The organism is Nocardiopsis sp. EMB25 (assembly GCF_026797795.1).
In the GTDB taxonomy this organism is placed as follows: Bacteria; Actinomycetota; Actinomycetes; order Streptosporangiales; family Streptosporangiaceae; genus Nocardiopsis; species Nocardiopsis lucentensis.
On record NZ_JAMTDN010000001.1, the window covers coordinates 4,141,359 to 4,199,029 of the forward strand.

The window sequence follows — 57,671 nt, forward strand, 5'->3', positions numbered from 1 at the left end:
CGGCCACGGCGAGGCCGACCGCCTCACCCACGCCGAAGAGCTCGGGGGCGGTCATGGCGACGTCGGAGCCGAACTCGGTGTCAACGCCGGGGATCTCCTCGAAGGCCGCGATGACCTCGTCCTTGGTCTCCTGGGCGATCTCGTTCTGTTCCTCGGTGAAGGCCACCGTGACCAGGGCGGTGGCGCCGTCCTCGGACACCATGCGGATGCCGTCGGACAGTTCGAGGAGGCGGGCGCCCTCCTCCAGGTTCTGCTCGCCCTCCTCCAGTTCGGCGAGATTGCCTTCGAGTTCGGTGATCTGCGGGTCGAGCTGGGGGGCGACGGCGTCGAGTGTCCCCGCCGCCTCCGCCTGCTCGCGGGCGGTCTCCAGTTCGCCCAGCCCGGCTTCGATCTCCTCGCGGCCGCCCGTGATCTCGGCGCGGCCCTCGTCGATCTCCTCCCGTTGCGCCTCGCGCCGCGCCTCGATCGCGAACGGGTCGGCGGCGGACTCGACGCCGTCGACCCCCTCGGCCTCGTCGAGGCGGTCGAGGACGTCGGAGCGCTGCTCGTCGGTGAAGGGTTCTCCGTCCTGGGTGCGCAGGACGATGGTGCCGCTGCCGCCGCCCATACCGGAGAACTCGTCGGCGAGCCGGTCGCTGACCTCCGAGGTCGGGGTGCCGGGGAGGGAGAAGGTCTCCTCCAGTTCCCCGGCGAAGAGTGCGTAGGCTCCCGCGGCGGCCAGGAGGGCGGCCAGCCACAGGGCGATCACGGTCCACGCGCGTCTGGCGGCGGCGCGGCCGAGTCGGTAGAGCAGTTCTGCCATGGGTGGTCTTCCCGTGTCGTGGTGGGGTGGGGTGGGTGTCAGGCGGAGCCGTCGGAGCCGCGGCCGAACCCGTCGCGCAGGGTGGCGAACAGGCGTTCCTGGAAGCCGTTCCAGACCTGTCGGGACTCGGGGGTGTCGACCCCGCCCGTGGCCTGGTCCCAGTGGTGGAGTACGGCCATGAGGCCGGCGATGACCGAGGCGACCAGCACGTGCACGTCGAAGGGGTCGACGTCGGTGTGGTGGCTTTCCAGGGTTCGTGCCAGGGACGCGCTGAACTCGTTCATCACCCGGTCCACCAGAACCAGTTCCCTGCCGCAGAGGTCTCGACGGCGACCGCCGAGGATCCCGGTCATGTAGGTGATGGTGGAGAGCAGGTCGGTCTCGCGCAGGGCGTCGGCGAACTGGTCGGCCATCGACCCCCCGCCGCTCGCGGCCCGGGCCTCCAGACTGCGGCGGAAGGTCTCGGTCAGGTCGCTGACCGCCTCGCCGCACACCTCCATGACGACGTCGTCCAGGGACGCGAAGTGGTTGAACACGGTCCGCCTGGCCACGTCCGCCCGTGCCGCCAGTTCGTCGACGGTGAAGGTCGGCCCGCCCCGCTCGTCGATGAGTTCCGCGGCCGCGTTGATGATCGCCCGGCGGTGCCGGGCCTTGAGCGCTTCGCGGCGGTTCGTGGTGGACGGTGGATTGTCGGCCATGACGTCACACTAGGAGCTTATTGCACCGCAGTGCACCGATGCACTGAGTGCAATGAATCACATCGGTTTCCGCCGGGACGCACGGGTCGCGCGGTAGGAAGGCTCCGCCCCGGCCGGAGGGCATGCGGAAAACCCCGCACCGGGAGCGGTACGGGGTTCAGGGGAAAGGGATCAGAGGCGGGGTGCGGGGTCCGCGGTGTCGGGCCGGTGCCGCGCCACGGGTTGTCGCGGCCTCAGAAGCCCCGCTTCGCCCACTCGTCCAGGTGCTCGGCGGCCTCGGCGACGGTGGTCGACTCACCGTGTCCGGGGTGCACGACGGTCTCCGGCGGCAGGCCGACCAGGTGGTCGCGGATGGAGGCGATGATCGTCGGGAAGTCCGAGAACGGCTGCCCCGTGGCGCCCGGCCCGCCGGGGAACAGCGTGTCCCCGCTGAACAGCGTCCCGATCTCCGGTGCGTACAGGCAGACCCCGCCGGGCGTGTGCCCCGGGGTGTGCAGGACGCGCAGCTCCACTCCCCCGGCGACGAGGGTCTCCCCGTGCAGGAGCGGGGCGTCCGGCTCGCGGTTCGGGTACACCTGGTGCCACAGTTCGGCGTCGTCGGGGTGCAGCAGGATCGGGGTGTCGGTGAGGTCGGCCAGGGCGACCGCCGCGTTCACGTGGTCGCTGTGCCCGTGGGTGCACACGATCGCCATGAGCTCGCGGTCGCCCAGGCCCCGGGCGATGCGCTCGTGGTCGTGGGCTGCGTCGATCACGACGGCGGTGTCGGCGTCGCCGACGATCCACACGTTGTTCTCGACGTCGAAATCACTGCCCTCCAGGCTGAAGACGCCCGAGGTGCGCAGTCTCTCCACGGGAGGAGGGGCACTCGACAAGGCTCACATCCTGTCTGCGTCGCGGGCCGACTCTGTGTGGCAGCCTATCCCCCGGCCCGGTCGGGCACGCGGCGTTTTCCGGGGGGCCGCGCCGTCAGTGGCCGCCCGGCTCGAAGTCGCGGCGCAGGGTGTAGGGCTGGATGAGGCCGAGGCCGTGCGCGTGGCGGGCCCTCACCTTCACCACCTGGAGCCCCTCCTCCCCCGTGAGGCTCTCGGCGAGGTTGTCGTCGATGAGGACGGTGCCGGGGCGGGCGAAGGAGGTCAGGCGGCTGGACCGGTTGACCGTCGTGCCGAACACGTCCCCGTGCAGGGTGAGGACGGGGCCGTAGGCGACACCGACCCGGACGTCGGGGACCTCCACGTGCGTCTTGACGCCGGAGGCCAGGCGCAGGGCGATGTCCGCGGCCTCGCGCGGGGAGTCGGCGACGTAGAGCACCTCGTCACCGAGGGTCTTGACGACGCGCCCGCCCCCGGAGGCGACGATGTCGGCGGCGGTGGCCTCGAAGCCCTCGACCACCTCGGCCAGCTCGACCTCGTCCAGCTCGCGGCTGAGCGTGGTGAAGGAGACCAGGTCCGCGAAGCCGACGATGAGCGGGTAGTAGTTGGGGACGATGTCGTTGTTGCTGGACATCACCGCCAGGGTGCGCGCCGTGGAGGCGGCCAGCTGGCGCCGCCAGATGTGCAGCAGGAGCCGCTCCACGTCGGGCAGGAGCTCCTTGACCTGGTTCATCAGCGGGCTGGCGGCGGAGTCGTCGCCGTCCTTGAAGATGAGCGTGCTGAGGATGCTCGTCTGCCAGTCGGCGAGGCGGGCCATGGTCTGGCCCATCGCGCGGGCGAAGCGGACGACGCCCTCCTCGTCCAGGACGCCCTCCTCCAGGAGGGAGTTGGCGATGCGCAGGGCCTCGACGTCGCTCTCGGCGAAGACGACGGAGTCCTCGCCGTGGGTCGGGAAGCCGAGGGCGCGCCAGACGCGGCCCGCGAGTTCGGGGTCGGCTCCGGAGAGCTCGACCGCCTGCTCCCTGGTGTAGACCGGTTCACCGCCGAGCAGGGCGGACTCGATCGCTTTCGGGTCGGGACGCGACGGCATACGTTCTCTCTCAGACCATCCCCGCGTGTACGGGGAACCAGCAGTTCGCCACTGGGCCGACGGTGCGGCGCTCGGTTCGTTCCGGCGGTTCCTCTCCAGCTTACGCCCGGAGCCTCGGCCGACCAGGGCCGGATGAGGCCCCGTCCTCCGCTGGGACGCGGACTGAACCGACAACGTTCCACACCCCCGCCGCGTTCCCCAGGGGTGGGATCACCCGGTCAGGAACCGGGCCGGACGTGGACGACGTCGCCCGCGCTGAGCTCCCGCCCGCCCTTGGGCCCCTCCACCACGAGCCTGGCGTGGGCGTCGACACCGGTCGCCGTGCCCTCCAGCAGTTCCTCACCGGGAAGGTGGACGCGCACCCGGCGCCCCAGGGTGACGCACATGCCCCGGTAGGCGTCGGCCAGCCCACTGGCCTCGGCGTCACCGTCGGCGGCCGACCACACGGTGTACAGCTCCTCGAACCCGCCCAGGACGGCGCCGAGCAGCGCGGAGCGGTCCAGGTCCGCGGCGCCCTCGCCGCGCAGGGAGACGGCGGTGTCCACGGGGAGTTCGGCGCGGGTTTGTGAGACGTTCACGCCCATGCCGACGACGACGGCCGGGGCGTCGGGGTCGGAGAAGTCGGCCTCGGAGAGGATGCCCGCGAGCTTGCCGTCGGCGGTCGCGCCCTCGGCGCGGACCTCGGCGGGGACGATGACGTCGTTGGGCCACTTCAGCGCGGCGGGGACTCCGGTCACCCGGCGGACCGCGCCGACCGCGGCCACCCCCATGAGCATGGACAGCCAGCCGAGGGTGTCCGCGGGGACGGTGGTGCGCAGGAGGACGGAGAAGGTGAGCGCGGCGCGGTCGGGGGTGGTGAAGCCGCGCCCGAGGCGGCCGCGCCCGGCGGTCTGGTGCTCGGTGGCCAGCACGCTGCCGTGCGGCGCCCCGGCCCTGGCACAGGTGAGCAGTTCGGTGTTGGTGGAGCCCACGGCCGGGAGGACGTCGACGCCGTGCCACATCCCGCCGGGGCGTGCCAGGGCGGCGTTGAGCGCGGTCGGGTCGAGCGGCGGGCGCGGGAGGTCGTCGGTGTCGTGGGCCATGCGCCCATTACAGCAGCGCCGGAACCGCTGTGGAAAACTCCGCGCTGTGGAGGACCACCGGTTACCCTGAAACCAGCACATCGGTGATGACGCGTTGCTACGTTCAGCTACCGGAGGTGGCGCGACAGATGAGTATCGCGGAAGCGGAAGCGGAAACCGAGACAGTGACCGCCGTACCGTCCTACTGGGACGTCGTCTTGCGCGCTTGGGAAGAGCTGGACCTGCCCGAGGGGTGGCGGGCCGAGATCATCGAAGGCGACATCAGGATCATGACTCCCCCCAAGTACGATCACAACGTCATCGTCTCCAGGATCCAGAGGGAGATCTACCGCGAGATCCTGCGCCCGGGCAGCCAGCTTCCGGAGGCAGAGCTTCATCAGGCCCAGGACATTCGGGTCCCGCGCATTGGCAGTCTGTACATCCCGGATCTGATGGTTCTCCCTGAGACGGCCTCTGATCCCAACGCTGAGAATCCGGCTGCTGAAGCGATTCTCGTGGTCGAGGTGACGTCCAAGAGCACCGCGGAAAAGGACCGCAAGGCCAAGCTGTGGGGATACGCGCACGCCGGGATCCCCCTCTACCTGCTGGTCGACCGCTGGGATCCGCAGACGGGCAAGGGCGAGGTCACCCTCTTCTCCGAGCCCGAGAACGGCCGGTACACCTCGGCGACGAAGGTCCCCTTCGGCAAGGAGATCCACCTTCCCGAACCGTTCGGCGTCACGCTGGACACCGCGGAGTTCCCGGCCTGACCCCGAGCACGAACGACCGCGCCCCCGCACCCTGGCCTCGGGTGCGGGGGCGCGTCGTATCCGTCCGGGGTCAGCCGGTGTTCTGGAGCCCGGCGGCCACACCGTTGACCGAGAGCAGCAGCAAGCGCTCCAGGTGCTGCTGGTCCTGCTCGGACAGGGAGCCCGACTCCTCACCCCGCAGCGCCTCCAGCGCGCGCAACTGGAGGTGGGACAGCGCGTCCACGTACGGGTTGCGCAGGTCCACCGCCCGCGAGAGCACCGCGCGGTTCTCCAGCAGGCGGCTGTGCCCGGTCACCTTCAGCACCAGCTCACGCGTGCGGTCGTACTCGGCCAGCACCCGCTCGCTCAGCTCCGGCCGACCGCCCAGGGCCAGGTAGCGCTCGGCGATGGTGCGGTCGGTCTTGGCCAGGCTCATCTCCGCGTTGTCCAGCAGCGACGCGAACATCGGCCACTCGCGGTAGGCCTCCTGGAGCACCGAGACGTCCTCGACCGCCGCCAGACCGGTGCCGAGCCCGTACCAGCCGGGCAGGTTGACGCGGGTCTGGGTCCAGGCGAACACCCACGGGATCGCGCGCAGGTCCCCCAGGCCCTTGGCCTTGCCGCGACGCGCGGGCCGCGATCCCAGGCGCAGCTCGCCCAGCTCCTCCAGGGGGCTGACCCGGGAGAACCACAGCGCGAAGTCCTCGGTGTTGATCAGGTCCAGGTAGGTCTCCTGGGCGGCCGCCGCGATGGTGTCCGCGAACGGGCGGAACCGCTCGGCGGCGGAGCGCTCGCGCTCCTGGACGGCGTCGGTGGAGGCCATGAGGACGGCGTGGCCGACCTGCTCGATGTGGCGGCGGGCGATGGCGTGCTGCCCGTAGCGGGCGAAGATGACCTCACCCTGCTCGGTCACCTTGAACCGCCCGCCGACCGAACCCGGCGCCTGCGCGAGCAGCGCCCGGCTGGCCGGGCCGCCGCCGCGGCCCAGGGAACCGCCCCGGCCGTGGAAGAGCGTCAGCCGCACGTCGTGGTCGCGCGCCCACGCCGCGAGTCGGGCCTGGGCGTCGTACAGCCGCAGCGTGGCGCTGACCGGGCCGACGTCCTTGGCCGAGTCGCTGTAGCCGAGCATGACCTCGATCCGCCGGCCGGTCTCGTCGAGTCGGCGCCGGACCTGCGGCAGCTCCAGCATGCCGTCGAGGACGCCGGGCGAGGCGTCCAGGTCGGCGCCGGTCTCGAACAGCGGGATGACGTCCAGGACCGGTACCCGGTCGGCTGGCAGCGCGTGGGCGGCCAGCTCGTACACGGCCGCGATGTCCTCGGCCGAGCGCGTGAAGCTGACGATGTAGCGGCGGCAGGCCTCCACGCCGAAGCGCTCCTGGATCCAGGAGATCACCCGCAGGGTCGCCAGGACCTCCTCCGTGCGCTCGGAGGGGCGCTTCCCGGCCCGCAGCTCGGCCAGGGCCGCGGCGTGCACCTCGCTGTGCTGGCGCACCTCCAGCTCCGCCAGGTGGAAACCGAAGGTCTCGGCCTGCCAGATGAGGTGCTGGAGCTCACCGTAGGCCTGGCGGACGGCACCGGCCTCGACCAGCGAGTCCTGAACGGTCCGCAGGTCGGCGAGGAAGTCGTCGGCGGTGGGGTAGGCCAGGTCGGCGTCGCGTTCGCGTGTGGCGCGCAGCCGTGCGGCTCCCAGCAGCAGCGCCTGGCGGTGCGGTTCGTTGGGCGAGCGCTTGACGACGTCCGACATCAGGTCGGGGTGCCCCGCCCTGGCGGCGGAGAGCGCGTCCAGCAGCGCGGGACTGGCCGGGGTGAGGTTGGAGTAGGCGGTCAGGGTGCGCGCCACGCGGTCGCAGGACCGCTCCAGGCCGCGCAGCACGTGCTCGGACTGGATGCGCACGGCCTCGCGCGTCACCTCGTGGGTGACGAACGGGTTGCCGTCGCGGTCGCCGCCGATCCAGCTGCCGTAGCGGACGAACGGTGTCGCGCGCGGGGGCCGCACACCGGTGCCCTCGGGGTCGATCGCGGCGTCCAGGGTCCGGTAGACCTGCGGGATGACGTCGAAGATCGTCTCGTCGAACGCCGCGAGCGCGGTGCGCACCTCGTCGAGCGGGTCGAGCTTGGTGTAGCGCAGCTGGGACGTGCGCCAGAGCAGGTCGATCTCCTCCAGCAGCCGCCGGTGGGCCTCGGCCGCGGCGCTACTGCCCTCGTGGGCGGCGTGCCAGGCGTCCAGCTGGGCGCTGATGCGCAGGATGGACGTGGACACCGCGCGCCTGCGGGCCTCGGTCGGGTGCGCCGTGAGCACGGGGTGGAACTCCATGCCCGCGACGAGTTCGCCCAGCCGCTCCTCGCCCCCGTCGGTGTCCCGGACCGCGCGCACGGCGGCGGCCAGGGACTCGTGGGGCGGGTTGGCGGCGTCGTCGCGCTCGCGCAGGGCGCGCATGCGCTGGTGCTCCTCGGCCAGGTTGGCGAGGTGGAAGTACACGGTGAAGGCGCGCGCCACCTGCTTGGCGCGCTCCAGGGGCCAGGCGGCGACGATCGCGGTGATCTCGTCGCTGGAGACCGAACCGTCGCGTGCGCCGATCACGGCGTGCCTGAGCTTCTCGACATCGGCGAGAAGGTCCTTGCCGCCGCTTTCGGCCAGGACCGTTCCGAGCATCTCGCCGAGCAGTTTGACGTCATTCCGAAGCTGCTCGGGAACTTCCTGCCGGGCACTGTCGCGTTCTGCGCTAACCGCTGTCATGGGGCCGAGACTACAGAGGGCGTGCCTGCACGGACGCGTTCGGGGGGCGGATTTCGTCGGTTTTGCCAGTGCGTTAACAATTGTGTGCGACGGCGATGAATTCACATTCGGTCACGCGCCAATTCCGCGATCCGCCCGGTTTTCGGCGCCCCTCCCGGGCGTGGCGCCCCTGTGACCTGGGCATGGGTTACTGGTGAGTAACCCAAACCCGGATAGGTTCCTTGGACGTCCACACGACTAACCTGGGGTGTCATGGCCACCGAAGCCCCAGAACCGCTGTCCGCGGCTGAGATCGACATCCACACGACCGCGGGCAAGCTCGCAGACCTGCAACGACGGCGCTACGAGGCCGTCCACGCGGGTTCGGAGCGAGCCGTTGAGAAACAGCACGCCAAGGGCAAGATGACCGCTCGCGAGCGGATCGACGCCCTCCTCGACCCGGGCTCGTTCGTGGAGTTCGACGCCCTGGCCCGACACCGCTCGACCAGCTTCGGGCTGGACCGCAACCGGCCCTACGGCGATGGCGTCGTCACCGGCCACGGGACGGTCGACGGCCGCCCCGTCGCCGTCTTCAGCCAGGACGTCACCGTCTTCGGCGGGTCCCTCGGCGAGGTCTACGGCGAGAAGATCACCAAGGTCCTCGACCACGCCCTCACCAACGGCTGCCCCGTCGTGGGCATCAACGAGGGCGGCGGCGCGCGCATCCAGGAGGGTGTCGTCTCGCTGGGCCTGTACGCGGAGATCTTCAAGCGCAACACCCACGCCTCCGGCGTCATCCCGCAGATCTCGCTCGTCATGGGCGCGGCGGCGGGCGGGCACGTCTACTCGCCCGCCCTCACCGACTTCGTCGTCATGGTCGACGAGACCTCCCAGATGTTCATCACCGGCCCCGACGTCATCAAGACCGTCACCGGTGAGGACGTGTCGATGGAGGAGCTGGGCGGCGCCCGCACCCACAACACCAAGTCGGGTGTGGCCCACTACATGGGCGCCGACGAGCGGGACGCCATCGAGTACGTTCGCACGCTCCTGTCCCACCTGCCCGACAACAACCTCGAAGAGGCACCGGTTCTGCCTCCCGAGGAGGAGCCGGGCGACGAGCCCACCGACACCGACCTGGCCCTGGACGCGTTCATCCCGGACTCGGCCAACCAGCCCTACGACATGAAGCGGGTCATCGAGGCGGTCCTCGACGACGGCGACTTCCTGGAGGTCCACGCCCAGTTCGCCACCAACATCGTGGTGGGCTTCGGCCGCGTCGACGGACGCTCCGTGGGCGTGGTCGCGAACCAGCCCATGAGCTTCGCGGGTTGCCTGGACATCGACGCCTCCGAGAAGGCCGCGAGGTTCGTCCGCACCTGCGACGCCTTCAACGTCCCGGTCCTGACCTTCGTGGACGTGCCCGGCTTCCTGCCCGGCACCGACCAGGAGTGGGACGGCATCATCCGGCGCGGCGCCAAGCTGCTCTACGCCTACGCCGAGGCCACCGTCCCGCTGATCACCGTGATCACGCGCAAGGCCTTCGGCGGCGCCTACGACGTCATGGGGTCCAAGCACCTGGGCGCCGACGTCAACCTGGCGTGGCCGACCGCGCAGATCGCCGTCATGGGCGCCCAGGGCGCCGTGAACATCCTGCACCGGCGCACGCTGGCCGAGGCCGACGACGTCGAGGCCGAGCGCGCACGGCTGGTCACGGAGTACGAGGACACGCTCCTCAACCCCTACTCGGCGGCCGAACGCGGCTACGTGGACGGGGTGATCATGCCCTCCGAGACCCGGGACCAAGTGTCCAAGGCCCTGAAGGCCCTGCGGAACAAGCGCAAGCAGCTTCCGCCCAAGAAGCACGGGAACATCCCGCTGTGAGTGAACCGAAACTCCCGCCACACGTGGTCGTGGTCCGCGGTGCCCCCTCCGACGAGGAGCTCGCGGCCCTCACCGCCGTGCTCAGCGCACGCGCGGCGGCCCGACGCGCCACCGACACCACCAGGGCGACGGAACCGGTCTCCGGTTGGAGAGACCGCGCTCGGAACCTGCGCACCCAGGTCCCGACGCGGCCCGGGCCCGGCGCCTGGCGGCTCAGCACCAGGTGACCACGTCACCCCGATCCATAGACTTTCCGTTGAGCGGACGGCGCGCTCCCGCTCCGTGCCACAGCAGGAGGATTTCCCACCGTGCGTAAAGTTCTGATCGCCAACCGCGGCGAGATCGCCGTGCGCATCGCCCGTGCCTGTCGGGACGCCGGTCTGGCCAGCGTCGCCGTCTACGCCGAACCCGACCTGGACGCCCTGCACGTCAAGATCGCCGACGAGGCCCACTCCCTGGGCGGGTCCACCCCCGCCGACTCCTACCTGGACATCGCCAAGCTCCTGGCCGTGGCCGCCGAGTCCGGGGCCGACGCGGTCCACCCCGGCTACGGGTTCCTGGCCGAGAACGCCGACTTCGCCCAGGCCGTCATCGACGCCGGCCTGACCTGGATCGGCCCGCCCCCCGCGGCGATCACCGCCCTGGGCGACAAGGTCCAGGCCCGCCACATCGCGCAGAAGGTCGGCGCCCCGCTGGTGGCCGGCACCCCCGACCCGGTCGACTCGGCCGCGGAGGTGGTGGCCTTCGCCGAGGAACACGGCGTGCCGGTCGCGATCAAGGCCGCGTTCGGCGGCGGCGGGCGCGGGTTGAAGGTCGCCTACACCCTGGAGGAGGTCGAGGGCGCCTACGAGTCGGCGGTGCGCGAGGCCGTCACCGCGTTCGGGCGCGGGGAGTGCTTCGTGGAGCGCTACCTGGACAAGCCCCGCCACGTGGAGACCCAGTGCCTGGCCGACACCCACGGCAACGTCGTGGTGGTCTCCACCCGCGACTGCTCGCTGCAGCGCCGCCACCAGAAGCTGGTGGAGGAGGCCCCGGCCCCGTTCCTGTCCGAGGCCCAGATGGAGCGGCTGTACGCCTCGTCCAAGGCCATCCTCAAAGAGGCCGGGTACGTGGGTGCGGGCACGTGCGAGTTCCTGGTCGGGGTGGACGGCACGATCTCGTTCCTGGAGGTCAACACCCGCCTTCAGGTGGAGCACCCGGTCACCGAGGAGGTCACCGGGATCGACCTGGTGCGGGAGATGTTCCGGGTGGCCGACGGCCAGGAGCTGGGTTATGGCGACCCCGAGGTGCGCGGACACTCCTTCGAGTTCCGGATCAACGCCGAGGACGCCGGGCGGGGCTTCATGCCCGCGCCGGGCACCATCACCGAGCTGAACCTGCCCGCGGGTCCGGGTGTGCGGGTGGACACCGGGTGCGAGGCCGGGTTCACCGTGCCGCAGGCCTTCGACTCGATGGTGGCCAAGCTCATCGTCACCGGCCGCACCAGGCAGGAGGCGCTCCAGCGGTCGCGGCGGGCGCTGGCGGAGTTCACGGTGGGCGGGATGCCCACGGTGATCCCGTTCCACCAGGCGGTCGTGACCGACCCGGCGTTCGCCCCGGCCGACCCGGACGAGGCGTTCGGGGTGTACACGCGGTGGATCGAGACCGAGTTCGACAACCGCGTCGAGCCGTGGGCCGGCGAGCCCGGCACGGCCGATCCCGTCGAGCGCGAGACGGTGACCGTGGAGGTGGGCGGTAAGCGGATCGACGTGGTGCTGCCCGCCGGTCTGGGGTCCGCGACGGCCGCGGCCCCGGGTGCGGGCGGGGCGAAGAGGAAGCGGTCCGCGCGCCGGGGCGGCTCCGGTTCGGCGGCGGCCAGCGGGGACTCGCTGGTGTCGCCGATGCAGGGCACGGTGGTCAAGCTGGTGGCCGAGGAGGGCCAGCAGGTCGCCGAGGGCGACCCGGTGGTGGTCATCGAGGCGATGAAGATGGAGCAGCCGCTGAACGCGCACAAGGCGGGTGTGATCACGGGGCTGGGTCTGGCCGCGGGTGAGACCGTCGCCAACGGCGCCGTGGTCTGCGACATCAAGGACGCCTAGGTGTACTGACCTGAGAGGTTAGGAACACGGGAGGCGGGAGGGCCGCCGAGTGCGGTGTGGAACCGGTGGTGATTGTAGTGATGCAACCACTGCCCGAACGCCTCCCGCCGCTCGGCCTCGCTGGTGTAGGGGCGGGCGTAGGCCCACTCCTCGACCAGGATGCGGTTGAACCGCTCGACCTTGCCGTTGGTCTGGGGCCGGTAGGGGCGGGTGCGCTTGTGCTTGATCTTCTGGTCGGCGAGCACATCGCGCCAGGCGTGGGACTTGTAGCAGGCCCCGTTGTCGGTCAGCACCCGCTCCACCGTGATGCCGACCGACGCGAAGTAGGCATGCGCGCGTTCCCAGAAGCCGGTCGCGGTCTCCTTCCTCTCGTCGGCCAGGATCTCGCTGTAGGCCAACCGGGAGTGGTCGTCCACGGCGTTGTGCACATAGGCGTACCCGGCCTTGGCACGGTGTTTGCGGCCCTGGGGGCGTCCCAGGACTTTGTGGCCGCCGCCGGTGGGGATGTTGCCGAGTTTCTTGATGTCCACGTGCACCAACTCGCCGGGCCGGGTCCGTTCGTAGCGGCGTACCGTCCGTCCGGTGGCCCGGTCCAGATGCGCCAGGCGGGACATGCGGTGCCGGGTCAGGATCCGGTGCACGGTCGAGGCGTGCATGCGCAGGTGGCCGCCGATACGGGCCGGACCCCACCGGTGGGTGACGCGGAGCTTGATGACGCGGCGTTCGCGTCGGGTGGGGGTGCGCCGGGGCGAGCGGGCCGGGCGGCTGGAGGCGTCGGTCATCCCGGCCGAGCCCAGGGCCCTGTAGCGGGTGGCCCACCGTTTGGCGGTGGTGGGACTGACCTGGAAGCGTTCGGCGGCCCGCCGCAGCGGCCAGCCGTCCTCGACGACGCACTGGGCCAGGAGCAGGCGTCCTGCGGGGGTCAGGCGGGCGTTGGCGTGGGTAGTGTGGGGCATCGAGGGCCTTCTGGTGAGCTGGTGTAGACGTCGCAATCCACACCGATACCGAAGGCCCTCTTGTCGTGTGTCAGCCGGGGTGGGTGTTACCAACCTCCGTGGTCAATACACCTGATATGTAGAGGTTGTTTGTCAAGAGCACAGCGCTGACCAGCGGCGATAGGTGGTGATCTGTCACCGCTGATACCCGCCGTGGCGCTTCCCGGCCTTGTTCGATAGCCGCCATCCCGTCACGCTGAGCTGGAAGTCAAGGTGGAGCGCCCCGAGCTTCAGCGAGGGACGAACGACCTTGACTACCAGCGGGGGGCGTGACGACCCTGGGCGTAGCGAGAAGGCCCCGCGGGCCCGGTATGGGGGTCGGCGGGAGAGCGCAACCCGGTTCGCGTGTCATGCACGACGCGTGGTCAGACTGATATGCGCGGGTTGGATACCGCAGGACGGACTGTTCGGCGGGAACGAAACCACGGTCTAGTAGACGAGCGTGGCCGGAACCGAACCGGCTGCTCATAGGTGTTTCGTGGATTGTTCCTCACGCGGTGTCCCCGGCTGAGCGCTCCCACCGACCGGCTTGGGCGGGGCTCACTCTCGTGCCGTGGCCAGGCTCCAGCACCACCCGGCCAGCTCCCGGGCGATCGCGACCGCCGCGACCACGGGTTTCTTACCGCGCTCGTCCAAACGCCGCCAGCGCTGGTGCAGGCGGTGGTTGCCCGCGTGGGCGCGTGCGCGCACCTGCACGGGTGCCTGCTCCCAGCGGGCGCGCATGTCCCGGGTGGGTCGGCGGTAGGGGCGGCGGTGGTGCCAGGCGGCCTCGACCAGCAACCGGCGCACGTGGGTGTTGCCGGTCTTGGTGATGGGCCCCAGCCTGCGGGAGGAGCCCGAGGAGTGCTCGCTGGGGACCAGACCCACGTAGGAGGCGATGGTGGCCCCGGTGAAGCGTTCCCAGTCGCCGATCTCCACCGCGAGGCCGAACGCGGTCAGTGTCGAGATTCCGCGCAGGCAGCGCAGCCGGGCCACCATCGCCGCCCACTCCGGTTCGGTGGCCGCGGTGATGATGGCCGTGTCCAGCCGGTCACGGCGGGCCTGGGTGAGCAGGACCTGCTCGTGGGCGGCTTCGAAGGCCGCCTGCAGGGCCGGTTCGGTGAAGCGCTGGCGGCTGATCCAGTCGTGGTGGGCCCAGGTCCAGGTGTTCTTGCCTTCCCAGAGCAGGCCCTGGCGCAGCAGGAGCTTGGACAGGCGGTGGCGGGCGCGCATCAGGTCGGCGCGGGCGTCCTCGCGGGCCCGGGACAGGTCCCGGGCCGCTTCACGGGTTGGGGTGGGCACCCGGACCGGGGTGATCTCGCCGAGGCGGAGCAGGCGGGCCAGGTGCAGTGCGTCGCGGGCGTCGGTCTTGATCCGGTCGCCGCTGGGTCGTTGGAGTTTGGACGGGGCGGCCACCACGCAGTCGATTCCGGCCCCGGTCAGGGTACGGGCCAGGGCGAAGCCGGTGGGGCCGGCCTCATAGGTGACACGGACCGGGGTCGTGAGGCCGGTGATCCAGCCGAGGATCTGGGTGTGGTCGCTGGTCAGGCGGGTGGTGATGATTTCGCCGGTGGGGCCGCAGATCGCGCACGCGGTGGTGGTGCGGGCGTGCACGTCCAGGCCGACGGTCGTAGGCTCGAAAGACACCGGGACCTCCCACACATGTAGGCACTACCGTCCAGGTTCTGCCTGGTCGGCAACCCACGGCAACGTGTGAGCGGGGTCCCGGCCCTTTTCGCGAACCCTCACTACATACCGTCTAGCGCCCGGACGCCTAGCGCCCGGACGTCTGAGTCACGGGGGGAGGCGCCGGGGCCGGGGCCTCCCCCCTCGTGTGTCCGGCACCGCTGCCCGCCTCTTCGCGCATCCCGAACAGACAGCTCCCCTTCGCGGTTCCCGGGCCGCTTCCTCCCCGGGTGTCCAGGTCCGTTCACTACCGTTCGGGGCGGGTCAGGTCGATGTCGAGCGGACAGGGGTCGTCGACCCGGAGACGACCCCGGGACACACCGGCGGACATGTAGCACCGGGTGACCGGATCCAGGGCGTACACGTGAACCGCGATCGTTCGGTTCTCCTCCCGCTCCACCCGCCACAGGTGCGGGACCCCGGCCTGAGCGTAGATCCGGGGCTTGCGCTCCCGATCCCTGATCTCGGACTCGGGTGTGACCACCTCGACGACGAGGAGCACCGGCTCCGGTCCGATCCATGTGGAGTCCGGCCCCGTCCGGCCGTCCCCCCGCACCAGCATGAGATCGGGCTCGGGCCGCTGCCTCTCGCCGAGCCTGACCGTGAACTCCCGGTAGACGTACAGGTCGCCCGGGATCTGGGCGTCCATCTGGCGGCTCAACAGTGTCTTGACGGCCGAGTGCCACCGCCCCTGGGGGCTTCTGAGGACCAGGCTGCCGTCGATGAGTTCGGTGTGACGCGGAAGACCGGGGAGGCGGTCGAGATCGTCAGCGGTGAAGCCGTCCGTCGGCGGCATGGGGAGCAGCAGCATGCCATCGAGTTCCGGATCCGGTTGCCCGGGTACTGGTGGAACGGACATGGCGCCCCTCGGTTCGACGGATCACCTTCCGTCACCCATCGTAGCGACCCGCGCCATCCTGTGACGAAGTTATCCACAGGGCCCTTGGGGCGGTCCCACACCCGGCGTGCGCCTCACCACACTCCCGCCCAGTCCTCTCCAGCGAAACCCCCTGGACACGGGCGCTCCGGATGAACCCACACAGGATTCATCCCATGACGCGTATGGAATAAGTAAGGGTTTGACGTTATTGTCCTTGATCGTGACGAACATCTGGGGACTGACGCGACGGTGGCACATCGACCTGTGCCGCCGCGGCTGTCACGCGTGTAGCTAGGTTCACGCGCGCCCGTCGAGGCGCGCGCCGCGCACCCGTCCCGTGTGTCACCCCTTCCCGGTGATACCCCCATCCCTGCCCCGAAGCCGACCCGGCGGTTCCGACCGTGCCGTCGGACCCTCGGCTGTCATCGCCACCCTTCTGGAGTCACCTCCGTGTCCTCGCAGAGTGCCACCGCACGTTCGCGAAATCCGTTCGCACGCATCCCCTTCTCCGTCCAGGTCCTGGGCGGTCTGATCCTGGGCCTCGCCCTCGGTGTCGTCGCCCTCCAACTGGGCACCACCGGCGACGGTGAGCCGAACTGGCTCGCCACGGCCCTCCAGACCGTCGGCTCGATCTTCGTGACGCTGCTGCGCACGATCGTCCCGCCGCTGATCGTCCTCGCGGTCATCTCCTCGATCGCCAACCTGCGCAACGTCGCGGGCGCCGCCCGGTTGGCCTGGAAGACGCTGCTCTGGTTCGCCGTCACCGCCCTGGTCGCCGTCGCGATCGGCATCGGCCTCGGGCTGCTCTTCCGGCCCGGCCTCAACAGCGGCGTGGACGCCTCGACCGCCGCCGAGCCCTCCACGCAGGGCTCCTGGATCGCCTTCATCGAGAGCATCGTCCCGACCAACTTCCTCGGTCTGACGGCGAGCACCTCCGCGGCCGACGACGGTTCGCTGAGCACGTCGCTGTCGTTCAACGCGCTCCAGCTCATCGTGATCGCCGTGGTCCTGGGCATCGCGGCGGTGAAGGTCGGCAAGTCCGCCGAGCCGTTCATCAACTTCACCGCCTCCGCCCTGGACGTCGTCCTCAAGGCCCTGTGGTGGGTCATCCGCCTCGCCCCGATCGGCACCGTCGGCCTGCTGGGCAACGCGGTCTACAGCTACGGCTGGACCACCATCGGCGCGCTCGGCAAGTTCTCCCTGGCCATCTACGTCGGCCTGGCGCTGGTGGTGTTCGTCGTCTACCCGGTGATCGCCCGCCTCAACGGCCTGTCCCCGGTCAAGTACTTCACCGGCGTCTGGCCCGCCGTCCAGCTCGGCTTCGTCTCCCGCTCCTCCATGGGCACCCTGCCCGTCACCCAGCGGGTCGCCGAGCAGAACCTCGGCGTGCCGCGCCACTACTCCGCGTTCGCCGTCCCGTTCGGCGCCACCACCAAGATGGACGGCTGCGCAGCGATCTACCCGGCGATCTCGGCGATCTTCGTCGCCCAGTTCTTCCCCGAGGTCAGCCTGAGCCTGACCGACTACCTGCTGATCGTGTTCGTCTCGGTGATCGGCTCGGCCGCGACCGCGGGCACCACCGGCGCGACCGTGATGCTCACCCTGACCCTGTCCACGGTGGGCCTGCCCCTGGAGGGCGTCGGCCTGCTGCTGGCGGTCGACCCGATCCTGGACATGGGCCGCACCGCCACCAACGTGGCTGGCCAGGCGTTCGTCCCGGCGATCGTCGCCAAGCGCGAGGGCATCCTCGACGTGGCCCGCTACCACGCCCCGCGCGGCGCCAGCGGCTTCGTCCCGCTGGACGAGGAGCTCGCCCGACCCGTCGAGGTGAAGGGCGACGACACGGCGCCGGAGGCGGAGGACGAGGCCGGGGAGCCCGCCACCACCGCCAGGCGCTGACCCGCCCGATCCCGCAGCACACCGCGGCCCGCCGGAGACACCTCCGGCGGGCCGCGCCGCGTTGTGGGGCGAAGGACACGGTGAGACCGTGGCCGTGGCGGGAACTGTGCGGACATCCCGTTCGTCCCTGCTAGTGACGGAGGCGAGAGGAACGACATGCTGCGCCGCTTGGTAACACCCACAGTCCTGACCGCCGGGCTCGCGGCGGCGGTCGTGACCGCCTCGGCGATGCCCGCCGCGGCCGACACCCCGCCCGAGCTGCCCGACACCCAGGACATCGTCGACGAGCTGGAGGGCGACGGTGTCTTCATCGACCCCAGCATCGACCAGATCCCCGCCGCCGACGAATCCGCCCTGGAGGCGGTCGTGGCCGGGTCGGAGGTGCCGGTCTACTACGTGATCCTGCCGACCGGGGCCGCCGGCTCCGACACCGGCCTGAACGCCGTCATGGAGCCGGTGATGGCCGAGGTCGGCGACGGCGCCTACGGCATCCTGGCCGGTTCCGACGCCTTCCGCGTCACCTCCCCCGACATCGAGGACACCGAGGCGGTCCGGCAGATCGCGCTCGACGAGGGCGCGGGGAACCAGATCGACACCCTGGCCGCCGTGCCCGACGCCGTCGAACAGGCCGAGTCCGACGCCGCCTCCGGCGCGGTCTCCGGCGTCGTCCTGCTCGCCGTCCTGGTGCTCGTGGTCGCGGCGGGAGGCTGGTTCGTCCACAACAGCCGCAAGAAGCGCGCGGCCCAGAAGGCCAGGGAACTCGCCGAGATCCGGCAGATGGCCACCGAGGACGTCGTCCGGCTCGGCGAGGACGTCGCCCGCCTGGAGATCGACCTCACCGCCGTCGACGAGGCCACCCGCGCCGACTACACGCGGGCGATGGACTCCTACGACCAGGCCAAGTCCCTGCTCGACACCATCTCCGAGCCCGACCAGGTCCGCATGGTCACCAGCGCCCTGGAGGACGGCCGCTACTACATGAGCGCGACCCGGGCGCGGATGAGCGGCGAGCCGGTGCCCGAGCGGCGCGGCCCCTGCTTCTTCAACCCGCAGCACGGCCCGTCCACCGAGGACGTCACCTGGGCCCCGCCCGGCGGCGCCCCCCGCTCGGTCACCGCGTGCGCCGCGTGCGCGCAGGCCGTGCGGACCGGCGGACAGCCGGACGTGCGCCTGGTCGAGGTGGGCGGTGAGCGACGGCCGTACTACGACGCGGGACCGGCCTACTCGCCCTACGCCGGCGGCTACTTCGGCATGGACATGATGATGGGCATGTTCACCGGCATGATGATGGGCTCCATGATGGGGTCGATGCTGGGCGGCGGCATGATGGGCGCCGGTGACATGGGCGACGTCGGGGACGTCGGCGGTGACGACTTCGGGGGCGGGGACTTCGGCGGAGGCGACTTCGGCGGCTTCGACTTCTGAGGTTCGGGCCCCGACCGCCCACGAACGGAACGCCGACGGCCCCGGGCGCGCGCCCGGGGCCGTCGGCGTTCGCGGCTTCGGTGTCCGTGGCCGTCGGCGTTCGCGGCTTCGGTGTCCGTGGCCGGGGAGACGACGCCCGAGGTCGAGGGTCAGGCCGCCGCGCCGGAGCGCGCGTGCAGATCCTCGACCCACCGAACCACGGTCTCGGCGGTCCGCTCGGGTCCGGTGCCGGTGGTGTCGACGAGGGTCAGCGGCGGGTCGAGGCGGGGCCCCTCCCCCGCGACCCACGCGGCGTAGTCGAGCGTCTCGGCGATCCGTTCCTCGTCCCACTCACGCCAGGCGGGACGGGCCCTCAGCCGTTCGGCGAGGACGTCGGGGTCGCAGGTCAGCGCCAGGTAGTGGATGTCGGAGAACAGCGCGCGCTCGGGGAGGGGCTCGAGCTCCGGGGGGACCACGGTCCCGCACAGCACGACCGGCCGCCCGTTCTGCTGCACCATGGCGGCGGTGCGCAGCCAGGTGGAGCGGAACAGGCGGTGGTGCCCGGCGGGGTCACGAAGACCGCCCACCCACAGCAGGTCCTGTTCGAGCACGACGAAGCGGTCGCGGAGTCGTTCGAGCAGCAGCCCGGCGATGGTGGACTTCCCGGTGCCGCTCGGGCCCGACACGCAGTACAGCGGCAGGCGCGCGAACGGCCGGGTCAGCCCACACGCGACACAGCGCAGGACGGACGCGCCCGCGCTGGTGTCCGGGGTCTCGTTCCACTCCCCGCAGCGCGTGCAGATCAGCGGATGCACGCGCGGCTCAGTCGAAGAGCTCTTCCAGGAAGCTCTTCTTGCGCCGACCGCGGTAGGGCTTGGGCGAGTCCCGGTACCCCCCGTAGCCGCGCGGGGAGTCGGGATAGCCGCCGTAGCCGCGCGGGGAGTCGGGGTAACCGCCCTGGCGGTACCCCGGCGGCGGAGCCTGGGGGTAGGGCTGCGGCGGGGCCTGGTGGTAACCGGGCTGGGGGGCGCTCGGGTCCGGCGGAGGCGGCGCCGCGTAGTGGCGCTGCTCGGCCGCGATGATGCTCTCCAGCTCACCCCGGTCCAGGAAGATGCCCTGGCAGACGTCACACCGGTCGATGTGGACGCCCTGTCGGTCGTAGGTACGCATGGGGCTCTGGCACTTGGGACAGATCACATCGCAAACAGTACCCGCTCGATCGTGAGATCGGCGTAAACGAGGGCGATTCGTATGCGCGCACCAGCGATTTCACCGTGCGTCGCGATCCCTTGACCCGAAGCCTTGCGCGATTAGTTACCGAGTAAGTATCGTGGAGCTAGTTACTCAGTAAGTAGGTGTCTCATGTCAGTCCGCCAGGGGTTCCTCGCCCTGCTCTCCCACGGCCCCAAGCACGGGTACCAGCTCCGCGCCGAGTTCGAGGCGCGCAGCGGTGGCACGTGGCCGCTCAACATCGGGCAGGCCTACACCACCCTGGGTCGCCTGGAGCGCGACGGACTCATCGCCTCCGTTCACGACGACGACCCCGAGGCACCCGAGCGGTACGCCCTGACCGACGCCGGACGGACCGAGGTCGAGTCGTGGTGGAACAGCCCCGTCAAGCGCGGCGCCCCCGCCCGCGACGAACTCGCGCTCAAGCTCGCGCTCGCGGTCACCACGCCGGGGGTCGACGTGCGCGCCGTCGTGGACGCCCAGCGCGCCGAGACCCTGCGCGGTCTCCAGGACTACACGCGCCTGAAGCGGTCGGGCCGCGGGCGGGAGGCCACGGAGGAGGACCCGAACGCGGACCTGGCCTGGGACCTGGTCCTGGACGCGCTCGTCTTCTCGGCCCAGGCTGAGATGCAGTGGCTCGACCACGTCGAGTCCCGCCTGGCACGGGCCTCGCGCACACGTGGCGGAGCCTCCGCGCCCGCGGCCACGCGTGCCCCGGAGGCGGCGCGACGCCCGGAGGCGAGCCGGTGACCGACGCCCCCACCCCCCAGCTGAGTCTGCGCGGCGTCACCCGCGTCTACGGCGAGGGACCCACCCGCGTCGACGCGCTCACCGACATCGACCTCGACGTCGCGCCCGGCGAACTCGTCGCCGTCATGGGCCCGTCCGGCTCCGGGAAGACGACGCTGCTCAACCTCGCCGGCGGGTTGGACACCCCGACCCGGGGCTCGGTCCTGGTCGAGGGCGACGCCCTGGAGGCGCTGACCGCCCGCCAGCGCGCGGCCCTGCGCCGCCGCCGGATCGGCTACGTCTTCCAGGACTTCAACCTCATCCCCTCCCTGACCGCCGCCGAGAACGTCAGCCTCCCCCTGGAACTGGACGGCCTGCCCCCGCGCGAGGCCCGTCCGCTGACCACCGCCGCGTTGGACGACGTGGGCCTGTCCGACCGGGCCGACCGTTTCCCCGAGCAGCTCTCCGGGGGCCAGCGTCAGCGCGTCGCGATCGCCCGCGCCCTGGTCGGGCCGCGGCGGCTGATCCTCGCCGACGAACCGACCGGCGCCCTGGACTCGACCACGGGCGAGGACGTCGTCGCCCTGCTGCGCGACCGCGTCGACCAGGGCGCCGCCGGACTCCTGGTCACCCACGACTCCCGTTACGCCGCCTGGGCCGACCGCACGGTCTTCCTCCGTGACGGCCGGGTCGCCACCTCCACCGGCGGCCGGCTCGGCCTGGAGGCACTGATCACGGCGGACACCGAGGGCGGGGTGTGATGGCGCGCTCCCTCACCGCTCCGTGGCGGGCCGCGCTGCGCCTGGCGCTCCGGGACGCGGCGCGCAACCGCGCCGCGACCGCGCTCATCGCCGCAGCCGTCGTCCTCGTGGTGGCGGGGGCTACCGCGGGGGACGTCCTGCTCCGCTCGATCACCCCGCCCGCCGCCGTCCTCAACCGCATGATGCTCGGCGACTCCGCCCAGGCACGGATCACCTGGCACCTGCCCGGCCCGGTCCAGCAGACGCCGCGCGACGACCTCATGGTCGGTGGCGCGGACGCCGAACCGCCGTCGCCCGAGGAGTACGAGGCGACCCTGCTCGACCTCCTCCCCGAGGGATCGGATCTGGTCCGGGCGGTGACGGGCACCGTGACGGCCCGAAGCGGCGACCGGGCCACCGAGGGCCTGGAGGCCCTGGAGGCCCCCGTCGACGGCCCGCTCGCCGACGCCTTCGCGCCCCTGGAGGGGACCGCGCCCACCGAACCGGGCGAGGCCCTGGTGAGCCGGGAACTGGCCCGACGCCTGTCCCTGGAGCCGGGCGACGGGATCGCACTCGCCGCGGACGGCGGCGACGCCCGTACCGTCACGGTCACGGGTGTGGCCCCGGCCAGTCGCAACCCCGCCCAGGTCGTCCTGGCGCCGGGCACGCTGCTGGACACCGGCGGAGAGCTCGGTACCGCGACCGCGGTGTCGGTGTGGTTCGTGACCGGGTCCGAACCGGTGACGTGGGACCGCGTCCTGCGGATCAACGAGACCGGATCGACCGTCTACAGCCGTGCGGTGGTCTCCGACCCGCCCCCTCCCGCCGAGGTCCCCCTCCTGAGCGGCCAGCCCACCGCGGGCCCGGACACCCGGCTGCTGTTCCTGGGCGGACTCGCCGCCGGAACAGTCCTGGCGTGCCTGGTCATGGGACCCGCGTTCGCCGTGCGCGCCCGCCGCGCCGAGCGTGACCTGGCTCTGGTCAGCGCTCAGGGCGGCGACGCGCAGACCCTGCGCCGGACCGTGCTCCTGGGGGCGGCGGCCGTCGGCGGCGGAGCCGGCGCCGTGGGCGCGCTGGCGGGACTGGGCGCGGCCTGGGCGGTGTCGGCCGGTCTGCGCCACGTCGGCGACCCGGTCTTTCCCTCACTGATCCTGCCCGCGGCGGACCTCGCCGCGTTCTGGGCGCTGGGCGCCCTGACCGCACTGGCCGCCGCGCTCCCGCCCGCCCTGCGCGCCGGGCGGACCGACCCGGTGGCGGTGCTCTCCAGCCGTCCGGCGGCGGCCACCCGGCGGCGCCGCGCGGGGGTCGCGTCCGTCACCGCACTGCTGGCGGCGGTCCTGGCCGGGACGGCGTTTCGGACGGCGACCCCGTGGCTGTTCGTCCCCGCCGCGCTGGTGGCCACGGGGGCTGCCGTGCTGGGCACGCCCCTCGTGGTGACCGCACTGGCCCGGCTGGCCGGACGCCTGCCGCTGGCGGGCCGGCTCGCCCTCAGGGACGCCGCCCGCAACGGCGAGCGCACCGCCATGGCCGCGACCGTCACCATCGCCGCCGTCGCCTCCCTGGCCGCGGTCGCCGTCTTCACCTCCTCCGCGATCGCGCACGAGGGTCGCAGGCACTTCCCCCGCGCGGCGGTCGGCACGACGCTGGTGTACCTGCCCGACGGCGCGTCCGCCTCAACGGCGGACGAGGCCGAGGCCGCCCTGCGCGAGCACTTCCCGGAGAACGACGTCGTCCCGGTGCGGATGATCGACACCCGGATGGAGGTCGCCCCCGTGCCCGACCCCGGACAGCCCTGTCCGGACTGGGCCGTCTGGCCTCCGGAGGAGATACGGACGGAGCCGATCACCGCACCGGTCCCCCTGGACTCCCCCGACTGCGCCCCCATGAAGGCCAACGGCGACCAGAACCGCCAGGTGATGTGGGGCGGCGCGCTGGGGGCCGCGCCCCTCGTGGACGACGGGACCCTCGTCCGCGCCCTGGGACTGCCCGGCGCGGAGGAGGCGGCCGCGGCGCTGGCGGAGGGGAGGGCCGTCGTGACGCGGGACCTGGACCTGTGGCCGGACGGCCACGCCCGGGTCGGATTCCGCCGCTCGCACGAGGAACCCGCCTCCGTCAGCGGCGAGGAGCCGTTCGAGGACGGTCGGCGGGTACGGGTGCCCGCCACCGTCGTGGAGTGGCCCAGCGCGCAGTACGCCCTGATCGTTCCTCCGGAGATGCTGGCGGAGTGGGGAGGCGAGGCGGCCACCGTCGGCCTGGTCGCCGGGAACGGCCCCGCGCCCTCCCGGGCGCGCGCGGACCGGGCCCGCGCCGCCGTGGCCGGGGCCGCCGGGGCGGAGTTGTTCGTGGAGCGCCCCTACTCCTCCCCGAGGACGAGGCAGATGTACGTGCTCCTGGCGCTGGCGGGGGTCGTGGCGGTGGGGTCGTGCCTGGTGGCCGTGCGACTGGCCGCCCTCGACTCCCGCCGGGACGCCGCGACACTGCTGGTCGTGGGCGCCGATCCGCGCACCGGACGGCGGCTCGCGGGCGCGCGGGCCGCGACGACGGCGGGGATCGGCGTGCTGCTGGGCGGTGTGTCGGGACTGGCGGTGGGGGCCGCGGCGGTCCTGGCGGAGGCCTACTTCTTCGGCTACTTCAATCCGGCCTGGTCGATCGTGGTGCCCTGGCCCCTGCTCATGGCCTGCCTCGCCTCCGTGATCGCCCTGGCGACCCTCCTGGCCGCCGCGCTGACCCCTTCCCGACTCGGTGAAGAAAGGCCGATGATCCCATGAATATGGAAACCGAGCGTGGCCGGATCCGGCCATTCGTCACCGAGAGTGACATTCAACGGATCATGGGGCCGGGCGCCACCCACAACAGGGATGCTGATCACCAAAAACAGAAGTCGCGACAATCAGAATCAATCAAGGATTTGATTCACTCAGCGCAGCATAAGACTGCCCCGGCAGGATCCAACATTGACCCGCGCAGGTTAAGAACATATAAATGCGAGTGCAGCGCGCTGTTAGCAACAATCGTCACTCGAAGGGATTTCCATGTCCTCCACGACCGAATTCGTGGGCCTGCGCTCCCGTCTGGCCTCGCGTACCGCCGGGCTGTTCTTCAGCTCCCTGCTCGTGTTGGGCGGCGGCCTGGCCGTCACCGCCCCGGCCTCCGCGGCCGAGGTCGGAGCGGCCGCCTGCTACGGCTACACCTCGGTGAACGCCTCCCGCTCGATCGCGGGCACGGTGACCGACACCTGCGGCATCGGGCGCTCCTGGGCCCGGCACGGACGGTACTACGCGCAGACCGCGTGGACGACCAGCAGCTCCCGCGCCTACGCGGCCGACTACTACGGGGCGACCCCCCGCTACTCCGGCTGGCAGATCGCCAACTAGCGCCGACTAACACCGGAACGGCGTTTCCGGCCAGCACCCCCGATCGGCGGGACCGAGCGACCGCAATTCGCTCGGTCCCGCCCCCACGGCTGTGACGAGGCAGCTGAAAATGCCCACGACACCCGCCCTCGGAGGTGACATGCCACGCATATTCCCTGCCCGAACATTCGCCGTCGCATCTCTTTTCCTACTCTTCATGACCGCGTGCTCCCCGGGCGGAGAAAACGCCTCCGAACCCGAGAACGCCGCGTTGGTCGCGCTCTTCGAACAGTTTCGGGACTCGGCCGAGAACGACTTCGAGCGCGAGGTGTTCGAGCGCGCCATCGAAAACGGCGGACTGACCGCGGACGACTACGAGGAGGCGCATTCCCGATACGTCGAGTGCATGGAGGGACTCGGCTTCGAGGAGACGCACACCAAGCAGCCCAACGGTCTCTATACCAGCGAACCCGTCACCTGGCCCGAGGGCGAGGAGGAGTTCAACGAGTACATGGACCGGAGTGAGGAGTGCGCGATCGGAACCGTCGCCGCGATCGAGGCCGCCTACAACATGCAGCTCAACAACCCCGAGGGCCGCGAGCCCTCCGAGCTCATCGTCGACTGCCTCATCGACCTGGGCGCGGTCTCCGCCGACTACACGGCCGAACAGTTCGACGAGGACTTCGAGGCGTCGTCCGAGTCGGGCTTCGAGGACGCGCCGTTCGACGTGGGCGACCCGGATGTCGCCGACTGCCTGGCCCAGGGCGGTATCGCCATCGTGGGCCCCGAATCCGGATGACCCCGGGCGCCCCGCGCCTGACGGGTGGGACCGAGCGACCGCAATTCGCTCGGTCCCACCCCCACCGACCGCGACGAGGCGAACGGCAAGGGCATGGTACACCCGCCCGCGGAGACGGCTTGTGAGCGTGCGTGCTCCACCGCTCCCTCCCGTCGGCGGTCGAGTCGCCGCCGGGCGCCGAGCAGCTGAGCTCCCGTCGAACGGCTCGGACACGACGGGCCCGCCCGGCGCTCCCGGGCCGTCCAGCCCCACCGAGGACCAGACCGAACCCACGAGGAAAGGTGAAGAACCGCATGAACGCACACCACCGCACCGTCCGCCGCGTGCTCGCCCTGGGCGCGCTGGCCCTGTTCGCCTCCGCGTGTTCCCAGCCCGGGCAGGAACCGGGGGAGTCCACCAGCGACTCGCCCACCGATCCGTCCGCGGCGCCGTCGGCCGTGGAGAGCGCCGTCGAGGAGGACGTCGCCGCCAGCGGCGCCCCCGACGGCCCCGCCTTCGGCGAGGAGTTCCAACCGGCCGTGGACTGCCTGGTCGAAGCGGGCGCGGCCGAGGAGGGCTACACCGTCGAACAGCTCGAGGAGGACATCTTCGGCGGGTTCGGGAGCGGCCTGGTCGACACCGGGCACGCCGAGTTCGACGCCTGCCTCGACCTGACCGGCGTCGAGATCGACTTCGGCGGAGAATCCGGGTCGTCGTCCGACACCGAGGACTGACCACCACCGACCACTCTCCTCCCAGGACGTCTCGTGAAGATCCGACCCAGCGGAACCACCCTCCTGGCCCTGCTGCTCGTCCTCGCGGCGGGTGGCACGGCCGGTTTCCTCCTGCGCCCCGCGGACCCGCCCTCCGACCTGACCGCGGCCACCGACCTCGACTCGGCGCCGGTGCTCGCCGAGCCCTACACCGACGAACGGACCGTGCCGGTGCGGTTCTCCGTCGCGCCCACCCTCGACCTGCTCCTGCGGGGGAACGGAACCCTGACCGCGACCGAGTGCACCGCCGGGGGCACCCTGGAGTCGGGGACGGCGGTCGCTCGGGTCGACGACGAACCCGTCCTCGGGCTGGCCACCTCGATACCGCCGCACCGGGACCTGCGCCGCGGCCACCGGGGGGATGACGTGCGCGCCCTCCAGGACGAACTCGCCCGGCTCGGCCACGACGTCACCGTCGACGGCGTGTACGGGTGGGAGACCGCGCGCACCGTCCGGATGCTGATGGACGACGTCGGATTCGACGACCCCTCCTACAGCCTGTCGCGCGCGGACCTGGTCTGGATGCCCGCCTCGGAGGTCTCCGTCGAGGAGTGCTCCGGCCTGCCCGGGGCAGACGTCAGCCCGGGTACCCCCCTCGCGGCGATCAGCGGCACCCTCGAGTCGGCGCGGATCGAACCGATGCCGCAGACCTCGCTGTCCGGGAAGCGGCAGGTGACGATCAGCGGCTCGACCGGCCCCGTGTCCGAGGACGGCCTCATCGACGACCCCGACTTCCTCCGGGAGCTCGCCGACACCCCCGCCGCGCGGGCGGCCGTCGGCGGTGAGGAGGAGCCGGTCAACGGCGCTCTGGAACTGGTCGAACCCGTCGACGCCTACTCCGTGCCCCCGGGCGCGGTGTTCGACGAGACCGAAACCGGGGGCTGCCTGGCCTCCGGGGACTCGGTGTACGCCGTCCGAGTGGTCGGTTCCTCCCTGGGCAGCGCGATCGTGGTGCCCGAGGAGGGCGTGGAGCTGCCCGAGCGGGTCGACCTGGGCCCGGCGCGCACCGCGACCTCATGTGAGGGGGGCGACGCGTGAGCTCCCTCGTGCGCGCGAACGCTCTGGGGCACCGCTTCCCCGGCGCCCCCATGCTGTTCGAGGATCTGTCCTTCGATCTGCTCCCCGGGCGGATCACCGGTCTGTGCGGCCCTTCCGGCTGCGGCAAGTCCACCCTGCTGTCCATCCTCGCCGGCTGGGTGGAGCCCACGGCCGGAAGTGTGGAGACGACCGCGGTCCACCGCGTCGGATGGGTGTTCCAGAACCCCTACGGCGTCCCCGGCCGCAGCGCGCTCGACCATGTGGCCCTGCCGCTGATCGCGCGCGGCCGCCGGAGGAGGGAGGCGGAGGCCCGCGCCCGTGCGGTGATGGCCGACTTCCGCCTGACCGAGGTGGCCGACCGCCCCTTCCGCCAGCTCTCCGGCGGCGAGGCCCAGCGCCTGATGCTGGCCCGCGCGGTGTGCTCGGCGCCCGACCTCCTCCTGGTGGACGAACCCACCGCCCAGCTGGACCTGCGCACGGCCGAGACCGTGAACGACACGCTGGGCGCGATCGCCCGGGAGGGTGTGATCGTCGTCATCGCCACCCACGACCCGCACACCCGGAAGGCGTGCACGGACGTCATCGACCTGGGCGAACGGATGGCGGGAGCTGGTGCGCAGTGAACGTCCGCGACCTGCTCGGCGAGGTGTGGCGCAACCTGCGGACCGGCACCACCCGGGCCGCGCTGTTCGCCGTCGGCCTGGGGTTGGCGATCGGCACCCTGGCCGTGGCCGACGCGCGCGGCGTGGTCGACCTGCACCGGCGCGCCGACGCCTTCATCGACTCCGGCGCCTCGGTGCGCGTGGTGACCGCGACCGACCACATCGACGGGGCGACCTGCGAGGCGCTCATCGGCCTCCCGGCGGTCCGGGCGTCCGGAGCGCTGGCCGAGGGCGCCCGGCTGCGACTGTCCTCGATGCCCGACCACCCGGTCCCCGTCTTCCACGTCACCCCGCGGATGGCGGAGGTCCTCGGCGTACGCGCGGAGGCGGCGTCCGGGGTGTGGGTGTCGGACCACACGGCCGATCTGCTGGGGGTCGGTCCCGGGCAGGAACTCCGTGCCGGAGGCGAGCCGATGACCGTGGCCGGGGTGTTTCCCTACCCGGACGACGGGCGCGACTCCCGACTGCGCTACGCGGTGGTGGTCCCGGGCGGCACGTCGACCGGCTACGACGAGTGCTGGGCCGACACCCGACCGCCCACCGAGGAGGCCGACGACCTCCTCCTGTGGGCGGTGCGCGCCGAGGCCGACCCGACGGTCTCGGTCAACGTCGCCCAGCTCAACACGAGCCTGGGCGCCACCTTCGACGGCGCCGCGCTCTTCGCCGAGCGGCCCACCCGGTTCGCGCTGCCCGCCGCCGCGCTGGTCGGGCTGGTGCTCGGTTTCGTGTCCGTACGGCTGCGCCGGCTGGAGATGGCGGGCGCGCTGCACGTCGGGGTGTCTCGGCGCGCGCTGCTCGTCGGGACGGTACTGGAGGCGGCCGCGTGGTCCCTGGCGGGTCTGGCGCTGTCCCTGTGCGCCCTGGTCGTCGCCGCCCACGTCGGCAACCCGGCCGACCCCTGGGAGACCTTCGCGGTGGACGTGTGGGGGCCGGTCGGGGCGGTCCCGGCCGTCCTGGCGGGCGCGGTGGCGGCGGTGTCGATGATCCGCGAGGAGCACCTGTTCCGGTACTTCAAGGACCGGTAGCGCGCGGTTCCCGCGGGCCACGGGAGCGGGGTCCGCCGTCGGCGTCCTTGGCCTGACGCCCGGCGGCCCCTGTCCCCGGTCGGGACCCCGTCCCGGTCGCTCCTACTCCGGCGAGGCCAGCATGAGCGAACGCGCCGCCTCGGTGACGCTGCCCGACAGCGACGGGTACACCGCGAAGGTGTGCGCCAGGTCGTCGACGGTCAGGCGCTGCTGGACGGCGACCGACACCGCGAGGATGAGCTCGCTGGCGCGCGGGCCGACGATGACGCCACCGAGCACGATGCCCGTGTGCTGGCGGCAGATCAACTTGACGAAGCCCTCCCTGACCTCGTTCATCTTGGCGCGCGGGTTGGTGTTGAGCGGCAGCGTCACCGACCGGCCGTCGATCCGGCCGCTGCGCACGTCGTCCTCGCTGGCGCCGACCGCGGCCAGCTCCGGGTGGGTGAACACGGTGGAGGCGACCGTGGACAGTTTCAGCGGGGAGACGGCCTCGCCGAGGGCGTGCCACATGGCGATCCGACCCTGCATGGCGGCGACGGAGGCGAGCATGTTGACGCCGGTGCAGTCACCGGCCGCGTAGACGCCCGGCACGGTGGTGCGGGAGACGCGGTCGACCTCGACGAACCCGCCCCGGCCCAGGCGGACGCCGGCCTCCTCCAGGCCCAGCCCCTCGGTGTTGGGGATCATACCGACCGTCATCAGGCAGTGGCTGCCCTCGACCGTCCGACCGTCGGTCAGGGTGACCTGGACGCCGTCGCCCGTGCGCACCACCGACTCGGCGCGGGTCTGGCTGAGGACGGTCATGCCGCGGCGCATGAACACGTCCTCCAGGACCTCGGCCGCGTCGGCGTCCTGGGTGGGCATGACGTGCTCGCGCGAGGAGACGAGGGTGACGTTCGAGCCGAGGGACTGGTAGGCGCTGGCGAACTCGGCTCCGGTGACGCCGGATCCGACCACGATGAGCTTCTCGGGGAGCTCCTCCATGTCGTACAGGTGGCGCCAGGTGAGGATGCGCTCGCCGTCGGGCTTGGCGCTGGGGAGTTCGCGGGGGTGGGCCCCGGTGGCGATGAGGATGACGTCGGCGCGGATCCGCTGGTCGCCGACGGCCACGATGTGCGGGTCGACCAGGCGGGCCTCGCCGATGACGACCTCCACCCCCTCCTTGACCAGACGGGCGCGGGTGTCGTCGGACTGGGCGCGGGCCAGCGCCTTGATGCGGGGGTTGATCCGGCCGGGGTCGACCTCCACCTCGGCCTTGCCGTCGTGGATGTCGTGGACGTTGATGCCGAGGGCGTCCGCCTCGCGTACGTAGGTGGTCCGCGTGGAGGTGGCGATGAGGCTCTTGGAGGGCACGCAGTCGGTGAGGACGCAGGCGCCGCCGATGCCGTCGCGTTCCACCACGGTCACGTCCGCGCCGAGCTGCGCCGCGACCAGCGCCGCCTCATAGCCCCCGGGTCCGCCACCGATGATCACGACCTTCGTCACGCTGCTTCACTCCCTCTTCGGTTGGGCCGCCGCGCCCGTTCCCGGTCCGGGGCGAAAATCGGGCATGGCAGGGCACCACCAGGTTTTTCGCTTGGTTCCATTGTCGTCCATCCCGACCGGAGCAAACCGCAGGCGCCCCCGGTCGACGGGCTCCCGCGTCCGCCGTGGACCGCCTCACGACGTGTGCGCCGCCCCACAGCGGCGGAGAATGGGACGAACACCACTTCACGCCCGCGAATCGGGCCTGGTGAGGGGTGGCCCGGGGCGTTCCCGCCATCACCGTGCGTCCCGCCCTCCCCTCCCATCGGGGACGACCCCCGCCCATTCCGCCCGGCGGACACACTGCGTTGCGTTCCGGAACAATCCGACTACACAGCGGTAGCATCCGGCTTGTGAGTGAAACAGAGCAGGCGCCCCAGACGACCGACGATGCCAAGGACCTCGCGGCCGAGGCGGCGCGGGAGCTGTTGTCCCGCGCGGGCGCCGACAGCTTCGACGCCCTGGTGGTGCTCGGGTCGGGCTGGGCGGGCGCGGTCGACACGCTGGGCTCCTCCGACATCGAGTTCGACGTCACCGAGCTGCCCGGGTTCGTCTCCCCCACCGCCAAGGGGCACTCCAGCAAGGTCCGGAGCATGTGGGTGGGCGACAAGCGCGTGGTCGTGTTCATGGGGCGCGTCCACGAGTACGAGACCCACGACCCGATGCGGGCCGCGCACGCGGTGCGCACCGGCCTGTCCGCCGGGGCGGGGGTCGCGGTCCTGACCGGTTCCGCCGGGTCGCTGCGGGCCGACTTCTCACCGGGCCTGCCGGTGGTGGTGCGCGACCACATCAACCTGACCGCGCGCTCGCCGCTGGCCGGGGCCCGCTTCGTCGACCTGTCGGAGGCCTACAGCCCGAGGCTGCGGGAGATCATCCACGACGTGGACCCGTCGCTGGCCGAGGGGGTGTACGTCTCCACGGTGGGCCCCCAGCTCCAGACGCCCGCCGAACTGGCCGTGCTCCGCCAGGCGGGGGCGGACGTGGTCGGTCGGTCGATCGCCCTGGAGACCATCGCGGCCGTGGAGATGGGGGCGGAGGTGCTGGGCCTGGCGATCGTCACCAACGACGCGATGAGATCGGTGGTGGAGCCCTTCGAGTCCGACCAGGCGCTGGAGGTCGTCAAGCAGCGGGCCCGGAGGCTCGGCGAACTGCTGTACCGGGTGATCGACCGGGCCTGACCCCCCGGCCACCGCTGGGACGGCGCGCACGCGAGGAGCCCGGCCCCCGTACGGAACGGGTGAGCCGGGCTCGCGTTCGCGTCAGGGAAGGACGGGCCCCGGTGCCGCGCGGGATCCCCGCAGACCCCGTTGGACTCGCGACGTGCCGGAGCGCCTCCTGACTCGCGCCACGGGAAGGCCCTGGACCGCGGGGTGAACCCGCGAGTCGTCCGGCTGGGACACCTCCGGCCGCACCGGGCGAGGCCGGTACCGGCGTGGCGAGCGTACACCCCGAGGCCTGGGGTGGACGGCACCGGCCGTGGTGCGGTCGGAGGTGATGCTTCCCTGGTGGCCGTTCGCGCGGGATCCCCGCAGATCCCGTTGGACTCGCGAACCGGACACCTCTACTTCCCGTTATTCAGTTGGACCGCGCGCGACGCCTCGGGGAAGGAACCGGGCGGCCGGCCATCCGCGCGAAGCCGACCGCCCGACGTTTTCCCTTAGGCATGCCTTACCTAACCAGAAGGCGAGGGTCGCGTCAACCCCACGGCGCGAGAGACGGGGCCCGGTCTCCACGACCGGGCCCCGTCAGGCCGTTCCTGGGGGAAACCGCTCAGGCCAGGACGAGCGCCCCCACGACGAACAGCGCCGTCAACGCCAGGACGACGATCACCTCGACCGGCACCATCGTCTGCGGCTCGTCCTCCGCGCCCAGAGCGGCTGGACCGGCCTCCGCCACGTCCCGGATCGGTCCGCTCAGGGGCCGGGCCTTGTGCCGCTCGGCGTCCCGGCGCAACTGACTCGCGACCACGTCCACCGGACGCTGACGGGCGGGGTCCGCGTCGTCGTCGGGCTCGTCGGCCAGCCCCGAGTCGCGCCGGAGGTTCTCGCGGACCTTGGCGCGCTTCGTCTCACGCAGCGGCCACGAGCGCACGATCCCCCCCGGCGTGTGCACGCGCAGCACGTCGGTGACGTCCACCCACACGACCGCGGCCCAGGGCACGAAGGTCTCCCGGACCGGGTTGATCACCCGCAGCCCACGCGGGGTGGAGACCACGCGCGGACGGAGCCACATCAGGTACACCCCGGCGATGCTCGCCACCAGCACGGCGGTCGCGATCCACGCCGAGCGGCCCTCGCCGCGCAGGAACACGTCGACGAGCAACAGGGCGGCGATGACGACCCACACCAGGGCCAGGACCCGCGAGGAGGTCGAGGCGTGGGTCGTGGACTCCCCTCGGTCCATCAGACCGTCGCCCACTTCAACTGCGCGAAGCCGGGCTTGATGACGCCGTTGATCAGGGCCAGGCGCTCGTCGAAGGGCAGGAAGGCCGACTTCATCGCGTTGACCGTGAACCACTCCAGGTCGTCCCAGCCGTAGCCGAAGGCCTCGGAGAGCTTGGCGAACTCCTCCGACAGGGTGACACCGCTCTGGAGCCGGTTGTCGGTGTTGACCGTGACGCGGAACCGCAGGTCGTGCAGGAGCCGGATGGGGTGTTCGGCGATGGACTCGGCGGCGCCGGTCTGGACGTTCGAGCTGGGGCACATCTCCAGCGGGACGCGCTTGTCCCGCACGTACTGCGCGAGGCGGCCCAGGCGCGGCACGCCGTTCTCGTTGGTGGTGATGTCGTCGATGATGCGCACGCCGTGGCCCAGGCGGTCGCACCCGCACCACTGGAGGGCCTCCCAGATGGACGGCAGGCCGAACGCCTCACCCGCGTGGATGGTGAAGTGGAAGTTCTCGCGGCGCAGGTACTCGAACGCGTCCAGGTGGCGGGTGGGCGGGTTGCCCGCCTCGGCGCCCGCGATGTCGAAACCGGACACCCCGGCGTCCCGGTAGCGCACGGCCAGCTCGGCGATCTCCGACGAACGGGCCGCGTGCCGCATCGCGGTGACCAGCTGGCCGGTGCGGATGCTGCGTCCCTGGTCGGCGGCGCGCTTCTCGCCCAGCTCCAGCCCCTCCTGGACGGCCTCGACGACCTCCTCCAGGGTCAGCCCGGACGCCAGGTGCTGCTCGGGGGCGTAGCGCTGCTCGGCGTAGACCACGCCGTCGGCGGCCAGGTCCTCGGCCGCCTCGGCCGCCACCCGCACGAGCGCGTCGCGCGTCTGCATGACGGCGGTCGTGTGCGCGAAGGTCTCCAGGTAGCGCTCCAGGGAGCCGGAGTCGGAGGCCTCGCGGAACCACACGCCCAGTTCCGCGGGGTCGTACGTCGGCAGACCGGTGTAGCCGACCTCCCGCGCCAGTTCGACGATGGTGGACGGGCGCAGGCCGCCGTCGAGGTGGTCGTGCAGCAGGACCTTCGGCGCCCGCCGGATCTGCTCAACTGTGAGTGGGTGGTTCATACCCTCAGAATGCCACCCGGGCGGCACGCGCCCGCCCACGCCGACGCCAAGTTTCCGAGAATCCGGTAGATCCGCCCCAGGAGACGTGGCGGTTTCCTGGAGCGGTCACCCGAAGCGAAGCGGAGGACCAGAACAAGCCCGGTCAGGCGAGGGCCTCGTCGTCCATCCGCTCCCCGGTTCGGGCGGCGTTCCACAGCGCGGTCATCGCCGTGGTGACCATGAAGCGGGTACCCACGTCGATGGCGTGTTCGTCGACGTCGAAGGTCCCCCGGTGCAGGTCCAGCATGGGGCCGTCCCAGTCCGGCGAGTGGGTGCCCAGGCGCGCCAGGGCACCGGGCACGTGCTCCAGGTACCACGCGAAGTCCTCCCCGCCCAGGCTCTGGGGAGTGCTGGCCACCGCCTCCGGGCCGAGAGCCAGTCCGACCGCCTCGCGCATGATCTCCACGCTCTCGGCCTCGTTGATGGTGGGCGGGACTCCGCGGCGGTAGGTGACCTCGGCCTCGGCTCCGTAGACGGAGGCCACGGACTCGACCAGGCCCTTGACGATGTCCGGCGCCGCGTGCCAGGCCTCGTCGTCCAGGCAGCGCACGGTGCCCTCGGCGACCGCGTCGTCGGGGATGACGTTGGGTGCCGCCCCCGCGCTGATCCGGCCCCAGACCAGACTGAACCCGGCGCGCGGGTCGACGAGTCGGGACAGCGCGGCGGGCAGCTCGGTGACCACCTTGCCCATGGCGTAGACGAGGTCGGAGGTCAGGTGCGGGCGCGCGGTGTGGCCGCCCGGCCCCGACAGCCGCACCATGAGCTGGTCGCAGGCGGCGGTGATGCCGCCCACGCGTAGCCCGACCTTGCCCACCATCAGGCGGGGGTCGCAGTGCAGGGCGAAGATGCGGTCCACGCCCTTCATCGCTCCGTCGTTGACCACCTCGACCGCGCCGCCGGGCAGCTCCTCGGCGGGTTGGAAGACCAGCCGGACCCGCCCTGGGAGGGCCCCCGCGCGGTCCTGCTGCGCGAGAAAGACCGCCGACGCCAGCAGGACCGTGGTGTGCACGTCGTGCCCGCAGGCGTGGGCGGCGCCGGGAACGGTGGAGCGGTAGGGAACCCCCGACTTCTCGTCGGTGATCGGCAGGGCGTCGATGTCGGCCCTCAGCGCGACCAGGGGGCCCGGGCCCGAACCGATGTCGCACACCAGGCCGGTGCCCTGCGGAAGGACCCGCGGGCGCAGACCCACCTCGCGCAGCCGCTCGGCGATCCGCCCGGTGGTGCGGTGCTCGGCGAAGGCGAGCTCGGGGTGCATGTGCAGGTCCCGGCGGAAGCCGGTGAACTCCCGCTCATGGCGCGCCAGAAAAGCGGTCAACTGCTCCGGCAGGTCACGTCCCTGCATGCGAGGGTCCCCTCTTCATTCGCGTATCAGCGCGCACCGGCTCCGTCGCCGACACTGACCTCTGCGCGGGCGAGGCCGCCCCGGAGCTCGGCGGCGAGCATGTCCACGACGTCGTCGAGCGATCCGCCCTCGGCGACGACCGCGCGCTGCCGTTCGTAGGAGGCACCCTTGTCCAGGATCTCGGAGACCAGGTCCAGGTCCTCGGCGCAGCCCAGGCGGGCCGCGATCGGTCGCAGCTCGCGGACCAGCTCGTACAGGTCATCCCGGATCGGCACCGTGGTTCCGTGCCCGTCCGTGATCACACGAGCGTCGAGTCCGTAGCGGGTGGCCCGCCACTTGTTGTCGCTCACCAGCCAGGACGGCGGGTTGGGTAGCCCGTACCCCCGGTCGAGCTGGTGGTCGAACAGCTCCACCAGACTCTGGCAGAGCGCGGCGGCCATTCCCACCTCGCGCAGGGTGGGAATCCCGTCGAACATCCGGATCTCGACGGTGCCGAAATCCGGGTGCGGCCGGATGTCCCACCACACTTCCTTGATAGAGGCGATGGTACCCGCCCGCAGAAGCGTTTCGAGGTATTCCTCGAAAGCCGACCACCCGGACAGGTTCGGCGGCGGCCCGGACGTGGGAAGGGCGCCGAAGACGACGGATCGGGCGGAGGCCAGACCCGTGTCGTGCCCACTCCAAAATGGGCTGGAAGCACTCAAAGCGAGAAAATGCGGGAGGAACTTCGCAAGTGCGTTCACCATGGGAATGGCCTTCTCCTGGCTGCGCACCCCCACGTGGACGTGGACCCCGCAGGTGAGGATCCGCCGCGCGAGCCACTGCATCTGCTCGACCAACTCCCCGTAGCGTTCCCCGGGGCTGAACGACTGGTCCCGCCAGTCGTCGATCGGGTGGGTTCCCGAGCAGGTCAGGGTGGTTCCGCGCGGTTCGAGGACGTCCCGCATCCGGTCGATGTTGCGGGTGAGGTCGAGCTTGGCGTCCTCGACCGTCTCGCAGATACCGGTCACGACCTCCACCTGCGACTGCATCAGTTCGTGCCGAAGCGGGGGCCCGTCCCCGCCCGCACTGAGGTCCGGGAGTTCGGAAAGGAGTTCCTGCGCCTCCTGCCTCAGGTGTCGGCTGCTGCGGTCGACGAGCTGGAGTTCCCACTCCACGCCGAGCGTCGCGCGTTCGGACGACTTGAATGCGATTCCCATCTGCCCTCCGAGGGGGGTGATCGCCGACGGTCTCATGGTCGGCAGTCGGTGCGCCCCGATGAAACGGTCAACCGGGACAGAGGAGGACTACCCTGTCGACACCTCGCGCATACGGGACGGGAACGCACAGTGAGGTAATTTCCTCGCGCGTGAAGGAGGATCATTCCTCTCCGGAATCACGGTCGCGCAGCGCCCACGCCGCGACCCCGGCCGCACCCACGGCACCGACCAGCGACAACGCGGCGGCCAGCGCGCGCTGAGCGGCGCGCCGCTCCCGCCCCGCCCCCCTGGACGCCCGCGCGGCGGGAACCGTCCTGGTCCAGTGGAGCCCGTTCTGCTCCGGAAGGGGCAGGGTCCCGGTGTAGGGGGGCGGCATCGGCAGCCACGTCGCCGTCCAGGCCGCGCTGAACATCACCAGGCGCATCACCAGGTTGATCCACACCAGCAGCCCCACCAGGACCGCGAAGGACGCGTACACGGGGTTGCTCAGGGTTCCGGCGAGCAGGATCGCGGCGGCGGCCTTGAGGACCTCGAAACCGACCGCGCCGATCAGCGCGCCCCGCCACATCGCCCGGGTGGGCCGCCCGCTGCCGGACAGCAGGGAGAAGGCCAGCACGAAGATGAGCGAGTTGGCGGCCACCGCGATGGCCACGGCGAGCGCGCGCAGGGTGAGGTTGGCCAGCACGGAGCCGTCCAGGCCCACCCACGACAGCAGCCAGGTCGTGGCGGCCTGCGCGACGCTGGTGAAGGCGACCGTGAACAGCAGGGCCGCCCCCAGGCCGACCATGACGAGCAGGTCGGCGCCCTTGCGCACGAGGTAGTTGGGGCCGTCCTTGACGCTCTTGAGCCAGATCGAGTGCAGTGCCTGGCGCAGCTCCGAGACCGCGTTCAACCCGGCGTAGAGCAGGCCGAGCACACCGATGAGCCCCGCGCCCACGCGCGCGCGGGCGACCTGCTCCATGGGCAGCTCTTCGGACAGGCCGGGCAGGACCTCGTCCAGGGCCTGCTCGAAGTAGGTGGTCAGCTCCGGACCGCCCGCCGCGACGACGAAGCCGAGCGCGGCGAAGGCCAACGCGATCAGCGGAAAGAAGGACAGGAAGGTGAAATACGTCACCGCTCCGGCCAGGAGGCCGCCGTTGCGGTCGGCGTAACGCTCGTAGGCGCGGACCAGATGGTCGACGCCCGGCCTCCTGCGCCGAAGACCCCAGTAGGAGTCCATGGCGAGGTTCCGGTAGTGGCGGGCCGTGTCCCGGGCCCGGTTCAGCACTGCGGGCATGGCTCCCCTTCCGCGCCGGTGGTGGACCGCAACCGTAACCAGCCCCACGGGGAGGGGGAACCCGCCACGCTCGGCCCCGGCGGCAGACTTGTGGAACGGGTGTTCACCGAGTGAGAGAGGTTGACAGGTGGGGGGTACGGGGGCACGGTGGCGTGCCACGTTGGGCCTGCGTCCGGCGGGGCCCCGGGGGGAATGGCCGACGACCGCTCCGGACGCCGACGCGTTGGCGGGGGACTTCGCCACCGCCTACGGCATGGTGGCCGGGGGTGTCTGGCACGCGCCGGGACGGGTGGCGCTCCTGGGTGAGCACACGGCTGCCAGCGGCGGCGCCGCCCTGTACGCCGCCCTGCCCTGGGGCGTGACCGCCGCCGTGGGGATCGCCCCGGGCGGCGACGTACGCGTGGCCACGCCCAGAGGCCCGCTGAGAGCCCGCGAGCGCGCCGCGCGGGCGGTGGCCGAGGCGGTCGACGAGGCTCGTGGGAGCGGCCTCCTCCGAGCCGACCAGGGGGTCCGAGTCCTCCTGGACTCCGATCTGCCCGAGCGGGCGTCCCTGGGGCGCGCGGCGGCCGCGGGGGCAGCGGTCGCGCTCGCCCTCGCCGACCTCGCGGGCGGCCCTCCCCCGGAGGGCGCTGACGCGGACCAGCGCGTGGCGCTCGCGGCGCGGCCGGGACACGCGGTCAGGGTGAACCTGAGGACGCTGCGCACCAGAGTGCTGCCGTTCGACCTGGCGGAGGAGGGGCTGCGGCTGCTCGTCATCGACACCGGCGCCCTGCCGCGTCGCGACCCGAGGCCCGCGCACGCCGCCGCGATCCGGTCCGCCCAGGAGGTCCTGGGTCCCCTCCGGTCCGTGGGCGACCTGCGCGCCGCCCTGCGGAAGCTGCCCGACCGGCGGCTGCGCCAGCGGGTCGAGTTCGAGGCCACGGAGCCGCACCGGCTCAACGCGGCGGTCGGACTGCTGCGCGCGGGCCGGGCCGGGGAGGTCGGTCCCGTCCTGGAGGCCTCCCATCTGTCCCTGCGCGGGTTCGGCCTGCCTTCGGGGGGCGTCGAGCTCGCCGCGGAGACCGCCGCCCTCTCCGGTGCGCGCGGTGTGCGGATGACCGGTTGGGCGGGGACCGCCGTGGCGCTGGTGGGCGAGGAACGGGCGGAGCGGATCGAACGGGCCCTCACCCGGGCGTTCGCCGACCGCGGACGGATCCCTCCCCGCGTCCGTCCCGCGCTTCCGTCGGCGGGCGCCCACCGGCTGCGCTGACCCGAGCCGTGCCCCGGCGGCTCCCTCCGGGGCCGAGGGCGGCTCTCCGTCTTCGGAGTGAACCCCGCTACAGTTTCCGCGATCACACACACGACGGACCGACGCGGTCGACGTGAAGTGCGGAGCGGATAAGGCGATTCGATGGCAGACCCACGGAACCGGGGCGACTCCGGCCCGACCGGTGAACACGACAGTCCGGGTGTGTTCCGGCGCGCGGGCGACCCCGGTAAGCCGGACGAGTTCGAGCGGCTGTACCGCGAACGCGAGTCGGAGCAGCGAACCCTGGGCGGGGCGAGGCGGGTCCCGACCGCGGACGAGGCGCCGCCGCGGCGCCCCGTGCCCAAGCCGCGGACCTCGCAGAAGCGGAGCCGGACGCACAGCGCCGCACGCGAGTACGACGGCACCGGCAAGGCCCGCCGCACCCGGGAGCGGCGCCACAACCGGGTCAGGAACATCGCGCTGACCGTCCTGGCGGTTCTACTCATCGTCCTGATCGTGCCCCCGGCCGCCATCTACCTCTGGGCGGACGGACGGCTGAACCGCGTCGACGCCCTGTCCGACTACGAGGGAAGGCCGCAGGAGCAGCCGGGGACGACGTACATGATCGTCGGCTCCGACAGCCGGGACGGGCTCAGCGAGGACGAGATGGACGAGCTGGCCACCGGCTACGCCGAGGGGCGGCGGACCGACTCGATCATGGTGCTGTACATCCCCGAGGACGGGGATCCGACCATCGTCAGCGTCCCCCGCGACTCCTACGTGCCGATGGCCATTCCGGGCTACGCCGACAACAAGATCAACACGGCCTTCGCGGACGCGGTGTGCGGCGCCGACGACGCGGGCGAGGAGGTCTGCGGCGGCCCCGGCCCCCTGGTCGAGACCTTCGAGAACGCCTCGGGCGTGCGCATCGACCACTACGTCGAGATCGGGATGGGTGGCTTCGTGGGCCTGGTGGACGCGCTCGGCGGCGTGGAGCTGTGCCCGGAGGAGCCGATGGAGGACCCGAAGGCGGGTCTGGACATCGACGCGGGGTGCCAGGTGATGGACGGCGGCACCGCGTTGGGCTATGTGCGGACCCGCGCCACCCCGCGCGCCGACCTGGACCGGATCCAGCGGCAGCGGGAGTTCTTCTCCGTACTGGTCGAGAAGGCGTCGGCGCCGTCGACGATGTTCAACCCGTTCCGCGCGGTGCCGCTGATCTCGGCGGGCACGGACACCTTCCTGGTCGACGAGGACGTCCACATGCGGCACCTGGCCACGATGATGCTGGCGATGCGCGGCGGTACGCGGACCACGGCGGTGCCCGTGGGTGAGACGCCGACGCTGCCGAACGTCGGGTCCGTGGTGATCTGGGACGAGGCCCGCTCGGATGAGATGTTCGCGGCCATGCGCGCGGGCGAGCCGATCCCGGAGAGCGCCATGGAGGACTGAGTCCCGTGCTCGGCGCCCCGAGCCCCGACGCGAGGCGACGAGCGCGCGAAGAAAAGGCGAAGGGCCCGTCGCACGAGGCGACGGGCCCTTCTTCGTGACGTTCCGTACTGTGCGCGCCTACCCCCCAGCGGGCGCACGGCCGGCACGTCGGTTCGTGGTGGCTCAGAGGGGCTGTCACCCTCTCTGGCCTGCCGGTTCTCACCGGCGTGACTCCACAATAGGTCAAAGTTCGCGAAAGGTGTAAATCCTACTCGCGTGGCCTATGTCGCACCCGGCGATCACCCTCGCGGCGCGACCCCTCCATCCTCGCACCCGAGCCCCCCGTATGTGCGCCGAACACGGAAAACACTCCGGGAAAGTTCGATCGCCGGGGCGGCCGAACCGCCCGCCGACAGCGCGATCGGGACGATCGGGGCACGTACGCGCCCCCGGCACGACGACGCCCGGGCGTCCCCTTGTGGGGGACACCCGGGCGTGACCGAGATCTCACCCGAACCCGTGCCCGGCTCCTCGGAACGATCACCCCAGGGGGTGTGCCGTCCCGGCGGCGACGCGGGGGCCCGGGCGGGCACCGCCTAGGCCAGACGCTTGGACAGGTTCTCGTCCAGCGCGGCGAGGAACTGCTCGGTGGTGAGCCACTCCTGCTCACCGCCGACCAGCAGCGCGAGGTCCTTGGTCATCTGGCCGCCCTCGACGGTCTTGATGACGACGTCCTCGAGGGTGTTGGCGAACTCCGTCAGCTTCGGGGTGTTGTCCAGCTTGGCCCGGTGCTCCAGACCGCGGGTCCACGCGAAGATGGAGGCGATCGGGTTGGTCGAGGTGGGCTTGCCCTGCTGGTGCTGGCGGTAGTGGCGGGTGACCGTACCGTGCGCGGCCTCGGCCTCGACCGTGCGGCCGTCGGCGGTGCGCAGGACCGAGGTCATCAGGCCCAGGGAGCCGAAGCCCTGCGCGACGGTGTCGGACTGCACGTCGCCGTCGTAGTTCTTGCACGCCCAGACGTAGCCGCCCTCCCACTTGAGCGCGGCGGCGACCATGTCGTCGATCAGGCGGTGCTCGTAGGTGAGGCCCGCGGCGTCGAACTTCTCCTTGAACTCGGTCTCGTAGATCTCCTGGAACACGTCCTTGAACATGCCGTCGTAGGCCTTGAGGATCGTGTTCTTGGTGGACATGTAGACCGGGTAGTTGCGGTCCAGGCCGTAGTTCAGGCTGGCGCGCGCGAAGTCCTCGATGGACTTGCGGAAGTTGTACATCCCCATGGCGACGCCGCCGCCCTCGGGGAAGTTGGCGACCTCGAACTCGACCGGCTCGCCGCCGTCGGCCGGGGTGTAGGTCATGGTGACCGAACCGGGGCCGGGGACCTTGAAGTCGGTGGCCTTGTACTGGTCACCGTGGGCGTGGCGGCCGATGATGACCGGCTTGGTCCAACCCGGGACGAGCCGGGGGACGTTCTCGCAGATGATCGGCTCGCGGAAGACGACACCGCCGAGGATGTTGCGGATGGTGCCGTTGGGCGACCGCCACATCTTCTTCAGTCCGAACTCCTCGACCCGGGCCTCGTCCGGGGTGATGGTGGCGCACTTGACGCCGACGCCGTACTGCTTGATGGCGTTGGCGGAGTCGACCGTGACCTGGTCGTCGGTACGGTCACGCTCCTCGATGCCCAGGTCGTAGTACTTCAGGTCGATGTCGAGGTACGGAAGGATCAGACGGTCCTTGATGAAGGACCAGATGATCCGGGTCATCTCGTCACCGTCGAGCTCGACTACGGGGTTCTCGACCTTGATCTTGGCCATGGCTGTGTGGCTGTCCCTTCAGTCTGTGGCTACCGCCTCACACGGCCGCGCACGGTCACGGTTCGTGGCCGTGACCGCCCCGCCCGCTCGGCAAATCCCCTGATCCCGCCCGGTGTCCGTGCATACCGGGGAGGCGGTGGCTTGTCGGTGTCGCGGTATCTCGACATCAAGCTTATTCCACCGCTAGGCCGAGAGTTGCGGCGCCACCCATGCCAACACGATGAGCAGACCGGCGAGGGTGACACACGTGACGAGATCGATCCAGCGCCGACGGACGGCCAGCAGTCCGATCCAGTCCTTGGGCAGCACCAGACGGAAGGCGGCGGCCAGCAGCAGCGCCCCGGCGATGATCGCGGGACCCCGCTTGAAGTGCGCGGCGGCCACCACGATGATCCCGGCGGACAGGGTCGCCAGCACGAGGGCGTAGGGCACCTGGGCCAGCCAGAACGGCACCTTCGGACGATCCGGGGCCGCCCCCTCGGGGTCCGGGACCGGGCCGGCGTCACCGCGCCCGCCCTCAGACGGGCCTTCGGTGGCGCGCTCCCGCGCTCCGGGAGTCTCCTCCGGGGTGCCCTCTTCCCTGTCCGCCAACTCCGCCTGCCCCGCCTTGTCCACCGCGCGTCCGACCCGTTCGATCCGAATGTGACCGGCCGCCGCGCGGCTCGTCCACGTACTCGTCCCGCAGCTGGCACAGATCGGCCACACGGCACACGGCGACGTGTCCGAAAGGGCATGGCGCCGCTGGGCCGCACCGACCAGGTGGCTACGGGGGTCCGCTGCGGGGCATACCGCCGCCCGAGCGGACGAGACGCGGCCCATTGTATTGACTGCTCCCCTCTCCGCAGGAAGGGGAACCGTGATCGAGTCCCCTCCCGCCATGAAATGTGCGGGGATTCCTGGCTCAGGCCGCCCGAGCGTCCCGCGGACGCCCGGGTCTTGCGCCCTCCACACCAGCCGGGCCCAGACCCGCCCGGACCAGCACCACGTGCGCGGAGTTCTTGTCCCTCGGTCGGGACACGCCGCAGGCGGTGCAGGTGTAGGTTCGCTCCGACAGCGGCAGGCGGTGCTTGGCTCTCGCACCACACCAGCCGCAGTCCATCGTCGTGTGCGCCGGGTGCACCAGGCGCACGTCCCGGCCGTGCTTGCGACCCATCTCCACCAGGGCGTGCTTGGTCGCGCCGATCGCCGCGTCGGCCGCCTTGCGCGCCATCGTGCTCCTGGCCAGGAACTTCGGCTTGAAGTCCTCCGCCGCGATCGCGTCGTGGTCGCGCACCCCCCGCTTGGCCCACTTGCACGCGGTGTCCTGGCGTTGCCTGGCCACCTTCGCGTGAGCCTTGGCGGCCAGGCGTTTGGCCCGCAGGTAGCCCTTCGACGCCTTGCGCCCCTGGGCGGGTTTGCGTTGGGCCATCATCCGCTGATAGCGGGTAAGCCTGGCCTCCGCCTTCTTGCCGTGTTCGGCATGCGGCAGGTCGTGGTCGTCCTAGGTGGTGGTCGCGGCCTCCGCCACACCCCAGTCGACACCGATCACTCGCCCCGTGGCGGGCAGTGGCTCTGTCTGGGCGGGGACCACGAAGGACGCGTACCAGTGTCCGAGGCTGTCGCGGTACACGCGCACGCTCGACGGCTGGTCGGGCAGTGGGCGCGACCACACCACGGTCAGGACGATCCCCCGGCCAGACACAGACGCCCGTCCTCGAGGCGGAACCCCCGCCGGGTGTAGTTCAGCGTCAAAGCGGCCTGGTGCCTCTTCCCGAACTTGGGCATCCCGGCCCGCTGCCGCACGGGCAGGCGGTTCCTGACGTCCTTCAAGGCTTTGGCGCGCGAGTCGGCGAAGTCGCGCACGGTCTGCTGCTGGGGCACCGACCCACCCCGACGCAGCCACCTCCTGGCGGCGCGCCAGCCGGTGAGCATCCGGTCCAACCGTGCCGGACCACACTTCTCCCCGGCCTTGTCCGCGGCGCGGGATGCGGCCACGCACTGGTTCCACACCCACCGACACCGCCCCCACTCCCGCACAAGGGCGTGGTGGGCGGTGGACGACACACGCAGCCGGAAGGTGTACCGGGCGTGCCCGGCCTCCTCGCCCGCCTGTGGTGGTGTCGTCACGGTCGGCAATCTAGCGGGAAACGCCGACGGACCAAGGAGAATCCCCGATTGGCATGAGGCAGATCACTTCATCTGTGGATGGGCGAATCACCGCCCGGCCGGTGATTCGTGTCGCCGGAGCCCCAGCGCTCACGGAATCGGTCCCGTCGCCCATCGGTGGCCTCTCCGACCGTTACCCACTTCTGGATGGTCATACGGGTGTGTTTCCGCGCCGTATCCGCCTAACTCCGGAGTAAGCGCGTAGAACGCGTACCACCCGGGTAATCCAACCTGAGACGAGTGCAACGGCGAGCGAGGACCGACCCCCATGAAGCCCACGCAACGCGCAGACCGAGCAGCCACCACTCGACGACCACCGCTCCCCCACCGTCACCCGCACCCCCGTCGGCCGCGCCACACCACCAGCCCGGGAGGAGTCACCGTGGACGGGCCCTACCTCCGGGTCGAAGAGACCGGGGACATCCGTCAGCTCACCGGTGAGGTCACCACCGTCGGACGCGGCGAGGGCGCCGACGTCCGGCTCGGCGACCCGAGCGTCTCACTGCTCCACGCCGAGCTCGTCCGCCGCGGACCCTACGTCTACGTCGTCGACCTGGGCTTGTCCCGCAACGGCACCCGCGTCAACGGCCGCCCCATCGCGCGGCGGGTGCTGGAGGAGGACGACGTCGTGAGTTTCGGCACGGCACGCTGCCGTGTGGGCGGGCTGCCGCGTGAGCAGATCAGTCCCGACATCGAACTCCGGCGCGGCTCGGCCCCCGAACTGACCCGCCGGGAACTGGACGTGCTCACCGCCCTGTGCCAGCCCGCGCTGTCAGAGGAGGCCTTCGTCGCCCCCGCCACGGCCCGCGACATCGCCGAGGCCCTGGTCGTGACCGAGGCCGCGGTGAAGCAGCACCTGCTGCGGCTGTACCAGAAGTTCCGCATTCCCGAGGGGCAGAACCGCCGGACCCGCCTGGCCAACGAGGTCGTGGCGCTGGGGCTGGTCCGCCCGATGCCCACCAGCGGCTCCTCCCGCCGGGCCAGCTGACCTCGGGCCCGCCCCCGCCACGGCGGGGCGCGCACGCCCGCCACGGCGAACACGGCGACGGCGACCGCCGAGGCCGCCACCGCGAACGGCCGCACCGCCGGGGCGGTGGCGCAGCCGCGCACCGCCCCCGAACGGCCCTCAGACCGCCTGGCGTTCGGCCGCCTCCACGACGTTCACCAGCAGCATCGCCCGGGTCATCGGCCCCACGCCGCCGGGGTTGGGCGACAGGTACCCGGCGACCTCGGCCACGTCCGGCTGGACGTCGCCGACCAGGCCCGACTCGGTGCGTGAGACACCGACGTCCAGCACGGCCGCGCCGGGCCGGACCATGTCCTTGCCGATCAGCCCGGGGACACCGGCACCGGCGACGATCACGTCGGCCCGGCGGGTGTGCTCGGCCAGGTCGCGCGTACCCGTGTGGCACAGGGTGACGGTGGCGTTCTCCGAGCGGCGGGTCAGCAGCAGACCGAGCGGACGGCCCACGGTGACGCCGCGACCCACCACGACCACCTCGGCGCCGCGCAGCGGCACGTCGTAGCGGGTGAGCAGCTCCACGATGCCGCGCGGGGTGCACGGCAGCGGGGCCTCCTGCATCAGGACGAGCTTGCCCAGGTTGGAGGGCTGGAGGCCGTCGGCGTCCTTGGCCGGGTCGATGAGACCCAGCACCCGGTTCTCGTCCAGCCCCTTCGGCAGGGGCAGCTGGACGATGTAGCCGGTGCAGTCCGGGTCCTCGTTCAGCTCCCGGACCGCCCGCTCCACGTCCTCCTGGGTGGCGTCGGCGGGCAGGTCGCGGCGGATGCTCGCGATCCCCACCTGGGCGCAGTCGCGGTGCTTGCCCCGGACGTAGGAGTGGCTGCCCGGGTCGTCTCCGACCAGGACCGTGCCCAGGCCGGGGGTGATCCCCTTGGCCTTCAACTTGGCCACACGCTCGGCCAGGTCCCCGCGGATGGCCTTCGCGACGGCCTTGCCGTCGAGAATCGTCGCGCTCATGTCGGCTCCTAGTGGAAGAAGTGGCGGGTGTGGGTGAGGTACATGGTGACCCCGGCCTCCTTGGCCGCGGCGATGACCGCCTCGTCACGGACGGAGCCGCCCGGCTGGACGACGGCGCGCACGCCCGCCCCGGTGAGGATCTCCAGGCCGTCGGGGAAGGGGAAGAACGCGTCGCTGGCGGCGACGGAGCCGCTCACGCGGTCGCCCGCGCGGGTGACCGCGAGGCGGGCGGAGTCGACGCGGTTGACCTGCCCCATGCCCACACCCACGGTCGCGCCCCCGGAGGCGAGCAGGATGGCGTTGGACTTGACCGCGCGCACGGCCCGCCAGGCGAAGGCGAGGTCGGCGAGGGTGGTCTCGTCCGCGGGCTCGCCGGCGGCGAGCGTCCAGTTCGCGGGGTCGTCGCCCTCGGCGTCGATCGCGTCACGGGACTGCACCAGCAGACCGCCGCTGATCTGACGGTTCTCCACACCTGTGGCGAAGCCGGGGTTCTCCACGACCAGGAGGCGGATGTTCTTCTTCTTGGTGAGGATCTCGACGGCCTCGGGTGCGAAGCCCGGGGCGACGACGACCTCGGTGAAGATCTCGGCGATCTGCCCGGCCAGCTCCGCCTCGACCGGGCGGTTGGTGGCGATCACACCGCCGAACGCCGACAGCGGGTCGCAGGCGTGCGCGAGGCGGTGCGCCTCGGCGTTGTCCGCGCCGACCGCGATGCCGCACGGGTTGGCGTGTTTGATGATCGCCACGCACGGCGCGTCGAAGTCGTGGGCGGCGCGCAGGGCGGCGTCGGCGTCGACGTAGTTGTTGTAGGACATGGCCTTGCCGTGCAGCTGCTCGGCGCCGGCCAGCCCGACCGGGGGCACGCCCTCGACCGTGTACAGGGCCGCCTTCTGGTGCGGGTTCTCGCCGTACCGCAGCACGTTCTCTCGGGAGTAGCCGATGCCCAGGTAGGACGGCCAGCCCGACTCGGCGCCCTCCTCGTCGGGGGCGTAGGCGCCCGCGAACCAGGAGGCGACCGCCGCGTCGTAGGTGGCGGTGTGACGGAAGGCGAGCCCGGCCAGGCGCTTGCGCTGCTCCAGGGTGAACCCTCCGTCGCGCACGGCCCGGAGGGTGGCGTCGTAGCCGGCCGGGTCGACGACGACGGCGACGCTGGCGTGGTTCTTGGCCGAGGCGCGCACCATCGCGGGACCGCCGATGTCGATCTTCTCGACGCAGTCCGCCGCGGAGGCCCCCGAGGCGACGGTCTCCTGGAACGGGTAGAGGTTGACCACGACCAGGTCGAAGGGGGCGATGCCCAGGCCCTCGATGGTGGCGACGTGGTCGGGGTTGGTCTGGTCGGCGAGGAGACCGGCGTGCACGTGGGGGTGCAGCGTCTTGACGCGGCCCTCCATGATTTCGGGGAAGCCGGTGACGTCCTCGACGGGGATGACGGGGATGTCGGCGTCGCGCAGTCGCGCGGCGGTCGATCCGGTGGAGACGATCTCCACTCCGGCCTCGGCCAAGCCGGCCCCCAGCTCCTCCAGACCGGTCTTGTCGTACACGCTGATCAACGCACGCCTGATGGCCTGCTGGGTCACCGCTGCTCCTTCGTGTCGGTCGCGTCCGTGACGCTGTGCTCGGTGCGGCCGAACCGCACGTGCCTGCCGTCGACCGTCCAGCCCTCGCGGGCGAGCCTGCCGACCGTGTCGACCAGCATCCGCCGCTCCACGCCCTTGATGCGCTCGTGGAGGCTGGACTCGTCGTCGCCGTCCTCGACGGGTACCGCCACCTGGTCGATGATCGGCCCGGAGTCGACGCCCTCGTCGAGGAAGTGGATGGTGGTGCCGGTGATCCGGACACCGTGGGCGAGCGCGTCACGCACGGCGTGCGCGCCGGGGAAGGAGGGGAGCAGCGCGGGATGGATGTTGACCGCGGTGTGACGGCCGAGGACTGCGGGGCCCAGGATGCGCATGAACCCGGCGGAGACCACCAGGTCGGGTTCGTACCGGCTGATCCGGTCGGCCATGGCCGCGTCCCACTCGGCACGGTCGGAGTAGTCTCGGAAGGGAACGACGAACGTGGGCACACCGGCCTTCCCGGCCAGTTCGATACCCCCGGTTCCCCGCCGGTCCGAGCCGACGGCGACGATCTCGGCGCCGTACCCGGGGTCCTTGGCCGCGTCGACCAGGGCGGCCATGTTGCTGCCCGTGCCCGATATGAGGACGACCACTCGCGCGGACAATGTGCTTCTCCCAGTGTGTAGAAGGCGGTGCGGGAGCGGGCTCCCGTGTCCGGGGGCGCCGGGGGACGGCGCAGCATCCGGGGTTCGCGCGCCCACAGGGCTTGGGGCCCGTTCCGGACCGCGCCAGGGGCGTCGCTGGGGGGTGACCCGCGCGTTCCCCGCGGAGCGGTGCCCATGGGGTCATGACGGGTGACGGCCGAACCGAGGCGGCCCGTCCGTGTCCCCACCCTATCGGTCCGGGTAGCGTCGGACCCACGGGGACCGGGCCAAGCGCGCCCGGGACCGGACCGCATCCGACTTCGCGGACCCGCCCCGGAGCCACCGACACCGAGGACGGTCCGCGTACGCACGCGGACCACGGCGCCCGATGGGCGCGTCGAAGGAGTGAAACCGTGACCGACAACAGCCCGGAGCCCCGAACCGACGGGCAGACGCCCAAGGTCGAGCGAGGGGGCCTGTGGGGCCTCTTCCTCGGGATGGCTGGCCTGCTGCTCCAGCCCTACGGCGTCGTGCTGTCCGTGTTCGGTGTCGTCCAGGGGTTCCGCGCGCGCCGGTCGGCGCGGGAGAACCGCACCCAGGCGCCCGGGGCCCTGTTGAGCGTGGCGGTGGGAACGCTCGGCATCGTCATGTCACTCGCGGTGGCCTCGGTGTTCCTGATGTACGACGAGGAGGTGCGGGCCTACCGCGACTGCTCGGCCCGCGCGCACACGGTGTCCACACAGGCGGCGTGTGACGAGGCCTGGGAGTCCGACACCGGCCTGGTCCCGTCGACGGTGTTCACCGGCTGACCCACCCGGACGGGTCGCCCGGAGCCGCGCCGCCCCTGACCGCGGTCACCGTCGGGGCGGCGCGGCCGGTCCTTCCGGATATCCGCCTGCCGGAAACGGCAGTTTCCACAAGCAGCGCGCATCCCCAAGGGGACTACACTTAGTATGCAATCGTTTACTAAAAGTGTCGCACGTGCGCGTGTGGAGAGGACCCGATGGACACCGACGCCCCTGGCCCGCCCGGACCGGAACTGAAGGAGTACACGGCCCTGCTGCGCCGCCGCTGGCGGCTGGTCGGGGTCGGGGTGCTCGGGGGACTGGTCCTCGCCACGGCCGGGGCGGTCGCACTCCCCTCCACCTACGAGTCCACGGCGGCCGTCCAGGTCCGCCCCACCGGCATGGCCGAGTTCACCGGTGAGCGGTCCGGCCGCCTGGCCGGGGACGTCAACCTCGACACCGAGGCGCAGGTCGTGCTGTCCGACCGGGTCTCGGCCGCCGCGGCCGCGGCCCTCGCCGAACCCGACGCCGCCCCGCCGGACACCGGTATGCTGCGGGACCGCGTGTCACTGTCCGTTCCACCCAACAGCAACGTGCTGGAGATCACGTACGCGGCGGGGAGTCCCGAGGCGGCGAGGAAGGGCGCGAACGCCTACGCGCAGGCCTACCTCGAACAGCGTGAGACCGAGGTCGGCGACCTGATCACCGCGCACCTGACCGCCCTGCGCGGCGAGCAGGAGGCCCGCTACGAGGACCTGGCCGAACTGGCCGACGGCTCCTCCGCCCGGGCCGACACCCTGCGTGCCGAGATCGCCGACCTCGGACGCGGTATCGGCCCGCTCACGGCGCTCCAGGAGACCGTCGAGCCCGGCCGGATCATCACCCCCGCGGCCCTCCCCGGGAGCGCGACCTCTCCCATGGTCCCCGTGTGGATCGCCGGCGGCGCCGCCGCGGGGCTGCTCGCCGGGCTCCTCCTCGCGTTCGCACGCGACCGCCTCGACCCGGTCCTGCGCGACACCGAGGACACCGCGCGGATCGGCGGCGTGCCCGTGCTCCTGGACCTGACGGCGCCGGGCCGGGACGCGCCCGGTCTGTTCGGCGACGACGCCCGAGCGGGCCAACGCGTCAACGAGTGCGCCCACGCGGTGCGCGCCCGCGTCCCCTCCCCGGGTGTCCTGCTCGTCGCGGCCACCTCGCCCGGGCGGGCCGGGCCGACCGCCGCCGTCAACCTGGCCGCCTCCCTCGCGCGAACCGGCTCGGACACCCTGTTCGTCCGCGCCGACCCCGCGACCGACACCGCCTCCGACCCGCTGGACCTGCCCCCGGGTCCCGGTCTGGCCGAGGCGCTCCTGGACGGTGAGGACCCCACCGAACTGGAGGTGCGCCCCGACACCGCGCCCCGCCTGCGCGTGCTCCGGTACGGCCGCCCGGGGACCACCGCCCCCACCCAGGGAACCGCCATGCCGGAGCTGCTCGAACTCCTGCGTGAGAGGGCCGAGTACGTGGTGATCGCCGTCCCGCCCGCGACCGAGCGGGCCGACACCCACGCGCTGGCCGCCTCGGCCGACCTGCTGCTCCCGGTGGTCGAGCTCGGCCGCACCCGACGCGCCGACCTCGTGTCGCTGACCACCACCGCCGCCCGCTTCGGCCTACCCGTGCCCGGGGTGGCGGCGCTGCCCCGACAGGCACGTCCCGACGACGCCGCCTCCCGCCGCGCGAAGGAGACCCAGAGCGCGGCCGCGACGGAGGGGGCGGCCGCCGCAGCGCACGGGGCCGCCACGGCCGAGGACTCGGCGGACCGGGCCGGCACCGGTTCGGAGGACACCGCCGCCGACACCGTCGGGGCACGGAACTGATGGCGACACCCGCCGCCCAGCGCCCCCTCCCCGGGACAGGGGTCCCGGTCGGCCCTCCCCCCGGCACCGGTCGTCCGGTGGTCTGGCTGCTGGCCGGGTACCCGCTGTGGTGGGCTCTGGGCCTGGGTCAGTTCGCGTACTGGCTGTTCGCCGTCCCGATGGCGGCGGAGCTGCTCCGCCGCCACCGGACGGTCGGGCTCCGGCTGCCGTCGGGCTTCTGGCTCTGGGCGCTGTTCCTGTTGTGGACCGTGTTCGGGCTGGCCATGGTTTCGCTGGAGGTACCCGGCACCGTCCCGGGCAGCGGAGGGCACGCCGGGGCCGTGCACCGCGTGATCAACTACCTCGTGCTGACCGTCCTCATGCTCTACGTCGGCAACCTGTCCGAGCGCGAACTGCCGACGCGGACGGTCGTGTGGGCCCTGGCCGTGCTGTGCCTGGCCACGATCGCGGGCGGTTACCTGGGCATGCTCGCGCCCCGATTCGAGTTCACCGCGCCCCTGGAGTACCTGCTGCCCGGCCCCCTGGCTTCCGACCCCTACGTCCAGACCCTGGTGCATCCGGCGTCCGCCCAGGTCATGGACATCTTCGGCTACGAGTCGGCCCGCCCCAAGGCACCCTGGGAGTACACCAACATCTGGGGATACATGGTCTCCCTGCTCTTGGTGTGGCTCGTGGTGGGCTGGGTCCTCCAGGGGACCGGCATGGTGCGGTGGGCCGCCCTGGCCGCCGCCGCGGCGGCGGTGGCCCCGATCGTCCACTCCCTCAATCGCGCGCTGTGGGTGGGACTGGTGCTGTCGCTGGCCTACGGCGCCGTCCAGGCGCTGCGCCGCGGCCGTGTGGTGCTGGTGGGCGCCTGCGCCGTCGCGTCCGTCGTCGTGCTGCTCGTGCTGGCCGTGTCACCGCTGGCCGACGTGGTCCGCGCCCGCGCCGACAACCCGCACAGCGACGACGGCCGGGCCGCGAGCAACGCCGCGTCCGTGGCCGCCGCCGACCTGTCACCGGTCGTGGGCTGGGGCACGACGCGGGAGATGGCGGGCAGTTCGGAGTCGATCGCCATCGGCCCCACCGCCGAGTGCCCCGGCTGCGGCCAGCACGTCATCGGCAACGCCGGTCAGCTGTGGATCACCCTCATCGCCAACGGGTGGGTGGGCACCGCGTTCCTCCTCGGCTTCCTCGCCTGGACGGCGTGGCGCCACCGGGCCACGGCCTCTCCGGTGGGGCAGGGCGCCCTGCTGACCGTGCTGCTGCTGTTCTGGTACATGTTCTTCTACGTCGCGCTGATGTCCCCGCTGGCCGTCACCCTCGTCGCCGTCGCCCTGCTCTGGCGCGGCGACGCGCGGCCGACGCCCGGCCCGGTCACCGCGCGCACCAGAGGGGGTCTTCGGTGAACGGCGAGACGACCTACCTGACCGACCTGGCCGCGGTCCTGTGGCCGTGCGGCGGACTGCTCGGCCCCGGGGACGGCGGCGTACGGCGGCTCGTACGGCAGGAACGGGGCAACCAGTACCTGCCGGTCCCCAACGCGCACAACCCGCGCGTGATCCTGCCCGCGCACGACCGATCGGCCGCCACACGGGGCATCGCGTCCTTCTTCCAAGGACACTCGTTCTCCGAACGGGTCCGCGCCGCCCTGCTCACCGGAGCGTTCGCCACGGGCATGGCGCCGCTGCTGCTCCGCGACCGCCTGTACGTGGGCGCGGGGCCCGGCATCGAGCACGCGCTCACCTCCGCGCTCGACCGGAAGCTGGCGATCGCCATCCACCTGGGACCGCCCAGGGCGAACCGCAAACCCGTCCTGCTGCTGCTCACCCCCGGCGGACGGACGATCGGCTACGCCAAGGTCGCCGTGAACGACCTGACGTCGCGCCTGGTGCGCGCCGAGACCCGGGCCCTGCGCCACCTCGCCGACGCCCGGTTCCGAGACGTGACGGTCCCGCGTCTGCTCTACGAGGGCGAGTGGAACAGCCACCCGCTGCTGGTCCAGGAGGCCCTGCCGGTCGGCGACCAGACCGACCGGCCCACCCGCCGCCAGCTGCTTCGATGCGTGACCCAGATCGTCGGGCTGACCGGCGTCCGCGAGCGGCGCCTGTCCGACAGCCCGTACCGGATCGCCCTGGAGGAGCGGATCGCGGCGCTCGGCACACGCCCCGAGGCGGCTCCGCTGCGCGCGGCGCTGCGCCGCCTGCCGGACGTGGCCCTCCCCTTCGGGGCCTGGCACGGGGACCTGACCCGCTGGAACATCGCCAGCACGGCGCGCCGGGCCTTCGTATGGGACTGGGAGCGGCTGACCCTCGACGCGCCCGCCGGGTTCGACGCGCTGCACTACGACCTCAACGAGTGCGTCCAGGCGGGGGTCCACCCCGGTGTGCACCGGTGGCTGGACAGCGGATCACGCTTGCTGCGCGACCCGCTGGTCACCGAGACGGGGCTGCGCCCGCACGCGGTGTCGACGGTCATGGCCCTCTACCTCATCGACCTGGCCACCCGCTACCTGCACGACCGTCAGGACGAGAGCGGAGGCCACCTGGCGGCCGTGGACGACTGGCTGCTCCCAGCGCTGGAAGGCCTCCAGGAGAGGGCGACGCACGAGGCCGCCCACACCGGTTGACACCGATCCGCCCCGCAGCGCCCACAACCGGCCCGGCCGAGGACGGGTCATCCACCACGACCAGCGAAGGACTCCGTGATTCACGTGGACACGCCGCCCGCCGCTCTCCGCCACCTGTCCGACCCCGTACGGCGGGCGCTCCTGCCCCTGGCGGACGGCCTGGGCGGTGTGACCAGCGCCGCGCGTGCCCTGCCCGACGTACTCATCTGCGGCGCCCAGCGGTCGGGGACGACGTCGCTGTTCAAGTCCCTGGCCCGGCACCCCGCGGTCACGGGGCCGACGCTGCGCAAGGGGGTCCACTTCTTCGACGTCGGGTACTCCCGGGGGGAGAGGTGGTACCGGTCGTGCTTCCCGTTGCGCGCCTCTCTGCGAGAGCGCCGGGGGCGACCGCGCGTGCGCGTGATGGAGTCCAGCCCGTACTACCTGTTCCACCCGCTGGCGGCGGAACGGATCGCGCGGACGCTCCCCGAGGTACTGGTCGTGGTGATCCTGCGCGACCCCGTGGAGCGCGCCTACTCGGCACACGCCCACGAGAGCGCGCGCGGGTTCGAGTCCGAGCCGTTCGCGCGCGCGATCGACCTGGAGGAGGGGAGGCTGTCCGGCGAGGAGGAACGGCTGGTCGCGGACCCCCTGTCCTACTCGTTCGCCCACCAGCACCACGCGTACCTGGCACGCGGCCGGTACGTCGAGCAGCTGTCGCGGTTGGAGCGGCACCTCGGGCGGGAGAGGATCCACGTCGTGGACTACGCGGACCTGTTCGACGGCACCGCGCGGACGCTGGCCGGGATCGAGCGGTTCCTCGGCATCCCCTCGGGGCCGGGCACACCACCCGGACGGCACAACGCCCGCCGCCGCTCGTCGATGCCCGAGCCGCTGCGCGCCGAGCTGACCGCGCGGTTCGCCGAGAGCGACGCGCGACTGGCCGAGTGGTGGGGCCGTACCCCCTCGTGGCGCACGTGACCGCCACCGAGGACCGCGCGGGCGCCGGACTGAGCCGCGTCCTGCGCGGCGGTGTGCTCAACATGGCGGGCGCGGCGGTCGGCGCGGGGCTCAACCTGGCGGTGATCGTGACCATCACCCGGGCGTTCTCCCCGGAGACGGCCGGACTGCTGTTCTCCGCGACGTCGGTGTTCCTCATCGCGGCGACGGTGGCGGGTGCCGGGGCCCCGGACGGGCTGGTCTACTTCATCACCCGCCTGCGCGTGCTCGGACGGGCGGAGTCCGTGCGACGACTGCTGCGGGTCGCCATGGGTCCGCCGGTGGCCGCCGCCGGGCTGCTGGGCGTGCTGATGGTGCTGTTCGCCGAGCCGGTGGCGCGTGCTCTGGCGACCGAGGACGCCGAGACCTACCTGCGGCTGCTGGCCGCCTTCGTGCCGTTCGCGGTCATGGTCGACTCCGCCCTGGCCACGACACGGGCGCACCACGACATGACCGCGACGGTCCTGGTGGACAAGGTCGGGCGGCCACTGGCCCAGCTGGCCCTGGTGGCCGCGGTCGCGCTGTCCGGGTCGGCCGGACTGCTGGCGCTGGCGTGGGCGGGCCCCTACCTTCCGGCGGGTGTGCTGGCGTGGTTCTGGCTGGGACGCCTCCTCACCCGGGCCGCTCCGGCGCCGCGGAGGGGCGGCGCGCCGGCGGTCACGGAGGCCGGTACGGGAACGGACGCCGCTCCGGACACCCCAGACGGTCTCCGGAGCGACGGAAGCGTCTCGCCACGCGTGTTCTGGTCCTTCGCCCTGCCCCGTGCCGTGGCGGGGGTGGCCCAGATGGGTGTGCAACGCGGCGGGGTGGTGCTTGTCGCGTTACTGAGCGGGCTGTCGGGCGCGGCGGTGTTCACGGCCGCGACGCGGGTCATGGTCCTCGGCCAGTTCGGCAACCAGGCGGTGCTGTCCGCCGCGCAGCCGCAGTTCGCGGAGCAGCTGGCGACCGGCGACCACACGGGGGTCCGGTCGCTGTACCAGGCGGGGACGGCGTGGCTGGTGTGCCTGACCTGGCCCCTGTACCTCTCCGCGCTGGTGTTCGCGCCGCAGGTCATGAGCCTGTTCGGTCCCGGGTACGCGGCGGGGGTGACCGTCCTGGTGGTCGTGTGCTCGGGGCAGCTGGTCGGGTCGGCGCTGGGGATGGGTGACCTCATCCTGGCGATGACCGGACGCAGCACGCTCAACCTGGTCAACAACGTCCTGGCACTGGCGGCGAACGTACTGGTGTGCGTGGCGTTGGCTCCGGCTCTGGGCGCGACGGGCGCCGCGGTGGCCCTGGTGGTCTCCGTGGTGGTACGCAAGGTGCTGCCGCTGTTACAGCTGCGGAAGCGCGTGGTCCTGCACCCCTTCGGGGACGCGGTGATGCTCGCCGCGGGCAGCGCCGTCATCTGGTTCGCGGCCCTCCCCCTGCTGACGGTGGGCCTCCTGGGGCAGGTTCCGGTGGCACTCGCGGTCTCCATCGCCGTCGGGGCCGTCGGACACCTGGCCACCGTGTGGCGCCTGCGGGGGCACCTCGGCCTCCGGCTGCGAAGTTGAGATCTCCGGCTTGCCACACCACCCGAATCACTACGTTGAGTTATGACATGATGACTCCATGTCTGCTCGACCGGTTCTCCTGGTCGCCTCCAGCGGCGGCCACCTCGCCCAACTCCTGTCCCTGCGGCCCTGGTGGCAGGACAGGCGACGCCTCTGGGTGACCTTCCGCACCCCCGACGCGGTGTCCTCCCTCGGTGAGGAGGACGTGCGCTGGGCCTTCCACCCCACCACCCGCCACGTGGGCAACCTCCTGCGCAACACGTGGCTGGCGGTGCGGGTGCTGCGTGAGGGGCGCCCCAGCGCGGTCGTGACGACCGGGGCCGGGGTGGCACTGCCGTTCTTCGTCCTGGCGTGGTTCCTGCGGATCCCGACGGTCTACATCGAGGTCTACGACCGTCTCGACACCCCCACCCTCACCGCCCGCCTCTGCCGCCCCTTCACCCGCCTGTTCCTCGCCCAGTGGGAGGAGCAGCGGTCGTTCATGCCCAGCGCCATCACGGTAGGACCGCTCTTGTGACCGAACAGACCACCCGCACGACACCGCGCCTCGACGACCGCGACCATCCGGACGTGGTGGTCAGCCTCGGCACGGACCACCACGCGTTCGACCGGCTGGTCCGGTGGGCCGACGACTACGCCCGCCGCAACCGTGACCTGCGCGTCCTCGTCCAGTACGGGCACAGCTCCCCGCCCGAGCGCGCGGCGGGCACCGCCTTCCTCGCGGGCGAGCGGCTCGGCGCCCACATGCGCGCGGCCCGGGTCGTGGTCACGCACGGCGGCCCGGGAACCATCGTCCAGGCCCGCGGAACCGGCCACCTGCCGATCGTCGTGGCCCGCGACCCCGAACTCGACGAGCACGTCGACGACCACCAGCTCCTGTTCGTCAACCGGCTGGAGGAGGCGGGGCGCGTCCGCTCGTGCTCGACCCCCCAGCAGCTCGCCGCCCTGATCGACCGGGCGCTGGCCTCCCCCGGGGACTTCCACGTCCGCCCCGGCGAGGACGACGGCCCCGAGCGCGCCGCCCTGCGCGCCGGCGAGCTCATCGATCTGCTGACCGAGACCCCCGGCACGCCCCTGCCCGAGCCCCGGACGGCGCCCGTCGGCGACGACTGGCC

At 72.0% G+C, this 57,671-nt stretch carries 52 protein-coding genes (2 of these 52 cut by a window edge); 27 read left to right on the forward strand and 25 right to left on the reverse strand.

The window, feature by feature from the left end; all coding sequences use genetic code 11:
• The 5 genes from KIK06_RS17960 to KIK06_RS17980 form a co-directional block, all read right to left on the reverse strand.
• On the reverse strand, positions 1–802 hold the 5' end (the start) of the coding sequence (locus tag KIK06_RS17960; protein ID WP_268644273.1) for an MMPL family transporter. Its footprint begins 1,655 nt before the window's first position; 802 of the gene's 2,457 nt are visible here — the first part of the coding sequence; its start codon is at positions 800–802; the stop codon falls past the left edge of the window.
• A gap of 38 nt (positions 803–840) precedes the next feature.
• The gene (locus KIK06_RS17965; RefSeq protein WP_268644276.1) at positions 841–1,500 is read right to left on the reverse strand and encodes a TetR/AcrR family transcriptional regulator; all 660 of its coding nucleotides are present in this window, start codon (positions 1,498–1,500) and stop codon (positions 841–843) included.
• 233 nt (positions 1,501–1,733) lie between these two features.
• Positions 1,734–2,351, reverse strand: coding sequence for an MBL fold metallo-hydrolase (locus KIK06_RS17970; RefSeq protein ID WP_268644278.1), 618 nt, complete (start codon positions 2,349–2,351; stop codon positions 1,734–1,736).
• A gap of 115 nt (positions 2,352–2,466) precedes the next feature.
• A complete protein-coding gene (locus KIK06_RS17975; RefSeq protein ID WP_017597033.1) occupies positions 2,467–3,459 on the reverse strand; it encodes an adenylate/guanylate cyclase domain-containing protein in 993 nt (330 codons plus the stop codon).
• Positions 3,460–3,677: 218 nt separating this feature from the next.
• Complete coding sequence (locus KIK06_RS17980) at positions 3,678–4,541, reverse strand: biotin--[acetyl-CoA-carboxylase] ligase (RefSeq protein ID WP_268644280.1); 864 nt, start codon at positions 4,539–4,541, stop codon at positions 3,678–3,680.
• A gap of 128 nt (positions 4,542–4,669) precedes the next feature.
• Here KIK06_RS17980 and KIK06_RS17985 point away from each other — a divergent pair, with 128 nt between their 5' ends.
• Positions 4,670–5,290 carry a Uma2 family endonuclease gene (locus KIK06_RS17985; RefSeq protein WP_268644281.1) on the forward strand — a complete coding sequence of 207 codons (621 nt, stop codon included), beginning with the start codon at positions 4,670–4,672 and terminating at the stop codon, positions 5,288–5,290.
• A 70-nt stretch (positions 5,291–5,360) separates the two neighbouring features.
• On the opposite strand, the gene KIK06_RS17990 is transcribed toward KIK06_RS17985, so the two are convergent.
• Positions 5,361–8,006, reverse strand: coding sequence for a phosphoenolpyruvate carboxylase (locus tag KIK06_RS17990; protein WP_268644283.1), 2,646 nt, complete (start codon positions 8,004–8,006; stop codon positions 5,361–5,363).
• A 252-nt stretch (positions 8,007–8,258) separates the two neighbouring features.
• On the opposite strand from KIK06_RS17990, the gene KIK06_RS17995 reads away from it, so the two are divergent.
• The 3 genes from KIK06_RS17995 to KIK06_RS18005 all read left to right on the forward strand — a co-directional run bounded on the left by KIK06_RS17995 (position 8,259) and on the right by KIK06_RS18005 (position 11,947).
• Complete coding sequence (locus KIK06_RS17995; protein ID WP_268644285.1) at positions 8,259–9,869, forward strand: acyl-CoA carboxylase subunit beta; 1,611 nt, start codon at positions 8,259–8,261, stop codon at positions 9,867–9,869.
• Positions 9,866–10,096: an acyl-CoA carboxylase subunit epsilon gene (locus KIK06_RS18000; RefSeq protein ID WP_268644287.1), complete on the forward strand. Its 231-nt coding sequence runs from the start codon at positions 9,866–9,868 to the stop codon at positions 10,094–10,096. The genes KIK06_RS17995 and KIK06_RS18000 overlap by 4 nt, the downstream gene beginning before the upstream one ends.
• Positions 10,097–10,177: 81 nt before the next feature.
• Positions 10,178–11,947: an acetyl/propionyl/methylcrotonyl-CoA carboxylase subunit alpha gene (locus KIK06_RS18005; RefSeq protein ID WP_268644289.1), complete on the forward strand. Its 1,770-nt coding sequence runs from the start codon at positions 10,178–10,180 to the stop codon at positions 11,945–11,947.
• Here the strand turns inward: KIK06_RS18005 and KIK06_RS18010 are convergent.
• The 3 genes from KIK06_RS18010 to KIK06_RS18020 form a co-directional block, all read right to left on the reverse strand.
• On the reverse strand, positions 11,944–12,903 hold the full coding sequence (locus KIK06_RS18010) for an IS481 family transposase (protein WP_268644291.1): 960 nt from the start codon (positions 12,901–12,903) through the stop codon (positions 11,944–11,946). The genes KIK06_RS18005 and KIK06_RS18010 overlap by 4 nt on opposite strands.
• Positions 12,904–13,482: 579 nt before the next feature.
• Entirely contained in the window at positions 13,483–14,568 is a 1,086-nt protein-coding gene (locus tag KIK06_RS18015; protein WP_268641589.1) for an IS110 family transposase, read from the reverse strand.
• 286 nt (positions 14,569–14,854) lie between these two features.
• A complete protein-coding gene (locus tag KIK06_RS18020) occupies positions 14,855–15,418 on the reverse strand; it encodes a Uma2 family endonuclease (protein ID WP_268644294.1) in 564 nt (187 codons plus the stop codon).
• A 519-nt stretch (positions 15,419–15,937) separates the two neighbouring features.
• On the opposite strand from KIK06_RS18020, the gene KIK06_RS18025 reads away from it, so the two are divergent.
• Together KIK06_RS18025 and KIK06_RS18030 are read left to right on the forward strand one after the other, a co-directional pair.
• The gene (locus KIK06_RS18025) at positions 15,938–17,386 is read left to right on the forward strand and encodes a dicarboxylate/amino acid:cation symporter (RefSeq protein WP_268644296.1); all 1,449 of its coding nucleotides are present in this window, start codon (positions 15,938–15,940) and stop codon (positions 17,384–17,386) included.
• A 156-nt stretch (positions 17,387–17,542) separates the two neighbouring features.
• Positions 17,543–18,811, forward strand: a complete 1,269-nt coding sequence (locus KIK06_RS18030) for a chemotaxis protein CheA (protein ID WP_268644298.1) — start codon at positions 17,543–17,545, stop codon at positions 18,809–18,811.
• 149 nt (positions 18,812–18,960) lie between these two features.
• Here KIK06_RS18030 and KIK06_RS18035 read toward each other — a convergent pair whose 3' ends face one another.
• Together KIK06_RS18035 and KIK06_RS18040 are read right to left on the reverse strand one after the other, a co-directional pair.
• A complete protein-coding gene (locus KIK06_RS18035) occupies positions 18,961–19,605 on the reverse strand; it encodes an AAA family ATPase (RefSeq protein WP_268644300.1) in 645 nt (214 codons plus the stop codon).
• A 7-nt stretch (positions 19,606–19,612) separates the two neighbouring features.
• Positions 19,613–19,987, reverse strand: a complete 375-nt coding sequence (locus tag KIK06_RS18040) for a TFIIB-type zinc ribbon-containing protein (RefSeq protein WP_083924021.1) — start codon at positions 19,985–19,987, stop codon at positions 19,613–19,615.
• A gap of 165 nt (positions 19,988–20,152) precedes the next feature.
• Here KIK06_RS18040 and KIK06_RS18045 point away from each other — a divergent pair, with 165 nt between their 5' ends.
• The 9 genes from KIK06_RS18045 to KIK06_RS18085 all read left to right on the forward strand — a co-directional run bounded on the left by KIK06_RS18045 (position 20,153) and on the right by KIK06_RS18085 (position 29,118).
• Positions 20,153–20,770: a PadR family transcriptional regulator gene (locus KIK06_RS18045; RefSeq protein ID WP_017597046.1), complete on the forward strand. Its 618-nt coding sequence runs from the start codon at positions 20,153–20,155 to the stop codon at positions 20,768–20,770.
• Positions 20,767–21,510, forward strand: coding sequence for an ABC transporter ATP-binding protein (locus tag KIK06_RS18050; RefSeq protein ID WP_268644302.1), 744 nt, complete (start codon positions 20,767–20,769; stop codon positions 21,508–21,510). Before KIK06_RS18045 ends, KIK06_RS18050 begins: the two co-directional genes overlap by 4 nt.
• The gene (locus tag KIK06_RS18055) at positions 21,510–24,257 is read left to right on the forward strand and encodes a hypothetical protein (protein WP_268644304.1); all 2,748 of its coding nucleotides are present in this window, start codon (positions 21,510–21,512) and stop codon (positions 24,255–24,257) included. The genes KIK06_RS18050 and KIK06_RS18055 overlap by 1 nt, the downstream gene beginning before the upstream one ends.
• A 264-nt stretch (positions 24,258–24,521) precedes the next feature.
• Positions 24,522–24,863: a hypothetical protein gene (locus KIK06_RS18060; protein ID WP_268644306.1), complete on the forward strand. Its 342-nt coding sequence runs from the start codon at positions 24,522–24,524 to the stop codon at positions 24,861–24,863.
• Between the two features lie 196 nt (positions 24,864–25,059).
• The gene (locus tag KIK06_RS18065) at positions 25,060–25,641 is read left to right on the forward strand and encodes a hypothetical protein (protein ID WP_017597050.1); all 582 of its coding nucleotides are present in this window, start codon (positions 25,060–25,062) and stop codon (positions 25,639–25,641) included.
• A gap of 293 nt (positions 25,642–25,934) precedes the next feature.
• Entirely contained in the window at positions 25,935–26,354 is a 420-nt protein-coding gene (locus tag KIK06_RS18070; RefSeq protein WP_268644307.1) for a hypothetical protein, read from the forward strand.
• A gap of 33 nt (positions 26,355–26,387) precedes the next feature.
• Complete coding sequence (locus KIK06_RS18075) at positions 26,388–27,431, forward strand: peptidoglycan-binding domain-containing protein (RefSeq protein WP_017597052.1); 1,044 nt, start codon at positions 26,388–26,390, stop codon at positions 27,429–27,431.
• Entirely contained in the window at positions 27,428–28,054 is a 627-nt protein-coding gene (locus tag KIK06_RS18080; RefSeq protein ID WP_268644308.1) for an ATP-binding cassette domain-containing protein, read from the forward strand. Before KIK06_RS18075 ends, KIK06_RS18080 begins: the two co-directional genes overlap by 4 nt.
• Positions 28,051–29,118: an ABC transporter permease gene (locus KIK06_RS18085; RefSeq protein ID WP_268644309.1), complete on the forward strand. Its 1,068-nt coding sequence runs from the start codon at positions 28,051–28,053 to the stop codon at positions 29,116–29,118. Before KIK06_RS18080 ends, KIK06_RS18085 begins: the two co-directional genes overlap by 4 nt.
• Before the next feature lie 102 nt (positions 29,119–29,220).
• On the opposite strand, the gene KIK06_RS18090 is transcribed toward KIK06_RS18085, so the two are convergent.
• Positions 29,221–30,603, reverse strand: a complete 1,383-nt coding sequence (locus tag KIK06_RS18090; RefSeq protein WP_268644310.1) for an NAD(P)H-quinone dehydrogenase — start codon at positions 30,601–30,603, stop codon at positions 29,221–29,223.
• A 392-nt stretch (positions 30,604–30,995) separates the two neighbouring features.
• Between KIK06_RS18090 and KIK06_RS18095 the strand changes: the two genes are divergently transcribed.
• Positions 30,996–31,820, forward strand: coding sequence for a purine-nucleoside phosphorylase (locus tag KIK06_RS18095; protein WP_017597056.1), 825 nt, complete (start codon positions 30,996–30,998; stop codon positions 31,818–31,820).
• Between the two features lie 592 nt (positions 31,821–32,412).
• On the opposite strand, the gene KIK06_RS18100 is transcribed toward KIK06_RS18095, so the two are convergent.
• The 5 genes from KIK06_RS18100 to KIK06_RS18120 all read right to left on the reverse strand — a co-directional run bounded on the left by KIK06_RS18100 (position 32,413) and on the right by KIK06_RS18120 (position 37,998).
• A complete protein-coding gene (locus KIK06_RS18100) occupies positions 32,413–33,045 on the reverse strand; it encodes a PH domain-containing protein (RefSeq protein WP_193789731.1) in 633 nt (210 codons plus the stop codon).
• A complete protein-coding gene (locus KIK06_RS18105) occupies positions 33,045–34,142 on the reverse strand; it encodes an adenosine deaminase (protein ID WP_017597058.1) in 1,098 nt (365 codons plus the stop codon). Before KIK06_RS18105 ends, KIK06_RS18100 begins: the two co-directional genes overlap by 1 nt.
• Before the next feature lie 142 nt (positions 34,143–34,284).
• The gene (locus KIK06_RS18110; RefSeq protein WP_017597059.1) at positions 34,285–35,523 is read right to left on the reverse strand and encodes an amidohydrolase; all 1,239 of its coding nucleotides are present in this window, start codon (positions 35,521–35,523) and stop codon (positions 34,285–34,287) included.
• 26 nt (positions 35,524–35,549) lie between these two features.
• The gene (locus KIK06_RS18115; protein ID WP_017597060.1) at positions 35,550–36,722 is read right to left on the reverse strand and encodes a glutamate--cysteine ligase; all 1,173 of its coding nucleotides are present in this window, start codon (positions 36,720–36,722) and stop codon (positions 35,550–35,552) included.
• 160 nt (positions 36,723–36,882) lie between these two features.
• Entirely contained in the window at positions 36,883–37,998 is a 1,116-nt protein-coding gene (locus tag KIK06_RS18120) for a YihY/virulence factor BrkB family protein (protein WP_268644311.1), read from the reverse strand.
• A gap of 127 nt (positions 37,999–38,125) precedes the next feature.
• Between KIK06_RS18120 and KIK06_RS18125 the strand changes: the two genes are divergently transcribed.
• Positions 38,126–39,247 (forward strand): galactokinase family protein, encoded by a 1,122-nt coding sequence (locus KIK06_RS18125; protein WP_268644312.1) that lies wholly within the window; start codon positions 38,126–38,128, stop codon positions 39,245–39,247.
• Positions 39,248–39,388: 141 nt separating this feature from the next.
• Positions 39,389–40,678 (forward strand): LCP family protein, encoded by a 1,290-nt coding sequence (locus KIK06_RS18130; RefSeq protein ID WP_017597062.1) that lies wholly within the window; start codon positions 39,389–39,391, stop codon positions 40,676–40,678.
• A gap of 575 nt (positions 40,679–41,253) precedes the next feature.
• On the opposite strand, the gene KIK06_RS18135 is transcribed toward KIK06_RS18130, so the two are convergent.
• From KIK06_RS18135 to KIK06_RS18155, 5 genes are all read right to left on the reverse strand, one after another.
• Positions 41,254–42,471, reverse strand: coding sequence for an NADP-dependent isocitrate dehydrogenase (locus tag KIK06_RS18135; protein WP_017597063.1), 1,218 nt, complete (start codon positions 42,469–42,471; stop codon positions 41,254–41,256).
• A gap of 183 nt (positions 42,472–42,654) precedes the next feature.
• A complete protein-coding gene (locus KIK06_RS18140) occupies positions 42,655–43,086 on the reverse strand; it encodes a DUF3017 domain-containing protein (protein WP_017597064.1) in 432 nt (143 codons plus the stop codon).
• A gap of 286 nt (positions 43,087–43,372) precedes the next feature.
• Positions 43,373–43,882 carry a transposase gene (locus tag KIK06_RS18145; RefSeq protein WP_327084651.1) on the reverse strand — a complete coding sequence of 170 codons (510 nt, stop codon included), beginning with the start codon at positions 43,880–43,882 and terminating at the stop codon, positions 43,373–43,375.
• 69 nt (positions 43,883–43,951) lie between these two features.
• Positions 43,952–44,152: a hypothetical protein gene (locus KIK06_RS18150; RefSeq protein WP_268644314.1), complete on the reverse strand. Its 201-nt coding sequence runs from the start codon at positions 44,150–44,152 to the stop codon at positions 43,952–43,954.
• On the reverse strand, positions 44,128–44,577 hold the full coding sequence (locus KIK06_RS18155; RefSeq protein WP_268644315.1) for a helix-turn-helix domain-containing protein: 450 nt from the start codon (positions 44,575–44,577) through the stop codon (positions 44,128–44,130). Before KIK06_RS18155 ends, KIK06_RS18150 begins: the two co-directional genes overlap by 25 nt.
• Positions 44,578–44,998: 421 nt before the next feature.
• On the opposite strand from KIK06_RS18155, the gene KIK06_RS18160 reads away from it, so the two are divergent.
• Positions 44,999–45,604 (forward strand): FHA domain-containing protein, encoded by a 606-nt coding sequence (locus tag KIK06_RS18160; protein WP_017597065.1) that lies wholly within the window; start codon positions 44,999–45,001, stop codon positions 45,602–45,604.
• Positions 45,605–45,742: 138 nt separating this feature from the next.
• Here the strand turns inward: KIK06_RS18160 and KIK06_RS18165 are convergent, their stop codons facing one another.
• Genes KIK06_RS18165 through purN form a run of 3 tightly spaced genes read right to left on the reverse strand, consistent with a single transcriptional unit; the run spans position 45,743 to position 48,803 of the window.
• Positions 45,743–46,594, reverse strand: a complete 852-nt coding sequence (locus tag KIK06_RS18165) for a bifunctional methylenetetrahydrofolate dehydrogenase/methenyltetrahydrofolate cyclohydrolase (RefSeq protein WP_268644316.1) — start codon at positions 46,592–46,594, stop codon at positions 45,743–45,745.
• An 8-nt stretch (positions 46,595–46,602) separates the two neighbouring features.
• On the reverse strand, positions 46,603–48,171 hold the full coding sequence (gene purH / locus KIK06_RS18170; RefSeq protein WP_268644317.1) for a bifunctional phosphoribosylaminoimidazolecarboxamide formyltransferase/IMP cyclohydrolase: 1,569 nt from the start codon (positions 48,169–48,171) through the stop codon (positions 46,603–46,605).
• Entirely contained in the window at positions 48,168–48,803 is a 636-nt protein-coding gene (gene purN, locus KIK06_RS18175) for a phosphoribosylglycinamide formyltransferase (protein ID WP_026127318.1), read from the reverse strand. Before purN ends, purH begins: the two co-directional genes overlap by 4 nt.
• A gap of 404 nt (positions 48,804–49,207) precedes the next feature.
• Here purN and KIK06_RS18180 point away from each other — a divergent pair, with 404 nt between their 5' ends.
• From KIK06_RS18180 to KIK06_RS18215, 8 genes are all read left to right on the forward strand, one after another.
• Positions 49,208–49,603 (forward strand): hypothetical protein, encoded by a 396-nt coding sequence (locus KIK06_RS18180; protein WP_017597069.1) that lies wholly within the window; start codon positions 49,208–49,210, stop codon positions 49,601–49,603.
• Between the two features lie 194 nt (positions 49,604–49,797).
• Positions 49,798–51,435 carry a chain length determinant family protein gene (locus KIK06_RS18185; protein ID WP_268644318.1) on the forward strand — a complete coding sequence of 546 codons (1,638 nt, stop codon included), beginning with the start codon at positions 49,798–49,800 and terminating at the stop codon, positions 51,433–51,435.
• A complete protein-coding gene (locus KIK06_RS18190; protein ID WP_268644319.1) occupies positions 51,435–52,823 on the forward strand; it encodes a ligase in 1,389 nt (462 codons plus the stop codon). The genes KIK06_RS18185 and KIK06_RS18190 overlap by 1 nt, the downstream gene beginning before the upstream one ends.
• Complete coding sequence (locus KIK06_RS18195) at positions 52,820–54,043, forward strand: phosphotransferase (protein ID WP_017597072.1); 1,224 nt, start codon at positions 52,820–52,822, stop codon at positions 54,041–54,043. Before KIK06_RS18190 ends, KIK06_RS18195 begins: the two co-directional genes overlap by 4 nt.
• 84 nt (positions 54,044–54,127) lie before the next feature.
• A complete protein-coding gene (locus KIK06_RS18200; RefSeq protein ID WP_268646056.1) occupies positions 54,128–55,003 on the forward strand; it encodes a sulfotransferase family protein in 876 nt (291 codons plus the stop codon).
• Positions 54,973–56,556 carry a lipopolysaccharide biosynthesis protein gene (locus KIK06_RS18205; protein WP_268646058.1) on the forward strand — a complete coding sequence of 528 codons (1,584 nt, stop codon included), beginning with the start codon at positions 54,973–54,975 and terminating at the stop codon, positions 56,554–56,556. Before KIK06_RS18200 ends, KIK06_RS18205 begins: the two co-directional genes overlap by 31 nt.
• Positions 56,557–56,614: 58 nt before the next feature.
• Positions 56,615–57,073 carry a UDP-N-acetylglucosamine--LPS N-acetylglucosamine transferase gene (locus KIK06_RS18210; RefSeq protein WP_268644320.1) on the forward strand — a complete coding sequence of 153 codons (459 nt, stop codon included), beginning with the start codon at positions 56,615–56,617 and terminating at the stop codon, positions 57,071–57,073.
• Positions 57,070–57,671, forward strand: the 5' end (the start) of a protein-coding gene (locus tag KIK06_RS18215) for a glycosyltransferase (RefSeq protein ID WP_268644321.1). 901 nt of this gene lie beyond the right edge of the window; 602 of the gene's 1,503 nt are visible here — the first part of the coding sequence; its start codon is at positions 57,070–57,072; its stop codon lies off the right edge, out of view. Before KIK06_RS18210 ends, KIK06_RS18215 begins: the two co-directional genes overlap by 4 nt.

Excerpts from the sequence above, each read along its gene's own strand:
- KIK06_RS18070 (WP_268644307.1), top strand. The coding sequence starts at position 25,935 with ATGAACGCACACCACCGCACCGTCCGCCGCGTGCTCGCCCTGGGCGCG.
- KIK06_RS18120 (WP_268644311.1), bottom strand. The coding sequence starts at position 37,998 with ATGCCCGCAGTGCTGAACCGGGCCCGGGACACGGCCCGCCACTACCGG.
- KIK06_RS18010 (WP_268644291.1), bottom strand. The coding sequence starts at position 12,903 with ATGCCCCACACTACCCACGCCAACGCCCGCCTGACCCCCGCAGGACGC.
- KIK06_RS18060 (WP_268644306.1), top strand. The coding sequence starts at position 24,522 with ATGTCCTCCACGACCGAATTCGTGGGCCTGCGCTCCCGTCTGGCCTCG.
- KIK06_RS18135 (WP_017597063.1), bottom strand. The coding sequence starts at position 42,471 with ATGGCCAAGATCAAGGTCGAGAACCCCGTAGTCGAGCTCGACGGTGAC.
- KIK06_RS18190 (WP_268644319.1), top strand. The coding sequence starts at position 51,435 with ATGGCGACACCCGCCGCCCAGCGCCCCCTCCCCGGGACAGGGGTCCCG.
- KIK06_RS18105 (WP_017597058.1), bottom strand. The coding sequence starts at position 34,142 with ATGAACCACCCACTCACAGTTGAGCAGATCCGGCGGGCGCCGAAGGTC.
- KIK06_RS18110 (WP_017597059.1), bottom strand. The coding sequence starts at position 35,523 with ATGCAGGGACGTGACCTGCCGGAGCAGTTGACCGCTTTTCTGGCGCGC.
- KIK06_RS17975 (WP_017597033.1), bottom strand. The coding sequence starts at position 3,459 with ATGCCGTCGCGTCCCGACCCGAAAGCGATCGAGTCCGCCCTGCTCGGC.
- KIK06_RS18165 (WP_268644316.1), bottom strand. The coding sequence starts at position 46,594 with ATGAGCGCGACGATTCTCGACGGCAAGGCCGTCGCGAAGGCCATCCGC.
- KIK06_RS17995 (WP_268644285.1), top strand. The coding sequence starts at position 8,259 with ATGGCCACCGAAGCCCCAGAACCGCTGTCCGCGGCTGAGATCGACATC.
- KIK06_RS17990 (WP_268644283.1), bottom strand. The coding sequence starts at position 8,006 with ATGACAGCGGTTAGCGCAGAACGCGACAGTGCCCGGCAGGAAGTTCCC.
- KIK06_RS18115 (WP_017597060.1), bottom strand. The coding sequence starts at position 36,722 with ATGGGAATCGCATTCAAGTCGTCCGAACGCGCGACGCTCGGCGTGGAG.
- KIK06_RS17985 (WP_268644281.1), top strand. The coding sequence starts at position 4,670 with ATGAGTATCGCGGAAGCGGAAGCGGAAACCGAGACAGTGACCGCCGTA.
- KIK06_RS18130 (WP_017597062.1), top strand. The coding sequence starts at position 39,389 with ATGGCAGACCCACGGAACCGGGGCGACTCCGGCCCGACCGGTGAACAC.
- KIK06_RS18065 (WP_017597050.1), top strand. The coding sequence starts at position 25,060 with ATGACCGCGTGCTCCCCGGGCGGAGAAAACGCCTCCGAACCCGAGAAC.
- KIK06_RS18045 (WP_017597046.1), top strand. The coding sequence starts at position 20,153 with ATGTCAGTCCGCCAGGGGTTCCTCGCCCTGCTCTCCCACGGCCCCAAG.
- KIK06_RS18210 (WP_268644320.1), top strand. The coding sequence starts at position 56,615 with ATGTCTGCTCGACCGGTTCTCCTGGTCGCCTCCAGCGGCGGCCACCTC.
- KIK06_RS18055 (WP_268644304.1), top strand. The coding sequence starts at position 21,510 with ATGGCGCGCTCCCTCACCGCTCCGTGGCGGGCCGCGCTGCGCCTGGCG.
- KIK06_RS18185 (WP_268644318.1), top strand. The coding sequence starts at position 49,798 with ATGGACACCGACGCCCCTGGCCCGCCCGGACCGGAACTGAAGGAGTAC.
- KIK06_RS17980 (WP_268644280.1), bottom strand. The coding sequence starts at position 4,541 with ATGGCCCACGACACCGACGACCTCCCGCGCCCGCCGCTCGACCCGACC.
- KIK06_RS18145 (WP_327084651.1), bottom strand. The coding sequence starts at position 43,882 with ATGATGGCCCAACGCAAACCCGCCCAGGGGCGCAAGGCGTCGAAGGGC.
- KIK06_RS18030 (WP_268644298.1), top strand. The coding sequence starts at position 17,543 with ATGCTGCGCCGCTTGGTAACACCCACAGTCCTGACCGCCGGGCTCGCG.
- KIK06_RS18100 (WP_193789731.1), bottom strand. The coding sequence starts at position 33,045 with ATGGACCGAGGGGAGTCCACGACCCACGCCTCGACCTCCTCGCGGGTC.
- KIK06_RS18020 (WP_268644294.1), bottom strand. The coding sequence starts at position 15,418 with ATGCTGCTGCTCCCCATGCCGCCGACGGACGGCTTCACCGCTGACGAT.
- KIK06_RS17965 (WP_268644276.1), bottom strand. The coding sequence starts at position 1,500 with ATGGCCGACAATCCACCGTCCACCACGAACCGCCGCGAAGCGCTCAAG.